This window comes from Amazonocrinis nigriterrae CENA67, from assembly GCF_016056305.1.
In the GTDB taxonomy this organism is placed as follows: Bacteria; Cyanobacteriota; Cyanobacteriia; order Cyanobacteriales; family Nostocaceae; genus Amazonocrinis; species Amazonocrinis nigriterrae.
This window is the reverse complement of the sequence record NZ_JAECZC010000049.1, coordinates 1-40,831: the sequence shown is the minus strand read 5'-3', so window position 1 is coordinate 40,831 and position 40,831 is coordinate 1. Positions and strand designations below refer to the sequence as shown.

The window sequence follows — 40,831 nt, the reverse complement described above, 5'->3', positions numbered from 1 at the left end:
ATCTCCCCTACTCCCCACTCCCTACTCCCCACCCAGCGCTGGACGATGGTGAATCCAAGGTTTAGCGGCTTCTATTTGGGCTGCTAGGCTAATTAAGGTGGCTTCGGCGGCTGGTTTACCAATTAGCTGCACGCTGATGGGTAAACCCTTACTATCAAAACCGACAGGCAGGGCGATCGCAGGTTGTCCAGTTGCATTCGCTGCTGGACAAGGTGCAACCCAGTTAATAATATTTTGGAATGTCTCTTCTGGACTCAGAGAAGCCCATTCGCCAATGCGGATTGGTGAATGTAAATATACTGGCAACACTAATACATCTACGGTATCAAAAAATGCTACGATTTGCCGTGCCACAATTTGCATTTGGTAAACTGCCTGGATGTACTCGGCAATAGTACCTGTGCGTGCCAACAGCCAGCGATTCACTGGCTGCAATAACTCTGGGGGAAGTCCTGATGCAGCCACCGCAGATTGCCAGACGATTTGGAACGGTTCAACTAAGCCGCTGAAATGTGGAGATTTTTGTTCTACTATGTGACCGAGTTGTTCTAATATTTGCACTGTTTGCAACACACCTTGCTGACAGTTAGCATCAGCTTCTCCCAAGGGAGGGATACTGGTGGCAAAGGCAATTCGCAAAGCGCCGGGTTTGGTTTGAGTAGCGGCTAGAAATGATGGTTCTGGGTCTGGAAGCCAGTAAGGATCGCCTGTAACATAGCCAGATATGGCATCTAATAAAGCAGCAGCATCAGCAACGGTACGGGCGATGGGGCCATTGGCAGCAATCCCCGCAAGGCGATCGCCTACTGGTGCTTTACTCACCCTTCCCCGCGATGGTTTGATGCCCACCACACCACAACAAGCCGCAGGGCCACGAATTGAACCACCACCATCAGAACCTTGGGCGATCGCACATAATCCGGCTGCTACTGCTGCGGCTGCACCACCACTGGAACCCCCAGGAGTGTATTCTAAATTCCACGGATTTCTGGCCGCGGGTAAACCCGTAGGTTCCGTGTAAGGAAATGAACCTAATTCTGAAGTTGCAGTTTTACCCAGAATAATAAACCCAGCTTGTTTAATCTTTGTGACGACTCCATCATCATATTCGGGAACATTATTCAGCAATACTCGATTTCCGTAGGTACAAGGCACACCTGCAACGGCGTTGAGGTCTTTAATAGAAATCGGCACACCGAAAAACGGCGGTAGTTGCGAAGTGGTTGTGAGTAATTCTGTTTTAGCTTTAGCATCTGCGATCGCTAATTCTGCCGTCACCGTAAAATAACTCCCCAATTGGGGATTAAACTGCTGAATCCGTTGTAAATATATTTCTACCAACTCCAGCGGCGACAGTTCCCGACGATGGATTAAATCCGCCAACTCTAGCGCTGGAGTAAAAGCTAAATCAATTTCATTCATAGGTTAGTTATTGGGCAGTTTTGTCTTTTTCTACAAGTCTCAAACTGGACTTGTTACTTTAGCAAAATTTCCGGGAACTATAAATCTATCGCTCCTGAGATTTGTGAATTAACCAGGATGCTTAGCTTCAACAAGTATGGTTACGTTGTTACTCCAGCTGTAACTCCACTGTCCAAACATTTTAATTGTTTTTCATCTACTTTCAACAAATCCTCAAGGGATATTTATGGCTGACCTAGAAACGCTAGTTAATGAATTACCAATACTTTGTCAAAAACTTAATTTAACCATTGGTAATTCTCATGACCTCATGCAACAAGTTATCATCATCAGTAATGTTCAAGAACAACTAAGGAACATTCAAAAACTAATTGCTCAAGAATTAAAAGTTACAAAAAATAACACCAATGGTATTAGTACGCTTAATCGTATTGTTTCCAGAGCCACTTTGTTAAATTCTACTGTTGATATAAGCAGTACAGATATCACTAATAGAGCAATATTGATTAGCAAAAAAATTGCTAATTCTGGAAAAGAAATTTCATTAATAGACTTGCAATTTCAAATTAGCTGCTGGCTCGAATGGGGCGATTTCCTTCAGGCTATAGTTGCAGATATTTTAATAGACTCTCAAATAGTAAAACAACTCAATTCCAATATTAACTATCCTAGTCTATCAGAAAAAAATCAAGAATTTGAGGAAATATTAGGAATAAAATTAGTACCGGGTAATGCTACTACTTTAAAACAGCAAGTTTCAACTAAAAATAATCTTCAAGAAGATATTTTACAAGTAAAGCAAAAATTAGATGATATTATCAGCACTCTCAATAGTAGTCAAAACTTCTTAACAATATTACTTGCAATATCGTCATTTTTTGGTAAATCTGGCTTTGTTCTAGAATGGTTGGATGATGACCACGAATTAATGATATCCAGTAATAGTCAATTTCAAGAGCTTACAGAAATTATTAATGATTGTGAATTATTTCAAGAAAAAATTAATACCATATTAAATAGTAATTTTTTCAGAAAACAATCAGAACCAGTTGTGAAGCATCTTGATCAGAAAAACGAAACAAAACATCGTAACAACTCAACAAGAGTATTACCTAATTTTATAGAAGAGAAAATACAAAAACAATTCAAATTAGGACGTTTAACTTTAGTTATAGCTTCGAGTTTAGCTGTCTTAGGTTTGGGAGGTTGGATAAGTAAAGACAAATTTCTAGACCTCCAGCACAAAAGCCAAAATGTAAATCAAGAAAAAAGTGCTGTTACAAATTTTAAATCTGCTTTGCAGCTTGGTCTGGAAGCTTCTGCTTTAGTGCAAACACCACCGCATCCACTAATCGTTTGGCAACAAGCAGAAACCAAATGGCAAGAAGCAATAAGTTTGTTAGCAAATATTCCTGAAGGAACATCAGTTTTTACTCAAGCACAGAATAAATTAACTCGCTATCGTTTTAATTATACTGCTATCAACCGAAAAGTTTTAAATGAAAAGAAAGCAGTTACAGACTTACAATTAGCCAAAAAACTAGCAACTGAAGCTACTTTTTTTGTGCAAAATTCACCTCATTCTTCACTTATTTGGCAACAAGCATTAGACAAATGGCAGCAAGCAATCACTTTATTAGAAGCTATTCCAGAGAGTTCCTTTGTCTCTCAACAAGCTAAAGATACACTTCCTAGTTATAAAACAAACTATGCAGCTATCAGGACGATAATAAATGACTAATATAACAATTCTTTGAGAAGATGTGCCTATAAAACCTACGCAAAACTCAGCTTTGTAGGGACAATGCATGAATTGTCCCTACGTAAAGAAAGTACAAATTCATCTATAATTAGTATAAAAAAAGACTGAAAATTAACAAAATATTTGATTCTATTTGCACAGATGATATGATTTAAGAATACAAAAACATAGAAATAATTAACTTCATCAGCACAACACAATAAGGGGATAGTGACAATGACCGCCACCCAAAATCGCCTGTGGACGGTAGAAGAATATCACCGGATGATTGAGGCTGGAATTCTAACTTCCAAAGATAAGGTTGAACTTTTAGACGGTCGTATCATCCAAATGAGTCCACTAAGTCCACCCAATGCAGCTACTACTCAACGAGCATCTGATTACCTAAAAGTACAACTAATGGGAAAAGCTCATGTCAGGATGCAATTACCTATTACCTTGTCTACCTCAGAACCGGAACCTGATATTGCCGTAGTCCGCATTGATGCAAATGGATATGCTGATCATCACCCCACACCTTCGGAAATATTACTATTAGTTGAAGTCGCTTATAGTAGTTTAAATATTGATCGTGAAGAAAAAGCTCCTATTTATGCTAGAGCAAATATTGGTGGTTATTGGATTTTAGATATTATTGAACGTCAAGTTTATATTTTCCGTCAGCCATCAAATTTGGGATACCAAGAAGAAACTATTCTTCAGCAAGATGCAGTCATAGCACCAATAGCTTTTCCCGAAATCGAAATACCTTTTTCTGAATTGTTTCTTCCTTAACCTTGCCTTTTATAAAATTTGCATTATTCTTTGCGTGACGGACACTTTGCTAAAGTCGGCATAACACATCTGGCTACTGCTATAAAAGAGGCAAATTGCCATTTGATGACGCTTTACCTCTTGCAACACTAAATATCGAAAATTAATCTTAAACCTGAGAGCGATCAGTTAAAATTTCATAGCCAGATTCCGTTACTAAAACTGTATGCTCAAACTGTGCGGACAAAGAATTATCTACAGTTACAGCCGTCCAACGGTCAGATAGTGTTCGCGTATGTCTCGAACCTGCATTCAAAATTGGTTCAATTGCTAATGTCATCCCTGCACGTAATTTAACATTCGGCATGTCTCTAGTACGAAAGTTAAATACTGAAGGTTCTTCATGGAGATTACGACCAACACCGTGTCCGGTGAATTCTTCTACTACAGTGAAACCATTAGCTTTTACATGGTCTTCGATCGCTCCAGCCAAGTCAAGCAAGTATACCCCTGCTTTAACTTGTTCAATGCCCTTATAGAGAGCTTCTTGGGCTACGCGAATTAGTTTAGCAGCATCAGGGGTGACATCACCTACAGCGATCGTGATGCAAGAATCGCCATGAAAGCCTTGGTAATAAGCACCTGTATCTACTTTTAATACATCCCCAGTACGAATCACTTTCTTAGGACTTGGGATACCATGAACAACTTCATTGTTAATACTGGAACAAATAGAACCGGGAAAACCATGATATCCCTTAAAGCTTGGTGTTGCACCCATTTCTCGAATGCGTTTTTCTGCGTAAGCATCCAAGTCAGCTGTAGTCATTCCTGGCTTCACCAACTCAGAAATTTCTTTGAGTACGGTTGCTACAATTTTGGCTGATTGCCGCATAATTTCAATTTCACGCGGCGATTTAATTTCGATACCCCGGTGTTGTTTTGCTGGACGTGTTGGCTTAGGTGTTTGAGAAAGTAAGTTACTGAGAATGTTCATGGGGAATTAATAATTGCTGGCGCTTTGCTGCTACCGTGACAGTGTTTTTTTCTAGATAGTTGAGAAATTATATCTATATTTACGTTAACTTATTTTTAGCACTACGCTCTGTCACCTAACGCAATCAGGCAGTGATACTGAAGAAGCTCAGCCTGCACAGTAGGCTTTTTATGCTTTTTCGACTTGATTATTGCCACCACGCTGCACAAGCTGAAGTGACGTGAGTTCGACAGCTTTAAAAGGCCCCGCTTCCATTCCTCTCCCCTGGAAGGTGAAAGGCTTAAAAACCTTAATTTTTCGTTCTTTACCAAGAATTTCAAAGCCCCTCTCCGACACGGAGAGGGGTTGGGGAGAGGTTCATCGAACTCACGTTAAAGTGGATTGAATATACATATCAGACACACGCCTAGCTATTACTCAAATGATTTTTAATTTTTAATTGGTAACTACAATCTCTCCAGTCATACCTGCTTCTGTATGTCCTGGTATGGGACAGCGTAAGCCATAGTTTCCTGGTTTGAGGGTTACAAACACCCATTCTGCCTCTGCACCTGGCTTCAGTTCCAGTTCGTGGATGGCTCCTTTAATTTCTACTTTGCCTGCTTCGACTTTTTGTGTCCAGATGCTATCTGCAAAATCCTTGGCAGTAAAATAGTGCTTCTGTTGGCTGGGATTGGTCAATCGGAGTTGATAACGTTTGCCTGCTACCAATTCCAAATGATTTGGTTCAAATTTGAGTTCATTAGCAGGATTACTTAAGCGGACTGTAATTTCTGTAGCAGGTTGCTTGAGTAAACTACCAGAGGTATTTGCCGCCATTGCTGGAGTGGCACAAATGAAAGTCAGGTAAACTAGCAACTGAAGTATGAAGGGACGCAAACCTTTGCAGACGTACTGTGAGGTATAAAATATTAATTTGTTCACGTTGCTTTTGTTGGTCAATTAATTTAGAGCCTTTGAGTCAAAGTATACAAAAAATTAATAAGACTGAACAAAATCGGCGTAAGATACCCCCGTAGGGGCGTACAGCTGTACGCCCCTACAGCTGATTCATGTGTTGCAAATATTTTTAGAAATGGTATTTTCTCACGAAATATGTTCAAAGAAAGTTGAGTCAAAATTAGCCGAGTTTAGCTAAAAGTCGAATAAATTCTAAAGGTAAACCATCAGCGTCTGCGATGAAGGCGACTTCCCAAATGCGATCGCCTATTTGCTGCTGTGTGGGTTCTAAAAGGACTTTTAGGGGTTGTAATTGTTCTGGTTGACTTGTTACACGTTCTTTGATATTTGTCAACCAGTTGGGTAAATCTGCTGTAATATCAGTTAAATCAAATGATAGATGATAGTAGCCTACGTAGTGTTCGTCTGCAAATGCATCTGGGGCTGGTTTTGGTTCAGGAATTTGGATGAGTTCGATTCTGCCCCCTAATCCTTCCATCCAACAAGCTAGGGTGTAGCCTGTGGTGAAGCGTTCACAAACTGTAAACCCCAGTATTTCATAAAAAGCGATCGCCCGATGAATATTTGCAGTCCGAATAGAAGCGTGGTGCATAACAAAGTTAGGAGTTAGGAGTTAAAAGTTAGGAGTTAAGAGTTTTAATCTCCCTCATCTCCTATAGTATAAATTCAAAGCAGCAAACAGACCCATTTCTATCTGTTTGCTGCTTTTAGTATGCCAGTTTTACATCTTACCGTGTTGCAGAACTTCTTTTAGATGATTGCGAATTTCTTGTGCTTGCTCTATGTCAGACTGCCGCAATTTTTGAAACAATTCTACACAAGGCTGAGAATTTGCTTCTTGTGCGTCTTTGATGTAGCTGTCGTATGCTTTGACGGCTTCAGCCTTATTATGCAACACGGTGACAAAATCGTACTCTAGGTTGCTAATGGGTTCTTGAGAATGTCCGTTTCCTGTAGTCATAAATTTACCCTGTTTGAGCTTTCTCATTAATTTTTACTAGCGCTAATAGAGTAATTCATCTCCCGAAAAGCTTAAAAAAAAATACAAAGGCTGCGTAAACAGCCTCAGTCAAAAGGAGTTCTAGATTGCTACTCATGGCTGAGTTTATCTAGCTACAGAATGATTACCCATTGGTTGATTTACCCCAGAGACATCCATCAACTATTGTTTACCAAGTCAGATGAAAGTCTCTTTAGTACTTCATACTCAGCAACGCCACATGCTCCACTTGGGCAAAGCCCAAGACCGCAGTGGCTCCTCAGCACTTTTACCCCAAAGGTTGGCTTTCATCATAATGACGTGAATACTGAAATTTCAGTTCGTTTTGCCTTTCTCTATCTCCTTGATGGACAATAGGACATAACTTGGTGTTAGCACTGATACAATCCATGTGTGGGGTTTTAGCACACACTACTAATAACCCACCTAGAATCAGTAATAAACCACAAATTGCTGCCGTTTGAATTCCGGAAATTTCTAGCGCACCGTGAACAACTACTTCTCGCAGTACTGATACAATTGTGACTTCAACTGCTACTCCAACAGCGATGCTATGCTCTTGCAAATAGACCATTAAGAGTCGAAATAACTCTACCAAAATCAACACAAATAGGATTTTGGCTGTCACCTGCTTATAGTCTAGTGGCTGTGTGAGGGCAATAAATATTCCCCACAATTGCATCAGCATGACGGCGAACAAACCCAAACACAGGACAATCACAATTAAATCTTGGAAAGCCTCCATGTTGCGAACGATCGCATGTCGATCAAGCCAGCGGTCAAAAAATAAAAATCGACTCTTGAAGCGCTTTTGCATGTACGTTTCCATTTCAATTGGGACTAGTTCACACCACACCAGCCTGTTAACCCAATAATCTTATGTTACGCAATATTAAGCGATCGCGCCTCAGCGGGGTTGGTAATTTAAATTTTGTGCTTGTTGTAACAATTGTTCGGCATTTCTTGCCCATTGAACATTACTTTGAGCATTATATAAGTCTCTAGCATATTGAAATACTTGCGCCGCTTGTGCATACTGCTTTTGCTGCATAAAAACTAACCCAGCACCATAATAAGCATTGGGATAGTTGGAGTTAGCTTGAGCAGATTTTCTAAAAGATTCCAATGCTTCTGTTAATTTACCTTTACTAAACCAAATAGTACCGAGATTATAGTGAGCTTCTGGATATTTAGGATTAAGTTTTATTGCTTGACGGAATGCATCTCTGGCTTGATCAAGTTTGCCTTGTTGAAGATAACACATCCCTATATGGTAGGGAGGTTCTGGGGCATTTTTACTATATTCCATTGCTTTTTTAAAGGAAGCGATCGCACTATCCCACTTTCCTTGCTGTTCTCGTACCAATCCTAAGTTATAATGAGCAAAACCCAGTTTTGGGTCAAGTTCTAATGCTCGTTGCAAGTAATCGTTAGCTTGTTGTAAATTATTTCCTTCTAATAATGCTCCGCCTAAATTAGCAAAGGCTAAGGCAAATTTAGGATCAGCCTGGGTTGCTCGATAAAAAGCTTCCGCAGCTGGCTTTAATTGTCCTGTTTGTCGCAACGCTAAACCTAAATTGTAATGCGCTGCTGCTAAGTTTGGATCTATTTGGGTTGCTTTTTGAAAGGCTGCGATCGCATCTTGTAGCCTTCCCGCCTGAATTAATAGTAAGCCTTGGTTTAAGGAGTTTGTCGCAGTTTGAGTCGTAGATTGGGCTAGCTGGGCGGGAGTTGGGGGAGATGAGGGAGATGAGGGAGCAGGGGAAGCAGGGGGGGAGAGGATGCTAATAACCACTAATAGCAAACTGGCAATTGCTGCTATGCGATATTTATAGAATAGACTTCTTGCATAAATCAAAAAAAAGAACCCCACCCCGCCTTTGACTTGCGTCAAAGTCTCCCCTCCCCGCTTGCGGGGAGGGGCTGGGGGTGGGGTGTTAGGGAACTTTTGCAAGAGGTCTAATGATAATGCCATTGATTCTTTGACTCGCAACAGTTTAATAATTATTTCAAATCCACAAACAGATATAAATCTAGCAAACCAGGCTGTATCTGAGTACAAACGATTCGGCGAATCGTCTCTACAATTACGAATTACGAATTACAAATTGATATAGTTACGTTTACTTCATGAAAAGTTTTCTTACCAATAACGACTTAACAAAAATTTTTGGTTTTGTATTAAAGTTTGTGTTACTTAACTTTTCTTAAGCTAAATCTTACGACAAGCTACAATTTTTTTTACTTGTAATTAAAAAGAGGATAATGACAAGTTAAGGAAGGGATAACCTAAAAACATCTGAGTTGTCAGTTGTTATTTGTCAGTTGTCAGTTGCTAATAACTAATGACAGTCTTAATCAGAGAAACTGCAACTTAGAGGGACAATAGCTTAACTTTCCTTTGAAGAACGATGAATTATCCCTGAAAAACACAGAATAGCGCGGGTAAGAGTGACTTACCGCAAGGGAGGTTTTATGAACGAAAAAGTAAAATCGGGTTCGCGGAACGTTGCAATTGTTGGGCCTTATTTGAGTGGAAAAACTACTCTACTAGAAAGCTTGTTATTTGTCACAGGAGCGATTTCCCGCAAAGGCAGTGTTAAGGATGGTAACACAGTGGGAGATAGTGCAACCGAATCGCGCGATCGCCACATGAGTGTAGAGGTTGGCACTGCTAACACCGAGTATGAAGGAACTCGTTTTACCTTTATTGATTGTCCGGGTTCGGTGGAATTTGTCCAAGAAACATACAATGCTTTAATGGGAGTTGATGCCGCAATTGTAGTTTGCGAACCCATACGCGATCGCGTTTTAACTCTTGCTCCTTTATTTAAGTTTCTAGACGATTGGGAAATTCCTCACCTCGTCTTCGTTAATAAAATGGATCGGGCAAATATTAATGTCTTGGAAACATTACATGCCCTCAAAGCAGTTTCTAGCCGTCCTTTAGTTGCCCACCAATACCCCATCATGCAAGGGGAACAACTCACCGGCTTTATTGATATGGTGAGCGAACAAGCATATAAATATCATCCAGGCGCACCTGCTGACCCTATACCCTTCCCCGAAAGCTTAAAAGCAGAAGAACATACAGCACGGGCGGAAATGCTGGAAGCCCTGGCAAATTTTGACGACCATTTACTCGAAGAACTTTTAGAAGATATTGAACCACCCCAAGAAGAAATTCTCAAAGATTTAAAAATGGAATTAGGGGCAGATTTGGTAGTGCCTGTTTTCTTTGGGGTGGCGGAACAAGATTATGGTGTCAGACCTTTGTTAGAAGCTTTGTTAAGGGAAGCACCAGAACCAGAAACCACAGCAGAACGTCGCTTAAAAAACATCAAAGTCAATACACCTTTAGCCCAAGTATTGAAAACTTACTACACTCCCCAAGGTGGCAAACTGTCCCTAGTGCGGGTTTGGAGTGGCAAATTAACTGATGGTATTGTCCTCAATGGCATTCGCGCTGGTGGAATTTATCGCCTCATGGGACAACAACAGCAGTCAGTTAATGAAGCTGGTGCTGGTGAAATTGTGGCGTTGAGCCGTATGGAGGGAATCAAGACAGGGGATATACTCTCTACAGAACAATCAGCTATGGAATTACCCAAAGCTGAACAGTTGGAACCAGTGTATGCTCTGGCTATTACACCAGAAAAACGCAACGATGAAGTTAAGCTAAGCAGTGCCATCACCAAACTATTAGAAGAAGACCCTTCTCTAGCTTGGGAACAACACGGCGACACCCACGAAGTTATTCTCTGGGGTCAAGGCGAAATTCATTTGCAAGTTGCTTTAGACAGACTGCGCCGCAAGTATAACTTGCCCATGACTACCCACTTGCCCCAAGTGCCTTACAAAGAAACCATCCGCAAACCTGTAGCATCAGTGCATGGGCGCTACAAGCATCAAAGCGGTGGTCACGGACAGTTTGGTGATGTTTTCCTTGATATCAAACCCTTACCACGCGGTGAAGGCTTTAACTTCAAAGAAACTATCGTCGGTGGTGTAGTTCCCAGACAATACATTCCTGGGGTAGAAATGGGCGTGCGGGAGTTTCTTGCACATGGGCCTTTGGGTTTCCCCGTGGTGGATGTAGCGGTGACACTGACCAATGGTTCTTACCACAACGTGGATAGTTCCGAACAAGCCTTTAAACAAGCCGCGCGTTTGGCTATGCAAACGGGGATACCCCAAGCGCAACCCACCCTGTTAGAACCGATTTTGCGCGTCTTGGTGACAACACCTAGCGAATTTACCTCCAAGGTGCTGCAACTGCTCAGTGGTAGGCGAGGGCAAATTCTGGGCTATGAAGGTAGAAACGATTGGCAAGGCTGGGACAGTGTATCTGCATATTTGCCCCAAGCAGAGATGCAAAACTTTATTGTAGAGCTGCGATCGCTCACCCTTGGCGTTGGTTCCTTCCACTGGGAATATGACCATTTGCAGGAAGTGCCGGAAAAACTCGCTGAACGTGTGCTTGCTAGCAACACCAATGGTAGTAACGGTAACGGCAAATAACCAGATCAAGCACATATATTGTGTTTCTGACTAAGTTGCAATACAGTCGCAACCCCACCCCCGCCAAAGCTACGCTTTTTCTCCCCTCCTCGCTTGCGGGGAGGGGTTGGGGGTGGGGTTCTATGAAACCAATCTTTCCAAAATAGTTTCTAGTTGGTAGTTGGTAGCGACAGATATCAATGCCATTTTTTAGCATTCATATATGTTTGTATAAATGCGATAAAAGTAGAAACTATTCCAGCTTTAATGCACTAATTGAATTGCCCTTTTGGTCAACGCCTCCACTGTCAAACCATTAAACGCCATCAACTCGCCAGCACTGGCTGTGGTTTCTCCACGCTTCCAGGCGAAGGTATCGCGCTTGACTGTAGTGCGTAACAAAATTGGTTCCAGCATGGCAGCTGCACCACCAGTCACACCAATTAATGCATCACCACCAAATAATTCGGCAAATTTAACATCATCCAAAAAACCACCATCGGGTTCTGAACAAGTATCCCAGGCAGTATCATCAGGACGATACAATCGACGAGGATTAATTACAGAAACAATCTTGGCACCAATACCTTCATTTTCTAAGAAAGCGGCAGCTTCAAATACTGGTAATAATGTCATGTCGCCAATGACAGCAAACACAACTTTTTTATCTCCTGCAACTTCATACAACACTACTGCACCATCTTGTAATCCTTGACGAGTTTGGGCAAAAGTTGTGCGAATTGGTAATGGTGACTTACTTGCAGTAATAACAATTCCCTTATTCTTAGTTGTTAACGCCCAGTCATAACAAACTTGAATACTGTTAGCATCGGGGGGAAATAATGGGAAGACATTACCATTTCGCATCAGCGAAGCAAAATAAGCTTCAATTTCTGGACGTTGATGAGTCCAACCGTTGCGCCCTTGCTCTAATGCGCCAGCTGTGAATAAGGTAATTGTTGAGGGAGTTTGACGCCGCAATTCTGCCATTGCTTGCGTTACAGTTTGCCAAATTGGTAATCCGTTAATGGCAAAAGATTCGTAGGAACACCATAGAGTTCTCGCACCCATCAGCGATAAACCAGCAGCTAAACCTGCACAAGCATCTTCACTCAATGGTTCGTAAACTTGTCCGTTTGGTGCTTGGTTGTATAAGTCGTCGGTTGTGGGGTGAATGATTTTGAGTGCTTGGTTGATGTTGGCAATTCCTGATGCTTCGTTACCGTCAGCGTTGGTGACAAGGAAATTTTTATCTTTTTGTCCCACTATTCCCACTAACCGTCCCATTGCGGTTGTGGAAACTTTCGGTTCTCCACTGACTGCATATTCTTCTAAAGGTAATTTACCTAAGTCTGGCAATGGGAATTCAAATTCTGTCACCACGGTTTTAGCAGCCGGGCCTCCACCAGCACGTTCGGCGTTTGTGCGTACAATTTGCCATACTTCTGGTGCTAAAGCACGCGCTTGCAATGCGCTAACTATATGGGGAGCATCGAGGGTATCTTTAGGATAGAGGTTGTGAGATTTTGCACCCCTGGCATGAACTCCTGCACCTTTAAGTTGTTTAATGATGAAGACGGTAAGTTTACCATTGAGGGCTGAACCTGCTGCTTTATCTACACCAACAAGTACAGCTTTGGTAAAGGCTAACCGCTGTTCTAAAGAAAAGGCGGTACTATCAACGTAATCCCCTGGTTGGTTTTGATCGTCAAATTCTTTGGCATCGACTAACACGACTTCATCAAAACCGTTACCTTGCCAATATGCTTGCATTTGTTCGTTGGTTTTGAGGGAAACCATACTGTGGTGTTCTTGGCTGTAACCGTTCCACACGAGTACTGGCAAAAAGTTGGTGACAGTGGGGTAAGCGGTGTGGAAGTGAGCGATCGCACTTACAATATAAGGTTCACCCAATCCCCCATCGCCAAGGGTAAAGGGAAATAACTTGTCTTGATGTAGCAATGCAGCTGCCATTGCAAAGTGTTGTCCTTGCCCCAAAGGCCCCGCTGGTGCGAGAATACCTGGTATGTAACCAGAAAGATGTCCTAAAAGTCCATGCTTTTCTCGGAAGCGATCGCGCAATTGTTGTACTGTGAAAATTCCCATATCCTCTAATGAGCGATCCAGGAACATGGCACTATAAAATCCGGGGGCGTGGTGTCCCACTTCAGTGATAATGTTTTTATATCCCAGCATGACAAGAGCCGCATAAGCTTCCGCTTGGCTGGCAAATCCGCCTGGATGTCCAGAAGCTTTACTACCCGTGATTTGTAATATCAGGTAACGTAAAGCATCGGCTGCAAGTAAAGTCTGATACACAGCATTTGGTTCTGTAGGAGATGCGATCGCTACTTTGCCCGACTCTACAGCAGGGGTTGCACCATAGGTTTCAAAACCTGGTAGCACTTCACTAAAATATTGAATTCCTTCACAAAAATCGGGAAGTGCTGAAGATGCTTTTGGGGTAATTGCCGTCATGCTGAGTACCTTATACAAAAAGGAAATGATAGAAGATGCTGGTTTAATTTAACAGAAATTTTACATCTTTCAGGTTGTAACAGTTGATTGCTTTTTTGCAACTTCAGGATAAATAGTTTAAATCGTTACTCAACAATAATTTATGAGTTTCAGTTGTACACCGCTACAGTTATACCAATTCTCTAAAATGAGGCAACACATTCAAACCCCGAAAGCCATGCCATATCTGAGTAGAGACGATTCGCCGAATCGTCTCTACAATTACGAATTACGAATTACGAATTGGTATGAGTCCATATATCGCAAATATCATTTAAATTTGTATAAAATTTTATAAGTATATTTATAATCAGGCGATCGCCTGAAATCTTCAAGTTAAAAGTTATTGTTGCATAATTGTTTTATATTCCAATTTGGATATTCCGTGATATAGATACTTTCTTGATATCCAGCGTCTAAAGTAAACAGTAATAGAAGATGAGGAAATTTGTATACATGCCTGATGAGCAACCTTTAGAAGCACAATTACTATCCCACGCAGCCGAAATAAGAATATCACAACAACTGGATGAAGTAGAAAAAATCGACATAGATGTGCAAACTGATCTGTTGAAAATTGTTCAGGGAAAAGCAGAGGCAGTTTCCGTTACTGGTCAAGGATTAGTAATACAAGAAGATATCCGCGTCCAAGAAATCAAACTGCAAACAGATAACATTTCTATCAGTCCCTTCAGCGCTCTTTTGGGTCAAATTAAATTAGATGAACCGGTTAATGCTGTTGCTCGCATTATACTCACAGAATCTGATATTAACCACATATTGCAGACAGATTTTATTCGGGATTTTACAGAAAACTTGCAATTAGATATAGATGGCGAAACTCTGAGTTTAGATTTGCAAGAAACTCAGGTGCTTTTACCTGAAGATAGCAAAATCGAATTGAAGGGAAGACTACTAATCAAGGAAAGAGAAAATACTCAACCATTAGCTTACACAGTCAGAATTAGCCCACGTTTTGACTCAAAAACATTGATGGTGGAGAGTTTCAACTGTATTGAGGGAGAGGGTATATCATTAGAATTCATCACAGCTTTGCTCAAGAAAGTCAAAAAACTCCTCAAGATACGACATTTAAAGTGGGAAGATATGACGATTAGTATTAAAGATATAAAAGCAGAAAAAAATAGTTTAAAACTTTTGGTAGAAGCTTACGTGAAGCAAATTCCCTCATCTTCAGATATACTATATCCTTAGTATGATATATTTTAAAATAAATACTAAGTTTTGTAACTAATGAGTGATGGAGATTGCTGAGAAAGTTTTTTAAACTAAATAAGCTAGTTGATTCTAAAATAACAGATATGCAAGAGTATGACGTTGTAATTATTGGTGCAGGACACAATGGCCTAGTGTGTGCAGCTTATTTGCTGAAAGCTGGTTATAGCGTTCTACTACTAGAAAAGCGTTCAGTTCCAGGTGGGGCAGCAACAACAGAAGAATGTTTACCACAAGAAGCCCCAGGATTTAAGTTTAACTTGTGTGCTATCGATCACGAATTTATTCACCTGGGGCCAGTTGTTGAAGAATTAGAACTAACAAAATACGGCTTGGAATATCTGGAGTGCGATCCAGTTGTATTTTGTCCCCATCCCGATGGCAAGTATTTCTTAGCGCATAAATCTGTAGAAAAGACTTGTGCAGAAATTGCCAGATATAGCGATCGCGATGCCAAAAAATACGCAGAATTTACAGACTACTGGCAACGGGCACTCGGTGCAATGATACCCATATTTAATGCACCACCAAAATCAGTTATCGATATTGTCGGTAACTACGATATCACAAAACTCAAAGATTTATTTTCAGTAATTGGTTCTCCCAACAAAACACTGGACTTTATTCGCACCATGTTAACCAGTGCTGAAGATTCACTCAATGAGTGGTTTGATTCAGAATTTCTCAAAGCGCCACTAGCAAGACTAGCATCAGAACTGGGTGCGCCACCATCGCAAAAAACCCTTGGTATTGGTGCAATTATGATGGCAATGCGTCATAACCCTGGAATGGCAAGACCACGCGGTGGTACTGGCGCACTTGTGCAAGCTTTGGTGAATTTAGTTAAAAGTAAAGGCGGCGTCATTCTCACAGATCAGCACGTTGAAAAAGTTTTAATTGACGATGGTAAAGCTGTTGGCGTGCGGGTTGCTGGTGGTAAAGAATACCGTGCTAAATACGGTGTGATTTCTAACATCGATGCCAAACGGTTGTTTTTACAAATGACTGATAAAAGCGATGTCGATGCAGCAGATCCCGACTTGTGGGAAAGATTAGAACGCCGTATCGTTAACAATAATGAAACTATCCTCAAGATAGACTTGGCTTTAGACGAACCCCTACATTTTCCCTACCACGCCCACAAAGATGAATATCTTGTTGGTTCCATCTTGATAGCAGATTCCGTGTCTCACGTTGAACAGGCTCATAGTAAATGTACCTTGGGTGAGATACCCGATTCTGACCCATCAATGTATGTGGTGATGCCTAGCTATTTAGACCCTAGTTTAGCGCCACCAGGTAAACATACCGTGTGGATTGAATTTTTCGCTCCTTATCAAATTGCAGGTGCAGAAGGTACAGGTTTGAAAGGTACTGGTTGGACTGATGAATTAAAAAACAAAGTTGCAGATAGGGTAGTTGACAAATTAGCAACTTATGCACCCAATGTGAAAAACGCAACCATCGCCCGCCGTGTAGAAAGTCCAGCTGAACTAGGCGAAAGATTGGGTGCGTACAAGGGGAATTACTATCATATTGATATGACCTTAGATCAGATGGTATTTTTCCGTCCTTTACCAGAAATAGCCAACTACAAAACCCCCATTGAAAATCTGTATTTGACTGGGGCGGGTACTCATCCGGGTGGTTCAATTTCTGGAATGCCAGGACGCAATTGTGCGCGATCGTTTTTGCAGAATAAGCATCCCATTGCCCAGACTTTCAAAGATGCAAGAGATTCGATTAAGTCAACTGTCGGGTCAGTGTTTGGAATTATTTAGGTTTGACTGAAAGACGCAAAGGTGCGAAGAAAGGTTTCGTATCTTTGCGTCTTGGCAGTTAAGTATTAAGCAAAATTAATAAAATATGTGGTGCTTCTCTGCATATAAACTCTATCTCAGTAGACCACATAAAAAGGAAAGTGGATGGTGGCTTAGGTACTCTGGACAATGCACAGCTTACTCATCCATTTTGTAATACAACCGTAAAAAACTAAATAGGAAACTATATCCTAAAATTAAGATCAGAAATTTCCTCAAATGGCAAAATTAATGCAAGTCTCGTCATCAAAAATTTAGAAATGCTAGAAAATAAATATGTCTGCTGAAATTGTTACTCTTCAAATCCCTGAAATCCTCTATCAACGCTTGGTCAATACTGCCCATGCGACCCAGCGCCCCTTGGAAGAAGTAATACTTCATGCACTACAAGTAGGCAGCCCCCCTGCATGGGATGATGTACCAGAGGAATTTCAAGCTGACCTTGCATCCTTAGATAAGCTAAACGATAACACTCTTTGGCAAATTGTTCATAGTCGTAAAACAGCAGCTGATATGGAGCGATACAATATCCTGCTTGAGAGCAATTCTAGAGGTACGCTAACACAAGCGGAACGCTCAGAGTTAATGACACTACGGTATGAGGCTGACCTTTTCATGTTACGCAAAGCCCAAGCAGCAGTATTACTCCGGTGGCGGGGATATAATGTGCCAACCCCTTAAATTGTCGTGTCTACATATATTCCTGAAAGTTTACGAAACCAAATTGCAGATAAAGACAAAGCACGTTGCTGCTATTGCTTGACATCCGAAGCCAATAGTGGAATTCCTATGACGCATGACCATATCCAACCAATTTCTCAGGGTGGAAAAACATGCTTTGAGAATGTTTGTTTAGCCTGTCGTTCATGTAATGAATTCAAAGGGGACTCAACTCAAGCTATAGACCCCTTGACAGGAGAAACTCTGTCACTTTTCAATCCCCGCACCCAGGTATGGTTTGAGCATTTTGCCTGGAGTCCTGATTTTACAAGGGTTGAAGGCCTAACTGGTATTGGTCGGGCTACTGTTGTGCGGCTGCGAATGAATAACCCTGTAATCATTGTTGCTCGGAAGCGCTGGGTAGTTAGCGGTTGGCATCCTCCTGCTGACTGACAATGGTTTCTTTCATACCTGCGGCAGAGGTAATCTTCACCAAAACAATTGTCATTATAGCAATAGAGTAATGTACAAGCGCTATTTGTAGAACTCCGAGATAGTTATGGATGCCTACATCAAAAAAATAACTTTTAATACATTCAGTTCTGGGATCAGTGATGAAGATTGGTTTAGTTTAGGAAAATCTGATGCCTGGGCTGGAAAACCCAAAGCATCACCAGAACAAGATTCTCAAGCTGCTAGTATGTACGATTTAGGTTACAGCGAGGGAAAAATTCAACATCCACCAACTGAAACTAGAAAGGCTTCTCAGTAATCAGAAATCGCCAAAATTAAATGTTTAAATCGCGTAAAGCCAAACGAATTTGCTCCATACGCCTGCGGTTAACACCAAGATCCGATTCTCCCACGCGAGATGCCGATCGCAGCTCAATCACTGACTCATCGGGAGGGAAATAAAACTCTACATCATCAATAAATTTGAAAATGCGGCTTTTAGAAAGAGCGTGGATGTAATTATCTGTTTGTTCTATTACTTCTGTACGGGGAACAACCGTAAGAACTTTGAGTAAAGTTTCTCTAGCTGCATCACGGCTTACATGATAAGGAATCGGGTCAATAGCATGTTTGGCATCTGCATTTTGACTCACAACACAGTTGTTTGAGGCTGGACAAGCACTCAGATGACCGTTATTAACTCCCAAACTAGAAGCAGCCCAACTAGGGGTAGCAAGTATTAGACCACAACTTAGGGTTAGGAGTATTGCAAAAACACTCAAAACGAGCCGCCGCGCGATCGCATTTAACAAACCAGACATGATAAATCTACTCCTCAAGCTTTAAATAGCACTCAATTATTTTCAGCTATTTCAGGGAAATTGTAGGGGCGTACAGCTGTACACCCCTACTCTGCGTCTCTGCGTGAGAAATCACAAACTACCTTTCCAATTTGCCAAATCAGCCAAAGAGCGATCGCGGTAACGTCCATAACGCTCCTGCTTATTCTTAATCTTCACACCCAAATCTGGCAAAATGCCAAAATTCGGCGGCATCGGCTGAAAATGTTTCGGTGAAGCAGAACTGATAAACTCAAACAGCGCCCCCATCATCGTTGTCGGTGGTATAACCAACGGTTCCAAACCCAAAGCCAGACGCGCCGCATTTCTCCCAGCCAAGCAGCCACCCGCCGCCGCCGCAGTGTAACCTTCAGTACCAATCAACTGTCCCGCAGCGAACAAAGTCGGACGTTGTTTAAATTGCAGGCTAGGATGCATCAACTGGGGAGCATTAATAAACGTATTGCGGTGCATCACTCCCAGCCTGACAAATTCCGCTTCCTCCAAACCTGGAATTAGTCTAAATACACGCTTTTGTTCACCCCAACGCAAGTTAGTTTGGAATCCTACCATATTCCAAAGTTGACCGGCTTTGTCTTCTTGTCGCAACTGCACCACCGCATAAGGACGTTCACCAGTACGGCTGTCAGACAACCCCACTGGCTTGAGGGGGCCGAAGCGCATTGTATCTTCGCCGCGCTGTGCTAATTCTTCTATTGGCAAACAAGCTTCAAAAAACTTCGCCGTTTCCCGTTCAAAATCCTTGAGTTCTGTTTGTTCAGCTTGGCGCAGTTCTTCCCAAAACCGCAAATACTGCTCTTTATTCATTGGGCAGTTGAGATAAGCAGCTTCACCCTTGTCATAACGTGATGCCATAAAAGCAATATCGCGGTTAATCGATTCTCCCACAATAATCGGGCTAGCGGCATCAAAAAAGCTGAGATATTCCATTCCCGTTAAGCGGTGCAATTCTTCGGCTAAGTCGGGACTAGTTAAAGGCCCAGTCGCCAAAACTACAATTCCTTCGGGAATGCTTGGGACTTCGCCGCGACGAAATTCAACTAAAGGATGGTTGGATACAGTTTGTGTTAAATCTTCGCTAAATTGTCCTCTGTCTACAGCCAACGCACCCCCAGCCGGGACAGCGTGTTCATCAGCTTTTGCGATGACAATTGAATTAAGTTGACGTAATTCTTCGTGCAACAATCCAGTGGCGCGATCGCTTGCCATTGCCCCAAAGGAATTACTACACACCAATTCTGCCAAATGTTCTGTATGATGGGCAGGGCTGAAGCGTTTGGGGCGCATTTCATGGAGAATCACAGGCACACCAGCCTGGGCGATTTGCCAAGCTGCTTCTGTCCCAGCTAGTCCACCTCCAATTACTTGTATCGGTTGTTGAGTCATAGTTAAAATTTTGATTCCTAGTTTAGTTGAAGATAATTTGCTGGGAATGTATCTGTATGATGTTTATTATAATTTAAGTAATAATTCTTGGTAGCTAACAATTTTAGAATTTTCCAATTATGAAGTTGAGTAACTAAAATAATTTCTTCTATCTATTTATCAATTAACAGCTGAGTTGTTTCTTGATTATTAAAAAATTGAAGTATTTAAATTTATCAAAACATCACCATTGAGGATTTGCCATAATTAATGCTGATGCATCTGAGCTATTCAATGGAGGCGAGAAAAAATATCCTTGAGCATATTCACAGTTCAATTGTTTAATACAAGCTAGTTGTTCTTTAGTTTCTATTCCTTCGGCAGTCACCTTTATACCTAGTTTTTGTGCTAGTGTGACAATGATCTCAATAATTTCTAAATTTCTGCTATTAGAATCCATCTGACTGATGAATGATTTGTCAATCTTCAACACACTAATCGGAAAGCTAGAAAGACGGGCTAATGAAGAGTGACCTGTACCAAAGTCATCAATTGATATTTCAACGCCCAACTCTCGAATTTGTGAGAGAGTAGCGGTTGTTTGCTCGCTGTTTTCCATAATTACGCTTTCAGTAATCTCTAAAATTAAAATGCTGTGGTCAATACCAGTTGAGCGTAAAATCTGCTCAATCTGCTTAATTAAATTTGGTTGAGAAAACTGTTTTATAGAAAGATTAACAATAATTTTCTCTAAGCTGGGATACTCGTTGAATCGCCAAGCTTGCATCTGCTGACATGCCTCATGCAGTGTCCAATAGCCAATCTCGATAATTAGTCCAGTTTCTTCTGCTAAAGAGATAAAATCTCCCGGATTAACCAAACCACGTTCTGGATGTTGCCAGCGTAGCAGAGCCTCAAAACCAATAATAGAACCACTAGTGAGCGAAATAATCGGTTGATAATAAACTCGAAATTCTCGACGTTCAATTGCACGGCGCAAATCGTTTTCTAAGTGCAATCTGGCTATAGCTGACGCATACATATCTGAGTTGAATAGCTCATAGCGCGCTCTACCCAATGCCTTAGCTCGGTACATTGCCGTATCAGCATCTCGAAGCAGGTCTTCTGGTTGGCTATAGTTTACTGTGGAACTTAAAGCGATGCCAATACTGGCCGTTGTAAACACTTCTTGTCCATCAAGCTCAATAGGTGACACCAGTTCTTGTTGAATCCGTTCAGCGAGTTTAATAGCGTCTGAGGCATCTTGAATTGGTTCAAGTAAAATAGTAAATTCATCTCCTCCAAGTCTTGCTGCTAAATCCGTGGGTCGCAGACATACTTTTAGTCTACTAGCGATCGCCAGCAAGAATTGGTCTCCAATTATGTGTCCCAGACTGTCATTAATTACTTTAAACCGATCCAGGTCAATAAACAGCACAGCAAATAAATAATTCTCTTGTAGCTTAACTTGCTGGAGTGCATATTTTAAGCGTTCTATAAACAAAGCTCGGTTTGGTAAATCTGTTAGTGCATCATGAAAAGCATTATGCAGCAATTGTTCTTCTACTCGTTTGCGCTCGGTAATATCATAGGTATGCGCGAGAATTTGATAAATTTCTCCCTGTTCATTTAATAGTGGAATGTAAGTAACAATTATGGTAAATATCCCACCAGGCAAATTAATCTTACATTCTCCAGTTTGTAAGGTGTATGTCTCTACAGTTTTTTTCAGCAGTGGTAAATAAGTATTTGTAACTTCATCTGGGAATAGTTCTTCATCTGTGTGACCAATAAGTGCTTCCTCAGAATAACCACTGCGGTTAATGCCAAAAGCATTGACAAACTGCAAACGTCGCTGGGCATCATAAATTATAAATGGATGGGGAATATGATCAATTGCCAATCGAAATCGCTGTTCGCTGAGACGCAAAGCTTCCTCTACTTGCTTACGCTCGACAATCTCAGCTTTTAGTCGCCTGTTAGTCTCTAATAGTTGAGCAAATGACTCTTGTAATTGAGTAGCCATTTGGTTATGAGCCTCAGCAAGCACTCTTAGTTCTTGAATACCTTCTACTGCAACAGTTTGGTCTAATTTTCCCTTAGCAATTTCCTTAGAGGCTAAACTTAAGCGGATAATTGGTTGAGTAATCCAATGAGCAGTAATCACTCCCGTTACTGTAGTCAGTAACAATGTTCCTAAGCACAGTAAAATAGTGGTTCGTTTATTGGCTTCAATATGTTCCATAAAGTCGGTTTTTGGAACCACCACGACAATTACCCAATCTAGTCCGTAGTCATCTTGAAAAGGCATTAAATGTATGAATTGCCGCTTACCATCAATTTTAAAGTCGAGCTGCTGGCTAGAATGAATATTGTTAAAGTTAACAAAGTGTGCATTCAAATACTGTGCTGTTAAACGAGTGACACGATCTCTACTGTTTAGAGATGACAGCCGTTTATGCTTCCTCTGTCTTGGTATATTATTAAGTATAAAAAGTTGTTCATTCGTGGAACTAGCTACTAAGTTTCCAGAACGCTCGATAATAAATGTCTTTCCTGAACGTCCGATTTTTAAACTTTGCAAAAACTTACTAATTTGGGATAGAGACAAAGTTGCATTCGTTACACCTAATAAAGTATTTTTTTGTCCATAAATAGGTTGTGTAGCGCTGATTGCTAGACCTGATGAAGAAAAATAAGGATAAATTTCAGTCCAAGTATTTTTACCTGCTTTCACCGCCTCTGTGTACCAAGGACGAGTGCGAGGATCAAAAGTTGTGCTAACTCGAATTAAATTAGTACGATTACCTTGGCTATCTGTGGCATAGGTATGATACTTACCACCTGTTGATTGGTTTTTGATGCGGATTACTAGTGAACCATCATGCAAGCGATCCACCGCATAAATTTCTCCCTGTTCACTGCCAAAAGCGATCGGGCTGAAAGACTTGAATATTTCCATTTGATGCCAAAAATGGCGTTCTAGACTTTTGGGTTGTTTCAAATTCAACTCACCAAAACCAATGGCATTGGCGTTTATTTGGGTGACGATTTGGGGTTTCTCCATGTAATCTGTGATATATGAATGAATCCGATTTGCTATTTCGTTTCTCAAATGAATAGCAACCTCATCAACAGCTTTCTGTCCATTTTTTAACGAAAAAAATGCTGTTAGTCCTACAGATGCAAAGATTTGCAGTACAAAAGGTACTACTAGAACTACACGAAGCGGTATTCCCATAAACCCAATAAATCTAGTCACCAAGGCAAGTATGAAACTAAACTTAAGAGACATGCTTAAGTTTTATCTTTATATCGTGTCAGAATACACAATTATTAACAGTAAGTAATGAGTGGCTTGGATGAATAACACTGCCGCAATTTTATACAAAAAAGATGGTTACGATACTTCAGGCAAAAGACTTTTAGGCCGTCAAGCTGCTGGTGAAGGATTTCTTAAAGCTTTTGTCCAATATGGAACAGCGGAATTCCTATATTGCTACGCAGACAGTCAAAAAGAATTTGCGGAATTTTGCCAACGCATTCAACCTTGGATGCAACGTCCTCGACAAGTGCAATGGCTACCTACCAGCAACCATCAGTCACTAAGCAAAGCAGGAACAATTTATCAACCCGATCCCCTACTATCTAAACTTGCTTGGACTAGACGATTTGGCGAACAACGGGGATATAGTATTTGTGGTGTGACTCACACGATCGCTAGTACAGGAGTTATGCAAGGTATTGGTGATTTACTCATTGCACCTATAGAGCCTTGGGATGCTTTAATCTGCACTTCTATTGCAGTCAAAACTGCTGTTGAACATATTCTCAATACTTGGGCTGAATATTTAGCTCAACGTACAGGCGGCAAACCTAATATTGATATACAACTACCAATTATTCCTCTTGGTGTTGATTGTAGTGCCTTTGACCACGGCGATAATACTACAAACATCCGCAAAAGTCTGCGTCAATCACTTGGCATTCCCCAAGATGAAATTGTTGTGCTATTTGTGGGCAGATTGTGCTTTTATGCTAAAGCACATCCTGTACCAATGTATTTAGCTTTAGAAAAAGCAGCACAAGCAACTAATACTAAAATTCATTTTGTCTTGGCTGGTTGGTTTGAAGACGAAAGAGAAGAAATCAGTTTCAAACAAAGTACTCAAATGTTCTGTCCGTCGGTTAATTGTATTTTTGTTGATGGACGTAAACCACAAGTTCGTGTGGGAATTTGGTCTGCCGCAGATATTTTTATTTCCTTAGTAGATAACATTCAAGAAACTTTTGGACTGACACCAATTGAAGCGATGGCGGCTGGTTTACCTGTGATTGTTTCAGATTGGGACGGTTACCAAGAGACTGTGCGTCATGAAATTGACGGTTTCCGAATTCCGACGCTAATGCCTCCACCAGGATCAGGATATGATTTAGCTTATGGATATTTCAGTGATAACTTAAATTACAGTAGTTATATTGCTCATTCATCAATGACAATTGCTGTTGATATTGATGCCGCAGCAAAAGCGTTAGAAAAGTTGATTGTGAATCCTGAATTAAGAAAGCGCTTAGGAGAAAATGGACGACAACGCGCTAAACAAATTTACGATTGGCAAGTGGTAATTGCAGCTTATGAAAACCTTTGGCAGCAACTAGCAGAAATTCGCGCTACTGCACCGATATCTGCACCAGTTCTACCAGGTAGCCCACCTGCACCTTTGGGTGATGATCCTTTTAGGTTGTTTGCCCATTACACCAGTGCAAGACTAAGCCAAAATTTAGTGTTAATACTTGGTGTCATGAGTACACCAGAACATTTGCAACAATTGAGGCAAAATTGGCTCACTAATTTTGGTGCAGATAAAAGGATTACAAATGCAACTATAGATGCAATTTTAGCTGCGATCGCACAACAAGGCTCAGTATCAATTGCAACCATCCTCCAACAACACGCAGATGTCTCTCCTACACTATTACTTCGCACCCTAATGTATCTCATCAAATTTGATGTCCTGCGTGTGGAAGGTTCACTCTAAAGTATTGGAAACTGGGAACACGGAAATTTAAAAGCCTCCACTTCACCAAAGTGGGGGTTTAACATCAGGGATTAGTGGAGTGCGATCGCCTGAACCTGAGTTCATAACAATTCTCCATAACGATGAGCTTAATATTTTGTAAATTAGTTGCCTAAAAACCTTATCTTATCGGGTTATTTGTTAGCCAACATTTAAATTAACCTAACAAATCATTGGTATAGTCAAATGCAATATCTATAACCAAATACAAAAGCAATTAGATAAACTTAAGCTAATCTTTAAATACACAGTAGAAATACTTATGCAACTATGAAGTTTCTGTAAAGATGTCAAATATGTGGCTAAGCAATTCTGAAATACTAGAAAAAATATGGTTTTATTGATGCTGTACACGGTTAAAAGCATTTTTAATCCCTGATCAAGTCAAGTGTTATATTTGCTTTGCTTTCTGTGTCTGCTACAAAAAATCACAGGGAGTTTGCTTTTAATCTGTAAAAAACATAAATATTTTCGACTGGTGGTACTTTTTGCGTAAAAAAGTATCTCAATTGTGCTGCTTTAATTTAGCCTTCCTAGTCGAACAAAAATATTTTTGAGTAACTTTTGTTGCTTGCTAATAGCAAGCAACAACAAAATGCATTTACCAAGACCAACAGCAATCATTTCATACCCAAAAGGAGCATAATTTCAATGGCTATTTATGGAACTGCTGGAAATGACACACTCAATGGCACTACTAGTGCTGACAGTATTTACGGCTATGGAGGTAACGACATCCTCAATGGCGATTTAGGTAATGACTATCTGTCTGGTGGTGACGACAATGACAAACTAAATGGTGGCGATGGCAATGACCGACTTTATGGCGACAATGGTAATGATACGATTGATGGAGGCACTGGAAACGATAGCCTGTATGGTAATAGCGGTGACGATTCCTTAAATGGCGGTGACGGCAACGATTATTTTGAAGACGGTACTGGCAAAGATACCATTGTTGGTGGTGCAGGCAATGACTATCTCAAATTAAATATATCGTCTGCCACTGCCTCCTTGACCGTCAATTACACCAGTACTTCATCAGGTACAGTTTCTAATGGCACGACGTTTAAAGAAATTGAAAGTCTAGAATTATACACAGGCAGTGGTAACGATAGCATCAATGTGACTGCTGCTACCTATGCCAATATTCACGGTGGTGGAGGTAATGACACTATCACCACTGGTGCAGGTAATGATGACCTCTACGGAGATGACGGTAATGACAGTCTCAGTGGCGGTTCAGGCAATGATTATCTTTCCGGGGGTAACGGCAATGACACCCTCTATGGTCAAGATGGAAACGATAAGCTATACGGTGGTGCCGACAATGACAAGTTGTATGGTGGTTACGGAAATGACAATCTCAATGGCGATGCCGGTAATGACACCCTTGATGGTGCTGATGGCAATGATTCGGGTTCTGGCGGTGACGGCAATGACTCCCTCACTGGTGGATTAGGAAATGATAATCTTTCCGGCGGTAATGGTAATGATTCCCTCAACGGCGGCGATGGCAACGATTATCTCTACGGTGGTAACGGCAATGACTCCTTGCTTGGTGAGGTCGGCAACGATATTCTTTATGGTGATGGTGGCAACGATACTCTCAATGGCGGAGACGGAAACGACTCGATTTATAACAGTTATGGGGTACACACAATAGTTGGTGGTGCAGGTAATGATTACCTGAGTTTAGATTTTTCCTCTACCACCACTGCTTTAACTGTCACCTATACCAGCACCTCAAATGGAACAGTGTCTAATGGCACGACTTTTAAAGAAATTGAAGAGTTAAGGCTGTATACAGGTAGTGGTAACGATATCATCAATGTTACTGCCGCTAGTTATGCCCTGATTTATGGCGGTGTCGGTAACGACTCCATTACTGCTGGTGCGGGTAATGATAACCTCAAGGGTGAAGATGGTGACGACACCCTCACAGGTGGATCTGGAAACGATCTGCTTTATGGAGGATATGGTAACGACAAAATATATGGCGGTGTGGGAAACGATTATCTTGAGGGTGGAGACGGTAATGATACCCTTGATGGCAGTGATGGCAATGATGATCTCACAGCCTCTTATGGTAATGATAGCCTGTTAGGCGGGAATGGTAATGATAATCTTTCTGGGGGTGACGGCAATGATACCCTCAAGGGGGGAAGTGGAAACGATACTTTGTATGGCTATAAGGATAATGACTATCTGTATGGGGACGCTGGAAACGATTATCTTTCCGGCGCTGACGGTAATGACTATTTATCGGGTGGGGATGACAATGATCGGCTTTATGGTGGTAACGGCAATGATACTCTCCTCGGCTTGCTAGGGAATGATAGTCTGTATGGCGAAATAGATAACGACTCACTTAATGGTGGAGATGGCAACGACTCCCTAATTGGTGGAGATGGCAACGACACATTAGTTGGTGGTGTTGGTAACGATACTTTAACTGGTGGTGCTGGCAATGACAAGTTTTACTACTATACCTTTAGCGAAGCTGGTGACAATATTACTGATTTCCAAACCAGTGGTGATGTCATTAACTTAGATGCTCTTTTCTCTAGCTTAGGTTACTCCGACAGCAATCCCGTTGGCGCTGGTTACTTGCAATGGATACAGTCGGGGTCAAATACTTTAGTCCAGATTGATACCAATGGTGGTGGTGATAGCTTTAGTACTTTAGTGACGTTGAATAACGTGACAGCATCTAACGTGACTATTAGCAACTTCGTGGTTTAATTTTTGCGGCTGGGGTTCAGCTAGCACCAGATATAGCAACCTCAGCCGAATTGCTTGATGCTGACTACAGTTAGAGGCATACAGCTGTACGCCCCTACAGTTAATCCATGTGTCGCAAAGATTATTTAAATCGGTACCAATGCCCAATTCCCAAAGCGGCGGCAGATCAACCTCAACCACCCGCAAGGAGATGGACTTTCCCGCCGCTTTCGATGAATTCTTGACCTTTTTGCTGTCCATGCTGATAAATAGCAGCTAAACCCTCTTCAGTGGCTTTTGTAAAATCAACGCCTAATTCTTTGGGGTCTACATCTGGTTTAATAATATGGATATTGACTCCTTGATAGCTTTCGGGAATTGCTTGTGTTTGAAACATATCTCGATATAGAGTGCCTGGTTCATTAGCGATCGCAATTACTTGTTGATATCCTTGTTCAACCATTTCTATTGCTGGACACAAACAGGTGTAAGAAGCATCTACAAAAGGCTTTCCCCCTATCCAAGCAGCAATATCCCAAGCATGAAGCATCCGCGAAGAAGCATAAGCGACTTCTTCAAAGTTACCAGCATCTAAACGCAACTCGTGTCTGGAGTTACTAACACTAAACAAAACCGGCTGCAAGTGTTCATCCACCCAACTGCGGTCTTTTTTCCCAGCGGCTACTAACAAGCGTTTCCCCAAACGTCTCGCCTTTTGACTTTGAGTTTCGTTAGCAGCACTTTCAGAAACTACAGCACTAGTAGCAATAAAATATGGTGGTGTTTCTGGTGCAAACAGTTGTTCTTTTGGCGGACTGCACTTGTTAATTCCCGCCAGCACCACCTGACTCATACCCACATTTGCTTGCTTGAGTAGCTGTAAGCCACCAAACCAGTAATCTACACCCAAATCTGTTGTTTTGCCAATAGCAGCCCAAGCAACGGGTATCACAGAGGAAGACGCAGCAGCATAAGCATCTCCTCTAATTTTGCCTGCTTCTAAAGCACTTAACACACCGTGAGCAAATGCACCTTTAAAACTACCTGATGCACAAGCAATGGCTAATGACTTGCTAGTTGTTTTCATTTTATTTGTTTGCTTGATTCAACTTGTGTCGATGTAGCTTCACTAAAACTCTGACTCGCCGCTTGAATTGTTCAAAATCTTCTGCACTTATTTCTGTTTTCTGCCATGCTGGACGTTGCATTAAACGCTCATACCAAGCTTGAAGCTCAGGGTAATCATCGAGATTAATACCTAACCTCGGCAATAAAGGTACTACAGCTCCCGCAACGATATCTGCTAATGTTAATTGTTGACTGCCAAAGAAAGTCCCAGTGCCTAAAGCAACTGTGAAAAATTTCAGTACTTGATCTATATGCTGTTTAGCTTCTGCAAATTGCGGTGAGTCTTCACTTTCATAAATGAGAGAAATCACTTTGGGAAACAATTCATTAGCTGTTACCATTTGTACCATCCGCACCGTTGCTAATTGCTGAGGATCGGTAGGTAGCATTGCAGGTGTAGGATATTTACTTTCTAAGTAGTCCAGAATTGCCAAAGATTCTACAACTCGAAAACCGTCATCCACTATCACAGGAATGTGATGAAAGGGGTTAATTTGCAGAAAATTTGGTTTTAATTGATCACCATTTAGTTTAACCAATACCGTCTCAAAAGGAATTTCCTTTTCTAACAAGGTGAGCCATACACGGCGAACATTAGGCGAAACAGGGTTGTAGTAAAATTTGAGCATAGAAAATCCTGAATTTACGAATTATTAATTGGTAAAATTTGCTGAAACTCTAAATATTTCTTATGCAATTCCTCTGGAATGGGAATAGGACGATTATTCTGTAAATTAACAAAAGCACCCTTCTGTGTTGCTAGTGCTGCTAATTCATTGAAAGCGGCGGGAAACCCCATTCCTCGTGGATGGGGAGGAAAGCCGCCCCGCCGCTTTGGTAATGGGTAATGGGTAATGGGCCAATTACCAATTACCAAATTCCTCGTTGCTGACAATTCCTGCAAAGTCGATGTCATATGTCCTTACAGGTATTTCTAATACTACTTATAGTGGTCTGTGCTGTTTGTTAGTTGCTAGCATAATTGTGCATTATTCTGATTTTAAGACCGAATGGTCTGTTAATTTCTAAAAAATTTGAGCTATATCAGCTCAGAATTTCATACCAGAGATTTAAAGATGACTTTCTAGGTATTCATTGAGATGATTAATTGCCCTTTGTATATGAACTGAATCTTCGTATAACTTGCTCATCATGATAGCTCCTTCTAACATTGCAATGATGATAGTGGCGATTTCATCAGCATTTACCTCAGAGCGAATTTCGCCCTTTTTAATTCCCTTTTCCAGAATTCTACAAATCAGGTGTCGCCAAGAGTTCATCGCCTGTTGAGCGCGTTCTTTTAATATGGGATGAGCATCATCACTTTCAACAGCAGTATTCAGTAGTGGACATCCTCCCTTAATCGGTGGGTTGTCTACATAGTTGCGAAAGATATCAATCATTGCCTGCAAGCGTTCAACTGCATGGTGTTTGTTTCGCAATGCTGCTCTATTATGTTGGTTGATGCGGGCGATCGCAAAGTCAAAAGCCTGCAACGCTAGCTCATCTTTGCTTTGGAAGTGATTATAAATTCCTCCTTTCTGTAATCCAGTCACACGCATGATATCTGACATGGACGAGCCAGCATACCCCTGTTGGTTAAACAGTTCGGCTGCTTGTTGCAGAATTCTAGCTTTGGTTTCTTCGCCTTTAGACATCACAGTGTTACCGACCGATTGGTCTGATTGAGATTAACATGACGAGTGCGTGAAAGTCAAAGGTTATTTGCCTTGTTACTTTAAATTGCCTTTAGAGTTTGGGCGATACAGGAAAACTCTATGGTTCAGGCAGTAGAAAAATCTGCTATTTATGCGCCTCCATGTAAGCGCGTAACAACGTATTTATCTGTGTTTGATATCCACGCCCTTGGGACTTAAACCACTCCAGTACATCACTGTCAATACGAAGTGTAAGTTGAACTTTGTTTTTAGCAACAGGTAAACCCCGTCGCACTACTGCCTTAGCAAACATTTCTGGTGTAATCTCTGGGCAATCTGATAAATCAATATCTTCATCGCTCATTGCATCCAATCGTTGCCAATCAGTTTGAGAGTTGCTCGAAATAGATTCGTTGTTCATACTTAGTAGCTTTCCTTGCAGAAATAATACGGGTACAGTCTTCTCGCTCGGTATGAACAACAGCAATTACTCGCCCTTGCAACAAACCAAACGTGACAAAACGCTGCTCTCCGTAGCTGTAGCGATCATCCTCAACTGTTAAAGTATCTCCATGAAATACATTTGGGATGTCGATAAAATCAATCCCATGCTTTAGAAGATTAGCAAGGCGCTTTTCTTCATCCCACTCGTATTGCATGACTTGACAACATCTACAATAATCAATTGTAGTTACATTTTGTCATTACAGCCACCAAGATTGTGCGATCGCCTGTAGGTTAGGTCGAATATTTTTGATATTTGAGATAACGGTGAGTTAAGCTTACGGCAGGGATGCGATCGCATACCCTCTTGCTTGCACTTATAAGACAGTAGCTACAAGACTTTACACTTTTGTATTAAAGGTCATATACTAGCTTGCCTTCAAGCTGAATAGCTTCAACCTTAGTTTTTAAAAGAGATTCAAAAGAGTTTTCGCTTTCTAAGAGAAGTACTAACTCCTTTAAGGTGAAAAGCACAATAATTTTTTGATTAAGTGCTTTTTGGATATTAATAATTGTTGCATCTGTATACCCGGATGCTGAAATAAAAATACCACGAACATCACTTCTCTCAAAAAGCCGCATTACATGCTGTGCTACTTCTCCAGGGCCTAATGCTTCTTTCCACCATTTCATTTCAATAAGATAAAGATGACTATTGACCTCAATTGCTCCGTCAATTTGCTGAATTACTCCTTCATTATTTTCGCCTTTTATAGTGAAAGATTCTCTAACTAAAATTCCCTCGCTCTCAAAGAAACGATTCAAAACTCCCTCTAATTGCTTTCCTCGCTTTTTAGTGTCAGTTTCTTGGTAAAGAGCGCTCAACTCCGATTTAATATTCTGTCGTTTTTCTCTCTTTTGCTTAAGCTGTTCAAGCCTGGCTTCTTCCTCTAATTGGCGTTTCTTCTTGTCTTCCTCAAGCCTAGATTCATAATTCTGTTGTAATCTTGTAAAAGAGTCCTTAACATTTACTAACTCTCTAACTTTAGCTACTAACCCCATAGCTGGTATTTGATCGTCAGGCCAGCATCCTGAGAAATCGTTAAACTCAACAACTCGTTTAACTATTTCTCTCCTTTCACGGAGTGCAGCATCACCAGCATCATTAAGCCGTACCAATGCTGTTCTAGCAATCTCATATTTATTAATACTGCTTGCATCTTTCTGAACTTTTTCGTTGAGATCTGCCAATAGCTTTTGATTAACCCCAGCACTAGAGAAGAATATTATAACGTCTTTCTTTCTCTTGCAAAGCTTTGGAATAGTATTTACGAGTAAATTCAATAAATCAGGTTGAAAATGATAGACTTGACCGCCCATGCTTAAAATTTTTAGTGACGATAATAGAGGTTAGTTTAGTCTTAGTGAAATAACCAATGACTAACTGATAGCATGAATTATATCTTTTTCAATTAAGTACCTGCAAAAAAGTAAGTACTTGTAATCAATTTATTATACAAAAAATTTTGTGTATTTTCTAGATTTATACCGTGTTTGTAGGGTGCGTTAATACACAAGCGTCAAAATTGGGATAACAAGGTAACAAACTCAGTTGCTTTAACAATCTCAATATTTTGATACCTTGCTAGAGTCAAAAGATGTTTATCGCCTGTAACAATATGCGTTGCATTACCGACTATGGCACACTCAACAACCATATTATCGTCTGGATCATCTGGTACTGCCTGTAATGTCGCAGAAATTTCAACTAAACGAGAACAAGTACGTATCTCTTCAACCGCCGCTTGTGCCATTTCCTGAGAAAACCTGAACTTGAGTACCAACTTTTCGGCAAACTCATTGAGGATTTCCTGACAAATCACAGATTCAACTTGTCCAATCTTTGCCAGTGCTAAACACCGAAACGGATTGCTAGTTGTAGACAACAAAGCAGAGATCAAAATATTGGTATCAAAAACGGCAACGTATCGTACTAATCCTCATGCACGACTTCATCAACGAAAGTTTCGCGCTCTTCTTCGGTCATTGTATCCCAGTTATAACCTCGTTCTTGAGCGATAAGTCTAACTTGATCAACTCCATAGCGCGATAATGATTCCCACTGCCCCCATTGTTGCAAAAGTAGAAATTTAAACAGTTCTAATTGCTGTTCAGTGGGTAGCTGTTTGATTAATTCAATTACTTGCTCATTGGTTAGCTTTAGTGTGGGCATTTTACATATTTGTAAGTTTATTGTGTTACCACTTCTAATTTTAGGCAAAATTAGGGCTTTAGCTGTAGAGTGTTTGATAAATCCAGTTTTAACAGCATTAGGATTAGTCAGTTGGATAAATGCAGGTATATTTACTGAAATTTATTTATAAAAACAGGTTTACGAGTCGCAAAACCTAATTTACGAGTCGCAAAACCTAGTTTACGAGTCGCAAAACCTAATTTACGAATCGCAAAACCTAGTTTACGAGTCGCAAAACCTAATTTACGAGTCGCAAAACCTAATTTACGAATCGCAAAAGTTAGTTTACGAATCGCAAAACCTAATTTACGAATCGCAAAACCTAATTTACGAGTTATTTAACATTGTGGTGCGTTGCGCTTTGCGACAACGCACCCTACATTAGAGTTGCGATCGCTCCCCATTTCGTTAATAATTTGGCGATACAGGACATACTGCTCTAATGCTGGCTCTAATGGTGTTAATACAAATTACTGTATATCGTCTGGATTTATGGGTTTGAAGGAAAGTATCTAAACTAATTCAGTTCTTTAATATTATTCATCACTTGTTGGTACAAGTCGTTGTTATTTTGACTTTGAAAGATGGCTGCTGCTTGTTGTAAGTCTTGGATTGCTCCTTGTTTGTCTCCTTGAGCTGCACGAGCATTTCCTCGGTTATTGTAGGCTGGGCCAAAGTTGCGATTGAGGCGAATGGCTTCAGTATAATCTTGAATCGCTCCTTGTTTGTCTCCTTGGGCAGCGCGGGTATTGCCTCGATTGTTGTAGGCTATGGCTGATTTGGGGTCGAGGAGAATAGCTTGATTGTAATCTTCAATCGCTCCTTTTTTATCTCCTTGGGCTGAGCGAGCATTTGCTCGGTTATTGTATGCTTCGGCGTAGTTGGGTGAAAGGCGAACAGCTTCGTTGTAATCTGAGATTGCTCCTCTATTGTCTCCTAATGCCGCGCGGGCATTTCCGCGGCTGTTGTAGGCTTCGACATCGTTGGGAGTCAGGCGAATAGCTTCGTTGTAATCGGCGATCGCTTTTTGTTTGTCTCCTAAATCAAAGTAGGCTAGTCCCCGCCCTTTGTAAGCAGCACTATATTTAGGATTCAGGTTAATCGCTTTAGTATACGATGCGATCGCGCCAGTAGAATCGCCTTTGACATGCTGACTCTGGCCCTGAATGTATAATCTCCCCGCTTGGGATGTTGTCGCTACACGACGACTAGGAGGAGTAACCCCTATTTCTGTCACTAACACATCTTTGTTATTACTGCAAGAAACGCTGGTAATTGCGCTCAGTGCGGTAACCACAGCTATGGTCAATGTTCTTTTAACTCTCACCCGCTTTTGCTCAAATAACCGCAGTTTCATAACTTACTCTAAACAGCCATTACACCTAGATTAAATTAGCATCAATTTTAAGTTCATTCTGCAACCAAAGTACTGATTCTAACTTTTTGTAGATGTACCAAGTCAATTGACATGCCCACTTCATAACCTCTAGGTTTAATTAACATTTATTTGCTAGATTAACCGGGAAATTCCAAGAATAAATTCTTTAGTATAAAACTTTTCACTTCAAATATTCTCTATTTATTATTTGTTGGATATAAGTTGTTTATGAACTAGCAAATATGATTGTCTTATGTTATTTATTATACTTTTTAATCAAAATTTTAAACAATATCAAATTTTTGCTAAACGAATCACAGAGAGGTTGTTTGTCAAGTATCAACAATTTTGATTGAGAGTATAATTTTTGTTTTATCAGTATTGTTACAAAGCTTAAGACACTATATTTTTTGCTTGACACTACTTTCCATTTCCAGACAAGTGCCGCGGCCGCTGCGCTCCTACTGTATCAGGTACTAAATTAATAAACAGACAAAAAGCCGATGTCTGCGACAAGCCGCCAAGAGCGTCTACGCTCAGTCACCAAACCATGGAAATACATAAATTTTTCTTAAAAAGTTATGAGTTTAGCGGAAAAATGCTGTATGTCTACGAGTTTTTCTAGCATAACTTTGCAATACTTAATTTATTTCTAATTAAAAATAGTAAATATAGATTAAAAATAATAAATAATATAATAATTCATGAAGTTAAATACGCTATATTAAGAGTATGCTTAATCATTGAAGCCTAGTTGAAAAATCAGGTAACTAAGTGTAAACAAAGTCCATCAATTTTAGTTATTTGTCATATATTTAGAGCTAATAACTAAATAATTAAAAATTTGTTTGCACTAACTTACTTACTAGGTTGTTGAGTCAGGCGTTGAAAACCTCAAATAAGCCAAGCAATTAAGAGCAAACACCAAAGCAACCTTAACAACAGAAAGTAACAATGATAGAGAAAATTTTGCTAGCGGTTTCTGGCTTGGGACATGCAGAAGAAATGCTCAAGACCTTGAAAGAAATACCATCAATACAACAAGCAAAAGTTACAGTTTTGCATGTTGTTCCTGCCCAAAGTACTGCTGCCGCTATGACAGATAAATGGGAAGAAGGTGGTAAAATTCTGGCTAATGCCATTCAGACTTTGAATTTAGATCCTAGCCAAGTTTCTTCGATTTTGCGGCAAGGCGAACCCAAGGATGTAGTTTGCCAAGTAGCAGATGAAATTGACGCTGATCTAATTATTATGGGTTCACGCGGACTTAAGCGTCTGCAATCGATTTTATCGAACTCAGTGAGTCAGTATGTTTTTCAGCTATCTTCTCGCCCGATGTTGCTGGTTAAAGATGACATTTATGTCAAAAGAATTAAGCGCGTGATGGTGGCGATGGATAATTCCGATGCAGCTAAACATTGCTTGAATTTAGCTTTGTTCTTACTGAAAGACATTCAAGGTGGTCAGTTAATTTTGACTCACATTACTACAGATTTGCGTGGTAAAACATCGGAAATTAACGAAATTATTCCAGACAAAAATTCACTTTTAGCACCAGCAGTTGCTGAAGCGCAAAAATACGGTGTACCAGTTCGTTGTTACACTAGTAGCGGTAAACCGGCTGAAGAGATTTGTCGCTTGGCAAACGAGTTGAACATCGACTTATTATTGATTGGTTCTCCAGACCGCCGTCCATCGGTAGCTAAAAGCTTTGTTGATATAGACCGACTAGTAGGTGCTTCTTTGTCTGACTACGTTCGAGTCAATGCCACTTGTCCTGTGTTGTTGGCGCGGACAGTTGCTTAAGGTCAAAATAAATTTAGCGGTTGATAAACAAAAACCCCTACACCATAGATGTAGGGGTCTTTATTTAATGCACAAAGTTTTAGCTATCTTTTTTACCTTCGCGGCTAGCAGTTTGGATGTACAGAATTATTAAAAACACGGCGGGTACTAGCACGAACAGAATGCTCGCTACAAACCCAAGGTCATTAACTTGCATGGCTTGAAAGCCTCTCTTTAATTTTGATTTCCAGTCAACAACTTTAGAATAGCATCATCGATGCCAGTATTAGCTCAAATTTTTTACAGAGTTAAGGCTTTGTCACCACGCTTACAGGGCCATTCACTAAAGTTTGACAGGCAAGGCGGTAATTAGCAGGCTTTTTCTTTAATTTTCGGTTTTCTACATCTGTGGGATCAGAAAGATTTTCTATTCCTTCGACTATTTCAACAATGCAAGTACCGCACTGACCGTAGCCGCCGCAATTGGTCATCTTGCCAAACAATGTATATATATCAATGCCATTTTGAATTGCTTTTAGTCGGAGATTAGCACCATCTGCCGCGATTACTTCTTTATTTTCTTTAACAAATTTGATATTACCCATAGCCGATAGATTCCTCGTTGACTGTAAACGTACCTGGAAAGGCTGAGTTTTTAATAGGCTTTCTACCTATCTTACTTAATTTCTCGAAAAATATTACAAAATATTAATAATTATCAAGTTTAAAGAAGATAATTTTGCAAAAAAATAGGACAGGAACTTTAGCCTGTCCCAGCAATTGACAATAAATTAACTTACCTAAATCCAACAGCTGCTTGCCAAACAAAAGCAAGTAACAAGAAGAAAACAGGAATAACTGGGAGAACGTCTACCAAAGGGTCAAAGATTTGGTAAGCTTCAGGCAGTTTTGCTAATAAAAGTGCTGCTTCCATGTTCGTTTAAATCCACCTAATCCAACACAGCTTTCATAATTGAGATGTATCTTAACATGGTTTGGTCATTGGTCATTAGTCATTGGTCAGTTGTCAGTTGTCAGTTGTTATTTCTCCCTCATCTCCCTCATCTCCCTCATCCCTGATCTCCCCTGCTTCCTCAAGCCACTGACCAAATTCTGTAGGAAAGCGATCGCTCAATATTGATTCTCTGATCTTTTGGGTAAAACGAATCAGTTCGGTAATGTTATGAATGCTCAATAATGTATAAGCTAAAATCTCTTGCGATCGCACTAAATGAGATATGTAAGCGCGGCTGAAATTTTGACATGCATAACAAGGACAAGTTTCATCTAATGGTGCAAAATCTTCACGAAACTTAGCATTTTTTAAATTCCAGCGATCGCCTTGTACCATCGCTGTACCATGTCTTGCCCAACGGGTGGGAATCACGCAATCAAATAAATCTATACCAGAGGCGATAGCGATCGCCATTTCCCGATAAGTTCCCACACCCATCAAATAACGCGGCTTTTCGGGTGGTAGCAATGGTGCTGTAGCTTGCACAATCTGAGCCATCAATTCTGGCGGTTCTCCCACACTCACGCCACCAATGGCATATCCAGGCAAATCCAACTTAGCTAAAGCCACAGCCGCTTGAGAGCGTAAATCTAGATACACGCCACCTTGAACAATCCCAAATAGCGCCTGATCGCTACGAGTATGAGCCGTAATGCAGCGTTCTAGCCAGCGATAAGTCCGATTAGTCGCAGCTTCTACCTCTTGGCGAGTAGCTGGGTAGGGGGGACATTCATCAAATGCCATGATTACATCCGCCCCTAAAGTATTTTGAATCTCGATAGAGCGTTCTGGCGTTAAGTTAATAATTTGTCCATCATGAGGTGAACGAAATGTTACCCCTTCCTCAGTAATTTTTCGCATCTCGCTTAAACTGAAAACCTGAAATCCACCAGAATCGGTGAGCATGGGCCCATTCCAACCCATGAATTTATGCAATCCGCCACCTCCAGCCACAATTGCTTCTCCTGGTTGGAGGTGGAGATGATATGTATTAGATAATATCATTTGCGCCCCAGTATCTTTCAGTTGAGCAGGGGTAACGGTTTTGACATTCGCCAGCGTTCCTACTGGCATAAACCTGGGAGTTTCTACAGGGCCGTGGGGGGTGAAAAATACCCCGGCTCTAGCTTTTGTCTGGCTACAGCGAGCTAGGGTTTCAAAAGAAAATACAGCACTCATACCATTTTGGATTTTAGATTTGAGATTTTGGATTTGAAACGCTCACTGAGAAAGAGTTTCAAAAATCCATGACAAGTAGCCATAAAACCAAATGGTATTAGGGCAAATCAATATCTGGTTGTTCTTAGTCATGAGTCAAAAGTATTTACAAAGGACTAATGACTAATGACAGTCGTAAACCAGATAACAAAGCAATTATTTAAAATGAATCAGAACAATCATCATCAATTTCCGCATCCCATCTGGCTGAGAGGACTTGCTCCATCATCGCTTCTATAGCGCTAACATTCAAGTTCCGCTCCCTTCGCTCTTGTAGAGGGGTAGAAAGGGGAATCAGGCGTAGACACATACCTTCTTGCATCAAATCAAAGCATGTTTCCTGCTGTACCGACAGCTTCAGTTCCAGATAATCAAAACTACAAACATTCAGGTAAAGCGCACTGTTAGCAACCAAGGTAGACCGTTGCGGGTTGGCAAACACTTCCATCACATCCCCTTCACCCTCGCTCTGTAGCTTGCCTTCTTGGGTGTAGATGTAGTGGACTCGACCTAAATCAGCCAGCAATCGGCGCATGTCGAGCTTATTCACGATAATGCCCGTGTTCACAATGCATGGAGCTGGTATCCTGGCGTCGGGTAGATGATGACTCATAGGAAATTAGGAAATGAGCGAAGGTGAGTTACAACACAGCTTACATAATCAATTGAACAGCTTGTTGGTCTCCTACATTTAAAAAAATATCAATTTTGTGGCGCGATCGTCTAACAATCTAGGCTAATTTATTCGTTGAAGGATAGAAAGGACGACTTTTTTAGTGAAATTCTAGTTGACTAGAATCTCTTAACGCCGAGTTAATTTTAGTACATGAAATCTTTATGTTACCGAAACCAGCATAGCAAAATTTTTTGAATGAATCTTTAATCACAAGCAAACTTATCCAAAGCTTTAAAAACTGCCGCTGCTGATTGTAACGCAATTTTCAGCGTCATTGGTGCAACTGCCTCTTAATGAATATAACCCATATGTCACATCAGTGTTGGTGGTGGAAAAAGCTCCTTTTAAATATATATTCTAGTATATTATTTTACACCTCAATTCCTCTGCCTTATCTAAATGGATTAGATTTTCAAGGGGTAGCGCATATTGCACCGTTTGTAGGGTTGGTGATTGGGGTAATTTTGGGGTTGTGTGATGCAGGAATGAATTATCTGGGTATGCCAGTGTTAACTCGTAGCGCGTTAGTAGTAAGCATTTGGATTGCTATTACTGGAGGATTACACTTAGATGGGGCAATGGATACTGCCGATGGTTTAGCAGTGGGAGATCCAAAGCGGCGACTAGAGGTGATGGCAGATAGCGCTACAGGTGCGTTTGGAGCAATGGCAGCGATCGCGATACTATTGCTGAAAACAACAGCCTTAACAGATATCTCAGAAAACCGTTGGCTGATGATGATGGCGGCTTGCGGTTGGGGACGCTGGGGACAGCAACTAGCAATTCTCCGATATCCTTACCTCAAACCTACAGGTAAAGGCGCATTTCACAAACAAGCCATTCGTTCATACAAAGATTTATTACCAGGATTGCTATTACTGTGCAGTTTGAGTGGTTTACTTTGGCTATTAAATGGCAAACACCTATTTTTGGCTTTGGGAATGATATTTACTGGGATTGCGATCGCCACTCTTACCGGAGCATGGTTTAATCACAAATTAGGCGGTCATACAGGAGATACATACGGCGCAGTAGTTGAGTGGACTGAAGCCTTGTTTCTCTGTGTGCTAACCACTTTGGGAAGTTAGGAGTTAGAAGTTAGAAGTGAGGAGTGAGGAGTTAGAAGTTAGGAGTTATTTCTCCCTCATCCCCCTCATCCCCCTCATCC

Annotated in this window: 38 protein-coding genes and 1 pseudogene; 13 read left to right on the top strand and 26 right to left on the bottom strand. The window is 40.9% G+C overall.

All coding sequences use genetic code 11. From position 1 onward, the window contains the following. Window positions 1-21 precede the first annotated feature (21 nt). The gene (locus I8748_RS21150; protein ID WP_198126522.1) at window positions 22-1,422 is read right to left on the bottom strand and encodes an amidase; all 1,401 of its coding nucleotides are present in this window, start codon (window positions 1,420-1,422) and stop codon (window positions 22-24) included. Window positions 1,423-1,648: 226 nt separating this feature from the next. Here I8748_RS21150 and I8748_RS21145 point away from each other — a divergent pair, with 226 nt between their 5' ends. Both I8748_RS21145 and I8748_RS21140 read left to right on the top strand, forming a co-directional pair. After that, the gene (locus I8748_RS21145; protein ID WP_198126521.1) at window positions 1,649-3,163 is read left to right on the top strand and encodes a hypothetical protein; all 1,515 of its coding nucleotides are present in this window, start codon (window positions 1,649-1,651) and stop codon (window positions 3,161-3,163) included. Window positions 3,164-3,400: 237 nt separating this feature from the next. After that, entirely contained in the window at window positions 3,401-3,958 is a 558-nt protein-coding gene (locus I8748_RS21140) for a Uma2 family endonuclease (protein WP_198126520.1), read from the top strand. A gap of 148 nt (window positions 3,959-4,106) precedes the next feature. On the opposite strand, the gene map is transcribed toward I8748_RS21140, so the two are convergent. The 6 genes from map to I8748_RS21110 form a co-directional block, all read right to left on the bottom strand. Continuing rightward, entirely contained in the window at window positions 4,107-4,934 is an 828-nt protein-coding gene (gene map, locus I8748_RS21135) for a type I methionyl aminopeptidase (RefSeq protein WP_198126519.1), read from the bottom strand. A gap of 435 nt (window positions 4,935-5,369) precedes the next feature. Next, complete coding sequence (locus I8748_RS21130; protein WP_404800344.1) at window positions 5,370-5,801, bottom strand: cupredoxin domain-containing protein; 432 nt, start codon at window positions 5,799-5,801, stop codon at window positions 5,370-5,372. 253 nt (window positions 5,802-6,054) lie between these two features. Then, window positions 6,055-6,486 (bottom strand): VOC family protein, encoded by a 432-nt coding sequence (locus I8748_RS21125; protein ID WP_198126518.1) that lies wholly within the window; start codon window positions 6,484-6,486, stop codon window positions 6,055-6,057. A 129-nt stretch (window positions 6,487-6,615) separates the two neighbouring features. Next, window positions 6,616-6,855 (bottom strand): hypothetical protein, encoded by a 240-nt coding sequence (locus I8748_RS21120; protein WP_198126517.1) that lies wholly within the window; start codon window positions 6,853-6,855, stop codon window positions 6,616-6,618. 307 nt (window positions 6,856-7,162) lie between these two features. Beyond that, complete coding sequence (locus tag I8748_RS21115) at window positions 7,163-7,711, bottom strand: phosphate-starvation-inducible PsiE family protein (RefSeq protein ID WP_198126516.1); 549 nt, start codon at window positions 7,709-7,711, stop codon at window positions 7,163-7,165. A 90-nt stretch (window positions 7,712-7,801) separates the two neighbouring features. Then, window positions 7,802-8,869 (bottom strand): tetratricopeptide repeat protein, encoded by a 1,068-nt coding sequence (locus I8748_RS21110; RefSeq protein ID WP_198126515.1) that lies wholly within the window; start codon window positions 8,867-8,869, stop codon window positions 7,802-7,804. A gap of 500 nt (window positions 8,870-9,369) precedes the next feature. Between I8748_RS21110 and I8748_RS21105 the strand changes: the two genes are divergently transcribed. Then, window positions 9,370-11,415, top strand: coding sequence for an elongation factor G (locus I8748_RS21105; RefSeq protein ID WP_198126514.1), 2,046 nt, complete (start codon window positions 9,370-9,372; stop codon window positions 11,413-11,415). A 243-nt stretch (window positions 11,416-11,658) separates the two neighbouring features. Here I8748_RS21105 and I8748_RS21100 read toward each other — a convergent pair whose 3' ends face one another. Beyond that, on the bottom strand, window positions 11,659-13,872 hold the full coding sequence (locus tag I8748_RS21100; protein ID WP_198126513.1) for a phosphoketolase family protein: 2,214 nt from the start codon (window positions 13,870-13,872) through the stop codon (window positions 11,659-11,661). 477 nt (window positions 13,873-14,349) lie between these two features. Here I8748_RS21100 and I8748_RS21095 point away from each other — a divergent pair, with 477 nt between their 5' ends. The 6 genes from I8748_RS21095 to I8748_RS21070 all read left to right on the top strand — a co-directional run bounded on the left by I8748_RS21095 (window position 14,350) and on the right by I8748_RS21070 (window position 18,399). Beyond that, on the top strand, window positions 14,350-15,126 hold the full coding sequence (locus I8748_RS21095) for an LmeA family phospholipid-binding protein (RefSeq protein ID WP_225896495.1): 777 nt from the start codon (window positions 14,350-14,352) through the stop codon (window positions 15,124-15,126). 107 nt (window positions 15,127-15,233) lie between these two features. Continuing rightward, complete coding sequence (gene crtO / locus I8748_RS21090) at window positions 15,234-16,928, top strand: beta-carotene ketolase CrtO (protein WP_198126511.1); 1,695 nt, start codon at window positions 15,234-15,236, stop codon at window positions 16,926-16,928. 74 nt (window positions 16,929-17,002) lie between these two features. Further along, window positions 17,003-17,143, top strand: a complete 141-nt coding sequence (locus tag I8748_RS21085) for an HNH endonuclease (RefSeq protein ID WP_198126524.1) — start codon at window positions 17,003-17,005, stop codon at window positions 17,141-17,143. Window positions 17,144-17,243: 100 nt separating this feature from the next. Further along, complete coding sequence (locus tag I8748_RS21080; protein ID WP_198126510.1) at window positions 17,244-17,648, top strand: hypothetical protein; 405 nt, start codon at window positions 17,244-17,246, stop codon at window positions 17,646-17,648. 6 nt (window positions 17,649-17,654) lie between these two features. Beyond that, window positions 17,655-18,080 carry an HNH endonuclease gene (locus I8748_RS21075; RefSeq protein WP_198126509.1) on the top strand — a complete coding sequence of 142 codons (426 nt, stop codon included), beginning with the start codon at window positions 17,655-17,657 and terminating at the stop codon, window positions 18,078-18,080. Between the two features lie 106 nt (window positions 18,081-18,186). Then, the gene (locus tag I8748_RS21070) at window positions 18,187-18,399 is read left to right on the top strand and encodes a hypothetical protein (protein ID WP_198126508.1); all 213 of its coding nucleotides are present in this window, start codon (window positions 18,187-18,189) and stop codon (window positions 18,397-18,399) included. Window positions 18,400-18,415: 16 nt separating this feature from the next. Here I8748_RS21070 and I8748_RS21065 read toward each other — a convergent pair whose 3' ends face one another. The 3 genes from I8748_RS21065 to I8748_RS21055 form a co-directional block, all read right to left on the bottom strand. Further along, the gene (locus I8748_RS21065) at window positions 18,416-18,901 is read right to left on the bottom strand and encodes a DUF1499 domain-containing protein (RefSeq protein ID WP_198126507.1); all 486 of its coding nucleotides are present in this window, start codon (window positions 18,899-18,901) and stop codon (window positions 18,416-18,418) included. Between the two features lie 111 nt (window positions 18,902-19,012). Beyond that, a complete protein-coding gene (gene trmFO, locus I8748_RS21060) occupies window positions 19,013-20,326 on the bottom strand; it encodes an FADH(2)-oxidizing methylenetetrahydrofolate--tRNA-(uracil(54)-C(5))-methyltransferase TrmFO (RefSeq protein ID WP_198126506.1) in 1,314 nt (437 codons plus the stop codon). Window positions 20,327-20,549: 223 nt separating this feature from the next. Further along, complete coding sequence (locus I8748_RS21055; protein WP_198126505.1) at window positions 20,550-23,600, bottom strand: bifunctional diguanylate cyclase/phosphodiesterase; 3,051 nt, start codon at window positions 23,598-23,600, stop codon at window positions 20,550-20,552. 67 nt (window positions 23,601-23,667) lie between these two features. Here I8748_RS21055 and I8748_RS21050 point away from each other — a divergent pair, with 67 nt between their 5' ends. Both I8748_RS21050 and I8748_RS21045 read left to right on the top strand, forming a co-directional pair. Further along, complete coding sequence (locus I8748_RS21050) at window positions 23,668-25,344, top strand: glycosyltransferase family 4 protein (RefSeq protein ID WP_198126504.1); 1,677 nt, start codon at window positions 23,668-23,670, stop codon at window positions 25,342-25,344. A gap of 690 nt (window positions 25,345-26,034) precedes the next feature. Beyond that, on the top strand, window positions 26,035-28,128 hold the full coding sequence (locus tag I8748_RS21045; protein ID WP_198126503.1) for a calcium-binding protein: 2,094 nt from the start codon (window positions 26,035-26,037) through the stop codon (window positions 28,126-28,128). A gap of 172 nt (window positions 28,129-28,300) precedes the next feature. On the opposite strand, the gene I8748_RS21040 is transcribed toward I8748_RS21045, so the two are convergent. The 10 genes and pseudogenes from I8748_RS21040 to I8748_RS20995 form a co-directional block, all read right to left on the bottom strand. Then, a complete protein-coding gene (locus tag I8748_RS21040; RefSeq protein ID WP_198126502.1) occupies window positions 28,301-29,194 on the bottom strand; it encodes a hypothetical protein in 894 nt (297 codons plus the stop codon). A gap of 1 nt (window position 29,195) precedes the next feature. Continuing rightward, window positions 29,196-29,864 (bottom strand): glutathione S-transferase family protein, encoded by a 669-nt coding sequence (locus I8748_RS21035; protein ID WP_198126501.1) that lies wholly within the window; start codon window positions 29,862-29,864, stop codon window positions 29,196-29,198. Between the two features lie 14 nt (window positions 29,865-29,878). Next, a complete protein-coding gene (locus tag I8748_RS21030) occupies window positions 29,879-30,151 on the bottom strand; it encodes an acyl-CoA thioesterase family protein (protein ID WP_225896494.1) in 273 nt (90 codons plus the stop codon). A gap of 154 nt (window positions 30,152-30,305) precedes the next feature. Then, complete coding sequence (locus I8748_RS21025) at window positions 30,306-30,893, bottom strand: TetR/AcrR family transcriptional regulator (protein WP_198126500.1); 588 nt, start codon at window positions 30,891-30,893, stop codon at window positions 30,306-30,308. Between the two features lie 145 nt (window positions 30,894-31,038). Beyond that, window positions 31,039-31,314: a BrnA antitoxin family protein gene (locus tag I8748_RS21020; protein WP_198126499.1), complete on the bottom strand. Its 276-nt coding sequence runs from the start codon at window positions 31,312-31,314 to the stop codon at window positions 31,039-31,041. Then, window positions 31,277-31,552, bottom strand: coding sequence for a BrnT family toxin (locus I8748_RS21015; RefSeq protein ID WP_198126498.1), 276 nt, complete (start codon window positions 31,550-31,552; stop codon window positions 31,277-31,279). The genes I8748_RS21020 and I8748_RS21015 overlap by 38 nt, the downstream gene beginning before the upstream one ends. Before the next feature lie 199 nt (window positions 31,553-31,751). Continuing rightward, window positions 31,752-32,717: a restriction endonuclease gene (locus I8748_RS21010; RefSeq protein ID WP_198126497.1), complete on the bottom strand. Its 966-nt coding sequence runs from the start codon at window positions 32,715-32,717 to the stop codon at window positions 31,752-31,754. Between the two features lie 200 nt (window positions 32,718-32,917). Further along, window positions 32,918-33,307: pseudogene (locus I8748_RS21005) on the bottom strand (putative toxin-antitoxin system toxin component, PIN family); the annotation flags it as partial. 23 nt (window positions 33,308-33,330) lie between these two features. Next, window positions 33,331-33,570, bottom strand: coding sequence for a hypothetical protein (locus I8748_RS21000; RefSeq protein ID WP_198126496.1), 240 nt, complete (start codon window positions 33,568-33,570; stop codon window positions 33,331-33,333). Between the two features lie 538 nt (window positions 33,571-34,108). After that, window positions 34,109-34,948 carry a tetratricopeptide repeat protein gene (locus I8748_RS20995; protein ID WP_198126495.1) on the bottom strand — a complete coding sequence of 280 codons (840 nt, stop codon included), beginning with the start codon at window positions 34,946-34,948 and terminating at the stop codon, window positions 34,109-34,111. A 975-nt stretch (window positions 34,949-35,923) separates the two neighbouring features. Here I8748_RS20995 and I8748_RS20990 point away from each other — a divergent pair. Further along, entirely contained in the window at window positions 35,924-36,775 is an 852-nt protein-coding gene (locus I8748_RS20990) for a universal stress protein (RefSeq protein WP_198126494.1), read from the top strand. Between the two features lie 79 nt (window positions 36,776-36,854). Here the strand turns inward: I8748_RS20990 and psbM are convergent, their stop codons facing one another. From psbM to I8748_RS20965, 5 genes are all read right to left on the bottom strand, one after another. Next, complete coding sequence (psbM, locus tag I8748_RS20985; RefSeq protein WP_009455495.1) at window positions 36,855-36,971, bottom strand: photosystem II reaction center protein PsbM; 117 nt, start codon at window positions 36,969-36,971, stop codon at window positions 36,855-36,857. Window positions 36,972-37,062: 91 nt separating this feature from the next. Continuing rightward, a complete protein-coding gene (locus tag I8748_RS20980) occupies window positions 37,063-37,359 on the bottom strand; it encodes a 2Fe-2S iron-sulfur cluster-binding protein (RefSeq protein ID WP_198126493.1) in 297 nt (98 codons plus the stop codon). 191 nt (window positions 37,360-37,550) lie between these two features. Further along, a complete protein-coding gene (locus I8748_RS20975) occupies window positions 37,551-37,688 on the bottom strand; it encodes a photosystem II reaction center protein K (protein WP_006195022.1) in 138 nt (45 codons plus the stop codon). 93 nt (window positions 37,689-37,781) lie between these two features. After that, window positions 37,782-38,948 carry a tRNA guanosine(34) transglycosylase Tgt gene (gene tgt, locus I8748_RS20970; protein ID WP_198126492.1) on the bottom strand — a complete coding sequence of 389 codons (1,167 nt, stop codon included), beginning with the start codon at window positions 38,946-38,948 and terminating at the stop codon, window positions 37,782-37,784. 199 nt (window positions 38,949-39,147) lie between these two features. Further along, window positions 39,148-39,600, bottom strand: a complete 453-nt coding sequence (locus tag I8748_RS20965) for a hypothetical protein (RefSeq protein WP_198126491.1) — start codon at window positions 39,598-39,600, stop codon at window positions 39,148-39,150. A gap of 371 nt (window positions 39,601-39,971) precedes the next feature. Here I8748_RS20965 and cobS point away from each other — a divergent pair, with 371 nt between their 5' ends. Further along, window positions 39,972-40,751 (top strand): adenosylcobinamide-GDP ribazoletransferase, encoded by a 780-nt coding sequence (gene cobS / locus I8748_RS20960; protein ID WP_198126490.1) that lies wholly within the window; start codon window positions 39,972-39,974, stop codon window positions 40,749-40,751. The last annotated feature ends 80 nt before the right edge of the window (window positions 40,752-40,831 follow it).

Excerpts from the sequence above, each read along its gene's own strand:
- I8748_RS21040 (WP_198126502.1), bottom strand. The coding sequence starts at position 29,194 with ATGAAAACAACTAGCAAGTCATTAGCCATTGCTTGTGCATCAGGTAGT.
- I8748_RS21025 (WP_198126500.1), bottom strand. The coding sequence starts at position 30,893 with ATGTCTAAAGGCGAAGAAACCAAAGCTAGAATTCTGCAACAAGCAGCC.
- map (WP_198126519.1), bottom strand. The coding sequence starts at position 4,934 with ATGAACATTCTCAGTAACTTACTTTCTCAAACACCTAAGCCAACACGT.
- I8748_RS21115 (WP_198126516.1), bottom strand. The coding sequence starts at position 7,711 with ATGCAAAAGCGCTTCAAGAGTCGATTTTTATTTTTTGACCGCTGGCTT.
- I8748_RS21045 (WP_198126503.1), top strand. The coding sequence starts at position 26,035 with ATGGCTATTTATGGAACTGCTGGAAATGACACACTCAATGGCACTACT.
- I8748_RS21140 (WP_198126520.1), top strand. The coding sequence starts at position 3,401 with ATGACCGCCACCCAAAATCGCCTGTGGACGGTAGAAGAATATCACCGG.
- I8748_RS21120 (WP_198126517.1), bottom strand. The coding sequence starts at position 6,855 with ATGACTACAGGAAACGGACATTCTCAAGAACCCATTAGCAACCTAGAG.
- I8748_RS21080 (WP_198126510.1), top strand. The coding sequence starts at position 17,244 with ATGTCTGCTGAAATTGTTACTCTTCAAATCCCTGAAATCCTCTATCAA.
- cobS (WP_198126490.1), top strand. The coding sequence starts at position 39,972 with ATGTCACATCAGTGTTGGTGGTGGAAAAAGCTCCTTTTAAATATATAT.
- crtO (WP_198126511.1), top strand. The coding sequence starts at position 15,234 with ATGCAAGAGTATGACGTTGTAATTATTGGTGCAGGACACAATGGCCTA.
- I8748_RS21050 (WP_198126504.1), top strand. The coding sequence starts at position 23,668 with ATGAATAACACTGCCGCAATTTTATACAAAAAAGATGGTTACGATACT.
- I8748_RS21110 (WP_198126515.1), bottom strand. The coding sequence starts at position 8,869 with ATGGCATTATCATTAGACCTCTTGCAAAAGTTCCCTAACACCCCACCC.
- I8748_RS21020 (WP_198126499.1), bottom strand. The coding sequence starts at position 31,314 with ATGAACAACGAATCTATTTCGAGCAACTCTCAAACTGATTGGCAACGA.
- trmFO (WP_198126506.1), bottom strand. The coding sequence starts at position 20,326 with ATGACTCAACAACCGATACAAGTAATTGGAGGTGGACTAGCTGGGACA.
- I8748_RS21030 (WP_225896494.1), bottom strand. The coding sequence starts at position 30,151 with ATGACATCGACTTTGCAGGAATTGTCAGCAACGAGGAATTTGGTAATT.
- psbM (WP_009455495.1), bottom strand. The coding sequence starts at position 36,971 with ATGCAAGTTAATGACCTTGGGTTTGTAGCGAGCATTCTGTTCGTGCTA.
- I8748_RS20975 (WP_006195022.1), bottom strand. The coding sequence starts at position 37,688 with ATGGAAGCAGCACTTTTATTAGCAAAACTGCCTGAAGCTTACCAAATC.
- I8748_RS21105 (WP_198126514.1), top strand. The coding sequence starts at position 9,370 with ATGAACGAAAAAGTAAAATCGGGTTCGCGGAACGTTGCAATTGTTGGG.
- I8748_RS21055 (WP_198126505.1), bottom strand. The coding sequence starts at position 23,600 with ATGTCTCTTAAGTTTAGTTTCATACTTGCCTTGGTGACTAGATTTATT.
- I8748_RS21000 (WP_198126496.1), bottom strand. The coding sequence starts at position 33,570 with ATGCCCACACTAAAGCTAACCAATGAGCAAGTAATTGAATTAATCAAA.
- I8748_RS21125 (WP_198126518.1), bottom strand. The coding sequence starts at position 6,486 with ATGCACCACGCTTCTATTCGGACTGCAAATATTCATCGGGCGATCGCT.
- I8748_RS20990 (WP_198126494.1), top strand. The coding sequence starts at position 35,924 with ATGATAGAGAAAATTTTGCTAGCGGTTTCTGGCTTGGGACATGCAGAA.
- tgt (WP_198126492.1), bottom strand. The coding sequence starts at position 38,948 with ATGAGTGCTGTATTTTCTTTTGAAACCCTAGCTCGCTGTAGCCAGACA.
- I8748_RS20965 (WP_198126491.1), bottom strand. The coding sequence starts at position 39,600 with ATGAGTCATCATCTACCCGACGCCAGGATACCAGCTCCATGCATTGTG.
- I8748_RS21070 (WP_198126508.1), top strand. The coding sequence starts at position 18,187 with ATGGATGCCTACATCAAAAAAATAACTTTTAATACATTCAGTTCTGGG.
- I8748_RS21145 (WP_198126521.1), top strand. The coding sequence starts at position 1,649 with ATGGCTGACCTAGAAACGCTAGTTAATGAATTACCAATACTTTGTCAA.
- I8748_RS21065 (WP_198126507.1), bottom strand. The coding sequence starts at position 18,901 with ATGTCTGGTTTGTTAAATGCGATCGCGCGGCGGCTCGTTTTGAGTGTT.
- I8748_RS21150 (WP_198126522.1), bottom strand. The coding sequence starts at position 1,422 with ATGAATGAAATTGATTTAGCTTTTACTCCAGCGCTAGAGTTGGCGGAT.
- I8748_RS20995 (WP_198126495.1), bottom strand. The coding sequence starts at position 34,948 with ATGAAACTGCGGTTATTTGAGCAAAAGCGGGTGAGAGTTAAAAGAACA.
- I8748_RS20980 (WP_198126493.1), bottom strand. The coding sequence starts at position 37,359 with ATGGGTAATATCAAATTTGTTAAAGAAAATAAAGAAGTAATCGCGGCA.
- I8748_RS21035 (WP_198126501.1), bottom strand. The coding sequence starts at position 29,864 with ATGCTCAAATTTTACTACAACCCTGTTTCGCCTAATGTTCGCCGTGTA.
- I8748_RS21100 (WP_198126513.1), bottom strand. The coding sequence starts at position 13,872 with ATGACGGCAATTACCCCAAAAGCATCTTCAGCACTTCCCGATTTTTGT.
- I8748_RS21095 (WP_225896495.1), top strand. The coding sequence starts at position 14,350 with ATGAGGAAATTTGTATACATGCCTGATGAGCAACCTTTAGAAGCACAA.
- I8748_RS21010 (WP_198126497.1), bottom strand. The coding sequence starts at position 32,717 with ATGGGCGGTCAAGTCTATCATTTTCAACCTGATTTATTGAATTTACTC.
- I8748_RS21015 (WP_198126498.1), bottom strand. The coding sequence starts at position 31,552 with ATGCAATACGAGTGGGATGAAGAAAAGCGCCTTGCTAATCTTCTAAAG.